Here is a 56,808-nt window from a genome sequence, read left to right on the forward strand (position 1 = left end):
ACCCGGATGATTTCGACCTCATTTTGCTCGATATCCAGCTGCCGGACATGACCGGCTTCGATGTGGCGAAAACCCTGCTGGAGCGTTATGGCGACAGCCTGCCACCCATGGTGGCACTCACCGCCAACTCAACCGGCGATCGCCAGTACTACCGGGATCACGGCATGCAGGATGTCATTAACAAGCCGCTTGGCTCCAAAGCGGTGCGGGAGGTGATTGGTCACCTGTTTGCCGATCTGGCCGAGGATGAAGCGGACGAGCAAGCTGATGCGGGCAATCAGGATGCCCTGCTGGATATTCCCTTCCTCACTGATTATGCCGATACGGTGGGCAAGCCGGTGCTGCTCTCCAGCGTCGAGCTGTTCGAGAAGATGATGCCGGACTACATGGCGGTGCTCGACTCCAACATGATCGCCCGGGATCAGGCGGGGGTGGTGGAGGAGGCACACAAGATAAAAGGGGCGGCAGGCTCCATTGGCCTGCGCCGATTGCAGCAGACGGCCCAGCTGATCCAGAGCCCGGATCATCCCGCCTGGTGGGAAAACGTGGAAGACTGGATTGAGACGCTGCGCCGCGAATATCCGGGCGATATCGCCCGTCTGCGGCGCTGGTTGCTGTCTTGAGTCTGATGGAAGTTGCTGGCAAGGAGCTGCGAGATGTATAGCCGTTTGATTACCCCCGCGCGCATCCACCCTTGGGGGAATGAGGAGCTGCTGGAGGCGACCGAGCAGGATCGCGCCCGTATCGTGCAGGCCGCGCCGGTGCGTCGGTTGCAGCAGAAGACCCAGGTCTTTCCGCTCGATGTGAAGGCCTCGGTGCGCAGCCGTCTCACCCACTCGCTGGAGGTGCAGGAGACCGGCCGCCAGATCAGCCGCCGCATTCTGGCTGCCTTGCCAGCAGGCACGGTCTGCGAAGGGGCTTTTATCAATCTGGTGGAGATGTCCTGCCTGCTTCATGACGTGGGCAACCCGCCGTTTGGCCACTTTGGCGAGCAGGTGATGAGCCAGTGGCTCGGCGAGATGCTCGATCCCCTCTATCAGCAGGCGCTGGCGCAGCCACCTTCGGCCCAGTGGGCTGAATTGCGTCAGGATCTGCAACTGTTTGATGGCAACGCCCAGAGTCTGCGGCTGGTGCACAGCTTGCACGAGCTCAACCTGACACTCGGACAACTGGCGGCGCTCTGCAAATACCCGCAGCAGCCGCAACCCGGGGTGAGCTATGGCCAGCATCATGGCTGGAGCAGCAAGCGGGGCATCTTCTTCAGTGAGCAGCCGCTCTACCGCGCCCTCGGTCAGAGCCTGGGTCTGGCCCCCGGCTGCCGTCATCCGCTGGTTTACATCATGGAGGCGGCCGATGACATCTCCTACTGCATCGCCGATCTGGAAGATGCGGTAGATCGGCGGATCCTGACTCAGGGTGAACTGCTGGCGGCGCTGCGAGCTGCTGACCAGAGTGACTACATGGGCACCTTGCTGGATGAGGCGCTGGCTTCTGGTCGGGGCTTTTTCCCCCATTTTCGCCAGCAGCTGACCCGGGATCTGGTGGCGTTGGCGGCGCAGAGCTATGTCAGCGAACATCAGGCCATTTTGCAGGGATCCTATCCGCAAGCGCTGCTGCACGGTCAGGCGCCGGCGGCGCGGGTGCTCGATATCCTCAAGCGGGTGGCCCGTGAGCTGGTCTTTATGCGCCCCGAGGTGGAAGCGCTTGAGCTGGAGGGGTATGCGGCGCTGCGCGGGGTGCTGACCAGTTATGCCTGCCTGTTGTCGCTGCCAGCGCCACAGTTTGCCCGTCTGCTGGCCGGGGAGGGGAGTCAGACGCTTTTCTTTGCGCGCCGCCTCTATCACCGTCTCTCGGCCCGCCATCTCAAGGCCTATCGATTGGCGATCGCCACCCCGGATCCGCGCTTTGCCTGCCAGAACGAGCAGGAGTGGTATTACCGGGTGCGGCTGCTGCTCGATTATGTCAGCGGCATGACGGATACCTATGTACTGGAAGAGTACCGGCTACTCTCGGGGATCTGATGCCCCAGGCTCCCTGTCGGGCAGCATAAAATGCCGTAAAAACGTTTAAAAAGGAGTCGCAAGAGGCTTGTTTTAAATTCGGATATTTTTTAGACTTCTGCAATCTGTTCAACTTTTACCCGGTAAGGAGACGAAAATGCAACATCTGATGCTCAATATTGCATTCTCTCGCGGCACTGCGTGCGGCGTGAAATCTCGTGCTCTTTTACCGCGTGGCGTAAACAGGTAACCCCTGTCTTTTTATCACCCGCGGTTCGTCCCGCAGGGTGATATCCACTTTCTCCGGGAGAACCGCATGTTCAACTGGAGAATGTCATGTCTATCGAACTGGTTTTACTGCGCAGTGTTGAATCCCTGGTCCAGAGAAGGATTGCCCGGGTCGAGCGTCGTCTCGCCGTGGTCAATCTGTCACCTGCCCTGCTGAAAGATATTGGTCTGGAAGGGTTTGAGGGACAGATCGCCCATATCCGCGAAAGCGAGTATCAAACCGGCTTTCGGCTCGGGAATCGAATAACCTGATCCATAGGGGAGGGTAAACGCTCTCCCCGTGGTGACGTGGCAGGCGTAATGCCTGCCATTTTTGTGTTTGCAGGTTGATTTTTTATTCACTTTTCTGTGCCCCGGCACTATCCTCTCTGCCCCGTTTGTGACAGATGCGTATGTTTTCTCGCCTTGTTCCGCCAGGATCGGCAAGATTAGATATGGTGGCCTATCTGTTTTACTCATCAGGACAAGACTTCATGTCACTCTTTCGTCAGCTTTTTCTCCCCCTGTTGCTGCTGTTTTCCGGCCTGCCTGCTGTTGCTGTTCCCCAGTTGGAAAAGGCAGTGGCGGACCACCAGAGTGCGGTTGATGAAGAGTTGGTGGTCGGGGTGCCCCGTGGTGGTTATCCTCCGTTCCTCTATGAACTGCCCAATCAGCGCTATGCCGGTCCGCTCAAGGAGCTGGCCTCGCGTATTGCGGCAGAAATGGGGGTCTCCCTGCGCTATGTCTCCTACAACTCCTATGTGGATGCCCGTGGTGCGCTGAACAGACGCCAAGTTGATGCCTTGATCGGGGTCGAGCTCGATGCGCTCGAGCTGGAGGGGATGAATCATATTGGCTATCTGGGCTCCTACGCCCGCGCCATCTTGATGCGCCATCCGGATCAACGTTTGACCCTGGAACAGGCGCGCAAGCTTCGCTGGGTCTGTATTCGCGGTTTTGGCAGTTGCAATGAGCTGGCGCGACTGGGGATGCCTCATGTGACCGAGCTGGAGAGCCGTGACGAGGCGACCTATATGGTCAAACTGGGGGCGGCCGATGCTTATCTGGCTCTGGGGCCGATCATTGCCATGGAGATGGAGCGGTTGCCTGAGTCGATGGGGATTGTGATCCCGGACTGGATCCCCGGTAGTGCATTGACCATTGCAACCAGTACCCATGACCCGGCGCTGACGGATCGCATCTGGCAGGCCTACCAGCGGATCCCGGTGGCTGATGCCCGGTTGCGGCTGAATCAGGAAGACAGCCGTTTCAAGGCGGGTTTGTTGCTGGAACCAGACGAGGTAGCCTGGTTAAAGAAGAAGAGCAAGGTGGTCAGGTTTGCCGTTGCGCCGTCGTTTGCCGGTATCAGCGAGATTGATGACGAAGGGGTGTTGCACGGCTATGCGGCAGATTTGATGAAGTTGTTGAGTCTGCGCTCGGGGATCCGCTTTGAACTTGAGCCGACCAGCACCTGGCAAGAGTCTCTGGCTCTGCTGAAACAGCACAAGGTGGATCTGATCCCCCTGATGACACCGCTCAGGGATCGCGAGGCATTTGCCTCCTTCAGCTCCTCCTACCTTAAATTCGACAGCTATGTGGTATCCCGGCGCGGCGCACGTCCGTTGAAGTCGCTGGCGGAGCTGAAAGGGCGCCTGATTGGTGGCGTGACCGGTTCTTATGAGGCTTCTCTTATCAGCGCCCATGGTGGCAACGTCATTGAAGTGGGCAAGGATACCGAGCTGCTTACCCTGCTTGATACGGGGAAAGCCGAGTATGTGCTGTTGACCATGACCAATCTGGGGCAGCAGGCCATGAAGGGCTTCAACGAAAAGTATCAGGTGGTGCTGAGCTCCCCCGAGTTTTCCGTGCCCATCAGCATGGCCGTTGATATCAGGCAGCCCGAGCTGCTGCGGATCATGGACAAGCTGTTGCTGACCATCACGGATGAGGAGTGGCAACTGCTGGAGCGGCGCTGGCTCAATGTTTCGGTAAATGTCGAATCCGATTACAGCCAGTTCTACAAGTGGCTGGCGCTGGGCGGAGTGGCCTTGTTGACCTGCGGCCTGCTGGTGATGTTCTGGGCCCGCAGCCTGCGTCGCCAGATTGCGCAGCGGAAAATCGCAGAGAGCAAACTCAACGAACAGTTGCTGTTTGTACAGACCCTGCTCAACTCATTGCCGACCATGGTGGCATTGCGCGACAGCGAGCAGCGTATAACCCTCTGCAACCGGGCTTATCGCGATGCCTTTCTCGTTGATGTCAATGGCGAGGCGCTTGACGACCTGCAAAGCATCCCCGAGCCCCTGCGTGCGAGCGTGCTGGAAGAGGAGCGCAGGATATGGCAAAGCGGCCAGGAGCTGGAGGGGGCCGGCAATAGCTTGCGTGCCGATGGCACCCCTTTTCATGTTATCTATGCCAAGCGCCCTTACCGGGACCCGGATGGCAATATGCGGGGTGTGCTGACAGTGCTGACCGATGTCAGCCGTATCAAGGAAGCCGAGGAGCGTGCTCGTCAGGCTGAAACTCGCCTGACCCAGATCACCGACAGCATGCCCGGCGTAGTCTACCAGTATCTGTGGCTGGGGCCGGGCAAGGGACGCTTTCTTTATGCCTCTCAGGGGGCCAACGAGATCCTGGGGGTATCTCATCAGGATTTATTTAACGCTGAATCGGGTGGTGAGGTATTTGGCTTTACCGAACAGGCCCTGCAGGAGTTTGTCAGCAAGGTGGCCAACCATGCCGAGACCCTGGCCCCCCTCGATCTGGAGGTCAAGGTGGAGCGCCCTGACGGGGATCGCTATCTGCAGGTACGCGGCAATTTTGTCCGTCAGGAGCAGCAGGCGCTGATCCTCAACGGGGTGATTCAGGACATCACGGCCCTCAAGCAGCAGGAGCATGAGCTGCGCGAGGCACGTGCTTATGCCGAGCAGGCGATGCAGGCGCGCAGCCGCTTTCTGGCCACCATGAGCCACGAGTTACGCACCCCCATCTCCGGCATGCACGGCATGCTCGAGTTGTTGCAAATGAGCGAGCTCAACGACGATCAACGTTACATGGTGCGTAATGTGGTCACCTCGACCAACAACCTGCTCTATCTGGTCAACGACATACTCGATTTCTCCAAGATCGAGGCGGGTCAGTTGCAACTGCATTGTCAGGTCAGCCGGTTGCAGACGGTGATCTGCGATGCGATCCGTGGCCACGCTACCCTGGCCCATAGCAAGGGGCTCAACGTGACGCTGGAGTGGGGCCAGCATGTACCTGATTGGGCCGATATCGACGGGGTACGGGTCGGTCAGGTGATCTCCAATCTGCTCAACAATGCGGTAAAGTTCACCGAACAGGGGGAGGTCTCCATCCGGGTCAGCTACCTGCGCGATCAGCTTGCTATCAGTATCCGCGATACCGGTATCGGGATTGCCGAGGAGAAACAGGCATTGTTGTTCACTCCGTTTGAGCAGGTGGAGTCCGACATCAATCGCCGCTTTGGTGGTACCGGGCTGGGGCTGGCAATCTGTGATCAGCTGGTGCGCAAAATGGGGGGCGAACTCACCCTGACCAGCAAGGCGGGAGAGGGATCCCGTTTCCGCTTTACCGTGCCGCTGACCAACCCTCAATGGGATGCGCCCCCGCTGGCTGGCACCGAATGGTGGTTTTTCAGCGCCGATGCCAGCCTCGAGGCGGCCATGCGGCGGTTGGGCGCCAAGCTAAGGCATCTGGATGCCAGCCAGCTCAACCGCTCACTGGAAGGGTTACTGCTGGCTGATCAGCTGTGGTTGGAGCAGGCCCTCGGCGGTGAGTGGCAGGGATGGTTGCAGCATGTCTCATTGAGAGGGATCATAGCGTCACCGAACGAGGCCCTTCGCGGCCGGATCGGCGGTCAGTTGTGGTGGCGATTGGGGCTCTCTCCTCTCTACCCGGATCTGCTGCTGGAGAGTTGTCTCGAACTGCTGCAGGAACGGGTCGCCCCGGTTCTGCCTGCGCTGGCCGACAAGCTGGGAGGACGGGTGCTGGTGGCCGATGATCATCCGGTCAATCGCGCCCTGCTGGCACGACAACTGGCTATCCTCGGAATTGAATCCCAGGTAGTGGAAGATGGCGAGAAGGCGTTGCGGGCCTGGCAGGGGCAGCCATTCTCCCTGTTGCTGACCGATTGCCACATGCCGGTGATGGACGGCTATGCCCTGACCAAGGCGCTGCGGGCTGCGGGCGTGACGGCGCCCATTATTGGGGTGACGGCGGATACCTCGGAAGAGGCCCATGCCCGTATGGTGGAAGCGGGAATGAGTGACATGCTGTTCAAGCCCTACCCGCTGGATACCCTGCGCCAGCTGCTGGCACACTGGCTCGCTGAGTCGGTACCGGCGGGCGATACAGCGGTGATGGCGGTCGATGATGTGCTGGCCGTTCAGGCTGAACGCTGGTTGACCCTGTTTGGCGATGAGCCGACGGCGCGGGCGATGGCGGCGGAATATCTCGACTCCAATCGTCAGGATGGGGCTCATATGATGGCTGCGCTGGCTTGCCATGATTTCAGCGTACTGGTAGAAACTGCCCACCGGATCAAGGGGGCAGCCCGCATGGTCGGGCTGCAGGAGCTGGCCACACAGGCTGCCAGGCTGGAGTCGGCTGCCAGATTGAAGCAGCTTGAGGAACTGGATGAGCTGACCAGCAAGGTGCAGCTATTGATGACGGCGATCGCCCACGACATTGGATTATGGCTCGATGAAAAAAGCACAACATGAGTTGGTCATTATGGTCGTGGAAGACCATGGATTTCAGCGCAAGGCGCTGCTGCACCAGGTCCGCAGCCTGGGTTACCAGAATCTGCTGGAGGCGGCCGATGGTGCCGAGGCGCTGGTACTGAGCCAGCAACACGCCGTCGATATCCTGTTTTGCGACCTGCGGATGCCGGGCATGGATGGCATGGCACTGCTGCGCCGCCTGTCACTGGGCGGTTTTCGCGGGGGGATTATCCTCTCCAGCGCCCTTGAAGACGATGTGGTGGAGGCCGTGTTGCGGATGAGTGCCGCCTATGGCTTGCAGGTGCTCGGCCGCATAGAGAAACCCTCTACCCAGCAGCAGCTCAAGCTGCTGATCGATGCCTGGTCACCCCGGGAGGAGCCTGCCAGGGAGGAGGAGGGGCACAGGATCGGCCTGGATGAGTTGTGCCGTGCACTCGAGCAGGATCAGTTGCTGCCCTGGTATCAGCCCAAGGTGAGCTTTGCCTCCGGCGAGTGGGTCGGGATGGAGGCGCTGGCCCGCTGGCAGCACCCGGAGTACGGCCTGATCTCTCCGGGGCGTTTTATTCCACTGGCGGAGCGCAACGGACTGATCGATCAGTTGACTGAAGTGATCATCGGCAAATCCCTTAGTGATGGTCACTTGTGGGAAGAGACCGGACTCTCGCTCAATCTGTCGATGAACCTCTCCACTACCTCGCTGATCGAGGGCGATCTGTGCAATTCCCTGATCAATCAGTGTCAACGCTGGAGCATCAACCCCGAGCTTATCACCCTGGAGGTGACCGAGAGCGCCTTTGTACAGGATCTGGGCAAGTCGCTGGAGGTGCTGACCCGGCTGCGGATGCACGGCTTTGGCCTCGCCATTGATGACTTCGGTACCGGCTACTCCTCCATGCAGCAACTGGCGCTGCTGCCCTTTACCGAACTGAAGCTGGATCGCTCCTTTGTCGACCGCTGTTTTGAAGACCCATCCCGTCTGGCCATTATCGAGTCCAGTATCGAGCTGGCGCGCAAGTTGGGCCTCAAGTCGGTGGCTGAAGGGGTAGAGGATGAGCAGACCTGGCGGTTGCTGGCAAAGTTGGGCTGCGATGTTTGTCAGGGGTTCTTCTCTGCCAGACCGATGCCACGCAGCGAGTTGCAAGAGTGGCACCGGGCTTGGCAAGATAGATTGCCTACACTGATATCTATCTGATTCTGTTGGCTGGATCCCTCCGTTTGAACAAGGATGTTCATGAAAATCTCAAGCAAGTTGCTGCTCAGCTTCGGTTTTATCAACCTGCTGATCCTGCTCTCCTCCGCGCTGGTCTATTACCGGCTGACCCAGATCAATCAGGCCCAACACACCCTGTTGGAGCAGGCGCTGCCCGCTCTGCAGCGGGATGAGGCGAGCCAGAAAGCACTGGTGGCCACCGTTTCTGCCCTGCGTGGCTATCTGATCCTCGGCAAGGATCCGGCTCAGGCTTCCCGCCTCAAGCTGGAGTGGGAGTCGGCCTGGCAGGCCATCGCCCATCAGGCCTTCAGCCCGGCGCTCGCCAAGTCTCTCGAGACCTTCAAAAGCCATCAGGAGAAGGTGTGGACCATCGCCCAGAGTGAAGAGAATCTGCCCGCTCACACCCTGATGCTGCAGGAGGCGGGGCCGCTGGCGGAGGCTGCGCTCGATCAGCTGCAATCCTTTGCCAATGAGGAGGTGGCGACCTCGCAGGATCAGCTCGCGGGCGATCGCCGCATGTTGCTCAAACAGGTGGGAGATGCCTACAACAGCCTCGCCAATTCCCTCTCTGCCCTGAGGGATTTTCTCATCTCAGGCGATCCCGAATACCGCAGCAAGTATCAGGATTACTACCAGTTTCACCAGCAGCGGGTGGCTGAGGTGAAGCAGCAAGCCGCGCTCTTTACCGATACCCAGCAGAGCCTCTGGCAGCTGTTTGAAGAGATGGCGACCCCCTTCTCCGAGCTGGTGGGGCAGGTGATCGAGAAGCGCCAGGCGCCGGATTGGGATCAGGCCAACTACCTGATGGCCACCGACATCGAGCCGATGCAGTCCAGCCTCAGCGAGCAGTTGGTCCAGCAGGTGAATAAAACCCGCGCCGAGGTGGATCAGATTTCGGCGCAGATGACCGGAGCCGGAAGGGCCATCAACCAGACACTGATGTTGGCCACCGGCAGTGCCATCGTGCTTGGCATGCTGGTCGCCTGGCTCTTTAGCCGTCGTCTGACCCGTGACATTGCTTGTCTGGTGACCCGGGCGGGGCAGGTTGCGGATGGCCAGCTGGCGGCCGAGCCCTTGCCAATCACAGGGCAGGATGAGTTGGGAGAATTGACCGGTTCCATCAACCGGATGTCTGCCCAGTTACATCATCTGGTCGGGGAGTTGCAGGGGGCTGTGGGGCAGGTCGAGGTGGCCTGTCTCGATGTGGGCAGCACTACCAGAGCCATAGTGGCGGATCTGACGGAGCAGGATCAGCGGGTCGATGCGGTGGCAGCGGCTATCGATCAGATGTCGGTTAGCGCCCGTGATGTGGCTGGTAACATTGCCGGTGTGGCGGATGGTGCCCATCAGGTGCGGCAGCAGACCCGTCAGGGAGAGGCCGCGCTGGCACGAATGAGCGATACCATGCAGCAGATTGCCGCCATGATTGGACAGGCCAACGAAGCCATGGGGCTGTTGGCGCATCAGAGTGAACAGGTGGGGCAGATCACCGAGGTGATCGCCACCATTGCCGAGCAGACCAACCTGCTGGCCCTCAATGCCGCCATCGAGGCGGCGCGGGCAGGCGAGCAGGGGCGTGGTTTTGCGGTGGTAGCCGATGAGGTTCGCCAGCTGGCGACCCGCACCCATCAATCAACCGCCGAAATCAGCCAGACTATTGCGGCCATCTCCCAGCAGACTCGCCAGACGGTGAGTACCGTCAGCAGCGGTACCCGGTTGGTAGAGCAAGGGCGGGATGCCGTTGGATTGGTGACAGATACCCTGAGTGCCATGAACCAGCTGGTACAGTCGCTGTCGGGCCAGCTGGAGGCCATTTCGGTGGCAACCGAGCAGCAGTCGCGGGTGGCCGCCGAGGTATCCGGGACGGTCGACGACATTGCCGCGCTCAGTCGGCAATCCTGTCAGCGTAGTCAGCAGGGGGAAGAGATCGTAGCCAGACTGGCTGGCGATACCGGCAAGCTGAAGGCGGTCATCGCCCGCTTTGATCTTGATGCGTGAGAAGGCGGGATCATCCCGCCATTGCTATTGCCATTCACCGGGCCGTCTGGCCCGTGGGTTTAGTCCAGACGTCTGAAGGTGTGGTTGTCGAAGCTGCTGGTGGTCTCCCGGTTGAGCAGGCTGACCAGCAAAATCGCCCGTTTCTCTCCATCCGGCTCCATATAGATGGCTTCGAAGCCGGCAAGCGGCCCCTCTTCAATCAGCACCTTGTCGCCCGAGCAGGGCAGGCTGGCGTAGCTGGCTCTCGCCTCGTCGCTATCATCGCGGCTCATCAGCTGATAGACCAGCTTGCTGCTGATGGGGGTCCATTCACTGCCAAAGTGGATGATCCGGCTGATGCCGCGGGTCGATTTCAGGGTGACCGGTGTTACCTCTTCCAAATCGACAAAGATAAACAGGTAGTTAGGGAACATGGGTTCCCGTACCGGAACTCGTTTGCCCCGGCGCAGCTTCTCGATCTCCACCATGGGGTAATAGGATTCGATACCCTGGGCATCGAGGTGGGCGCGGGCGCGGGCCTCTTCTTTTGGCTTGCAGTAGGCCAGATACCATTTTTTCATGTTATGAGTATGTTCGTGTTGCCGTGCTCGCGGATATGATAGCGGCGCCAATAAAAAAGGCCACGCATTGCGTGGCCTTTTTTGCCGAGTGAGCAATTACCAACCTTTTACCAGGCCGCCTTTGAACAGCTCGAGACCTTTCTTGTAGACATCATCGGTCTGGAAAGCTTGTACGAACTGTTTGACCTTCTCGTCATCCTTGTTGTTGTCGCGGGCGACGATCAGGTTGACGTAGGGGGACTCTTTGTCTTCAACAAACAGGCCGTTTTCAGTCGGGGTCAGACCAATCTGGCCGGCGAAGGTGTTGTTGATGATAGCCAGATCCACATCTTCCAGCGAACGGGGCAGCTGGGCTGCTTCCAGCTCGACAATCTTGAAGTTGCGCGGGTTGCTGGCGATATCCAGCACGGTTGCTTCCAGACCGGCGCCATCCTTCAGGGTGATCAGACCCTGTTTGGCCAGCAGGATCAGGGAGCGGCCCAGGTTGGTTGGATCGTTTGGTACCGCGATCTGGGCGCCATCTTGCAGCTCGCTCAGCGCCTTGATCTTCTTGGAGTAACCGGCGATCGGGTAGACGAAGGTGTTGCCAACCGGCACCAGCTTGAAGCCGCGATCACGCACCTGTGCATCCAGATAGGGTTTGTGCTGGAAGGCGTTGACGTCGATGCTCCCATCGTTCAGTGCTACGTTCGGGGTGACGTAGTCGGAGAAGTTGACCACCTCGACGGTCAGACCGTATTTCTCTTTGGCGACCTTGGCCGCCACTTCAACCAGCTCGGTCTCCGGGCCAGCAATGGCGCCCACTTTCAGAACCTTGCTCTCTTCTTTTTGACCGCAACCGGCCAGAACCAGACCAGCCAGCAGCGCAGCCGCAACGGATTTGATGCCAAATTTCATAAAACCTCCTGTCAGAAATCGACGATTAACGATGATCACATTTGTTGACCAGGCGCTCACCCGCGCTCTGGATAAGTTGAACCAGTACTACCAGGATAACCACGGTCACCAGCATGACGGTCGGGTCAAAGCGCTGATAACCATAACGAATACCCACATCCCCCAGACCACCGCCACCGATGGCCCCGGCCATGGCCGAGTAGTTCACCAGCGTGACTAGGGTAATGGTGACGCTGTTGAGGATGCCGGGCAGAGCCTCGGGCAGCAGCACCTTGGTGATAATTTGCAGCGGCTTGGCGCCCATCGCCTTGGCCGCTTCCAGCAGGCCGTCCGGTACCTCCATCAGGGCCCCTTCCACCAGACGGGCGATGAAAGGGATGCAACCGACAGTCAGCGGCACGATGGCGGCGATGGTGCCGATACTGGTGCCGACAATCAGCCGGGTCAGCGGAATGATGGCGACCAGCAGGATGATAAAGGGCACCGAGCGACCCACGTTGACCACCATGCCCAGAGTACGGTTGAGCAGGGGGTTGGCCAGGATCTGGCCGGCTTTGGTCACATGCAGCGCCACGCCGAGCGGCAGACCCAGCAGGCAGCCGAATAGAGCGGAGGCAAACACCATGATCAGGGTGTCGCCCAGGGCCGTGATGAGCAGATTAATCATGGCTTCGGACATAACCCATTACCTCCAGCTGAATGTGGTTGTCGATGAGAAACTGCTGGGTCGCCTCGCACTGGGCTTCATCCCCGAACAGCTCGGCCAGCAGGAAACCGAATTTGACGCCACCGGCGTATTCGATGTCTGCGCTCAGAATGCTGATGTCGATATTGAAACGGCGGCTCGCCTCGGAGATCAGCGGCGTATCGACCGTGCTGCCGGTAAAGCCAAGCTTCACCAGTGGGTAGCTGCCCGGCACCCGCTCGTTGCTCATCCGATCCTGATACTCCTGCGGTACCTCGAGATGGATGGTGGAGCGAATGAAATCGCGGGCCAGCTGGGTCTTGGCATTGCTGAAGAACCAGGCCACTTCGCCCTGTTCGATCAGGCTGCCGTCGCTGATGATGGCCACTTCGTCACAGATCCCCTTCACCACATCCATTTCGTGAGTGATGAGCAGGATGGTGAGCCCCAGCTTGACGTTGATCTCCTTGAGCAGGGTCAGGATCGAGCGGGTGGTCTGCGGGTCGAGGGCCGAGGTGGCCTCGTCGCAGAGCAGTACCTTGGGGGCCGGTGCCAGTGCACGAGCAATGGCGACGCGCTGTTTCTGACCGCCGGAAAGCTCGGACGGATAGGCCTGGGCACGGGCTTCCAGCCCGACCAGTGCCAGCAGCTCGGCAACCCGTTGCTGGATCTTCTCTTTGCTCCAGCCTGCCAACTCCAGCGGAAAGGCGATGTTGGCAAACACGGTGCGGGAGGCAAGCAGGTTGAAGTGCTGGAAAATCATCCCGATCTGGCGGCGAGCCTGGGTCAGATCCCGTTCGCTCAGGGCGACCAGATCCTGGCCATCAACGATGACTTGGCCCTCTGTCGGGCGCTCCAGCAGGTTGACACAACGAATGAGGGTACTCTTGCCGGCACCGGAGGCACCGATCACCCCGAAAATTTTGCCTTGGGGTACATGCAGACTCACATCACGCAGGGCGTGCACGGCGTCACTGCCTGTACCGTAGACTTTGTTGAGACCGATCAACTTAATCATGGATTCTTCCGTGCTAACAGCCTTAAAGCACAGGGCGCTACAGGCGGGGAAATTGGGCAGAGGTTCCACTGGGTTACTCTGTCATCATGGAGGATGATGCTAAGATGTCTGGATGGCCATGTCAACGCATGTTTTTACGTCTAGACGTCTAAAAAAGTGATAAGGATTTCTGTCTGGTGGATAACGATCAGGGTGGATATGTTACGTATCCAGATCCTGTTTCGCTTGCGTGGCACATGGCCGAATTAAAGATGGTTTATATCGGGTAAATGCTGGTTTTATTAGTTCGTCAGCCCGTTTCTGTTCACATCTGCTGTCTAGCCTGATGCTCCTCCATCGTTACATAAATTGCTGCACAAATCGTTCCCTATTCGCGACCGGATCACCTGACCGTCACTTTGTCGGCGTCAACCTTGATGCAGCGCAAGAGGGGCTCGGATAGGGATTGGGTCGGTGGCGCCGGTTTTTTATACTGATGATGTCGACAAGCATGGAGGGCTGTGCGATGAGATTCCAACAGATCAAAGAGTTGCTGCACTATCTTGAGCAGGTTCATCACCAGCTCGGACTCTGTTACGGGCGTTTGACCAGTCAGGTGGACAGCGAGCGCAGCCGGATGTTGCTGGTCTATCTGCAAGGGCGTGAGGATGCGGCCAGTGCCCATCTGCACGAATATGCTGCTCAGCTGGGAGAGGCGGTCAGGGAGACCTGGCTGAACCAGAGTTTCAGCGAGGATATGCTGCCTGCCATTACCCGCTTCGAGCTGCCGGCATCAGTCCAGACCCAGGATATCGTCACTCAGGTATGCCGTTGGGAAGAGCAGCTGGTGGGCGAGCTGAGTCATCTGGCCCGGGAGTGCCCGACACCGGCCACCACCGCCTTGCTCGAGAATCTGGCCAGGCTGGAGCAGACCCGCCTGACCCGACTGGTGCACGGAGTACATCGACTCGACGACATGTAACGGGTGATAAGCGCCAAACACGCAAGATGATGGCCAAACAAAAGGGCCCGGCAGCAGTGCCGGGCCCTTTCCATTGGATATCTGCTGACTTGCAGTGAGCGTCGGTTAGCCCTGCTGCTCGGCCGCGTAGAGGGCGGCCCCGATAATGCCCGCCTGATTGAGGCTGGCCGCCGGAATAAGCGGCGCCCGGGTCTCGATGCGATCGATAAACTTATCCAGCTTGGCTGCGCTGCCGCCCCCCAGAATGAAGAGGTCGGGGGAGAAGAGAAACTCGAGGCGCGCCAGATATTTGTTGAAGCGCTTGCCCCAGCGGTTCCAGGAGAGATCTTCCCGTTTGCGCGCCGCATCGGAGCAGTAGTGCTCGGCGACCATTCCTTCCAGCATCAAATGGCCCAGCTCGGTGTTGGGCAGCAGATGGCCGTTGACGAAGATGGCGGTGCCGATGCCGGTGCCGACCGTGATGAGGATGATGACCCCCTTGCGATCCTTGCCAGCGCCAAAGCGCATCTCGGCCAGACCGGCGGCATCGGCATCATTCAGCACATAGCAGGGCTTGCCGGTGACATCGGCAAACAGATGCTCGGCATCGGTTTCGATCCAGCTTTTGTCGATGTTGGCGGCACTCTTGGCAACCCCGTTGTGGATGGTGGCGGGAAAGCCGCAGCCCACCGGCCCTTTCCAGTCGAAGTGTTCGACCAGCGCCTTGAGGGTATGGGCGATGGCGGCCGGGGTGGCCGGTTGCGGTGTGGCAATGCGATGGCGCTCGCCAATCAATTCGCCGGTTTTGGTATCGACCAGACAGCCCTTGATCCCCGAGCCTCCAATATCCACTCCCAACATATGCATCTGTGTTGTCCTTGTTGTGTGCCGACCAGTTTGCAGTGACCACGCTGTTATGGGCACTGCAGGTCGGCAGAGCATGAAAAAAGTGCTGCAATCCGGCAAGGGGCAGATCACTTATGCGTGATCCGACAGACCTTTTTCGATGCAGCGGATCAGCAAACGGGTCTTCTTGTTCTCTTCATCCTGACGCCGGGCAAGGGTGGTCAGCGCCCATTCGATATGTTCGGCCACCATGGGATCGGCGGTGGTCAGCCCCAGTTGCAGGGCCGCGATCACCTCGGGGGTCGCCGGGCCATTGCCAAGGGCGACCGCCAGATTGCGGCGCCAGCGTTGATAGCCGATGCGGCGGATCGGGCTCCCTTCGGTCTGCTTGAGAAAGTCGCTCTCGCTCCAGCGCCACAGCGCCAGCAGGGGCGGTCGGTGCAGGCTGGGGCGCGGGCTGAAGTCGGGTTCCGGGCTGGCATCGGCGTAGCGGTTCCAGGGGCAGATAAGCTGGCAGTCGTCGCAGCCGTAGATGCGGTTGCCCATCAAGGGCCTGAACTCTTCCGGAATAGGGCCGTCATTCTCGATGGTGAGATAGGAGATGCAGCGGCGGCCATCTACCACATAGGGGGCGACAATGGCGCCGGTCGGGCAGATGTTGATGCAGGCGACGCACTTGCCGCACTGCTCCTTCTCCACTGGCTGGTCGAGCGGTAGCGGCAGGTTGAGCAACAGCTCACCGAGAAAGAAGAAGGAGCCGGCCGATTCGTTGAGCAGCAGTGAGTGTTTGCCAACCCAGCCGAGGCCTGCCTTGGCCGCCAGTGGCCGCTCGAGGATGGGGGCGGAGTCAACGAAGGGGCGCCACTCACCCAAGGTCTCTTCAGTGCCTTGAAACAGCTCGGCGCAGCGCGCTTCGATGCGATCACCCAGCTGTTTGAGCCGGTTGCGCAGCACCTTGTGGTAGTCACGGCCGAGGGCATAGCGGCTGATATAGCCGAGGGTCGGATCGCGCAGGGTGGCAGCAAAGCCTGCCTCGAACGGCAGGTAGTTCATCCGCACCGACAACACCCGCACCGTGCCCGGCAGCAGCTCGTGGGCGCGCGCCCGCATCATGCCGTGGCGTGCCATGTAATCCATGCTGCCGTGATAGCCCGCATCCAGCCAGGCCTGCAATCTCGGCTCTTCGATACGCAGATCGGTGTCGGTGATGCCCGCCTGGTCAAAACCTAGCTCCCGTGCCCAGAGCTTGATATCGTGGGCCAGCTGGTGGAAGTCAGGTGCACTCATGCGGCTTGGCCTGGCCGGAGTTTGCTGGCGTGGGTCGATTGATAAGAGGCGGGAGCCGTCATGGTAGAGATCATCAGGGGCGCGTTGGGCACAAAAGAGGGGGGCAGTTTACCACAGGGGTTGTGGCAGACTGAACAGATCCGCGTACTGGAGCGCAACTGGGCCACGCGTGAGGGGCAACCTCTCTATGCCCTGATGGAGCGAGCCGGTGCCGCGCTGCGCACCTATGCCACCCTGCATTGGCCCGACAGTCGCTGCTGGTGGATTTTCGTCGGCCCCGGTAATAACGGCGGTGATGGCTATGTGCTGGCCCGCCTTGCCCGCCAGATTGGCATCGAGGTGGTGGTGATTGCCGCCAGAGCACCCGACCAGCTGAAGGGGGATGCCAGACGGGCCGCCGATGAGTGGTTGGCGGCCGGTGGCCGGGTCTGGCTGGCCGAGCAGTTTGATGGGGACCAGCACTCCGCCCCGGAGCTGGTGGTCGATGCCCTGCTTGGCACCGGCGTCAACACGCCCCTCTCGCCACTACTGACAAAGATCGTCGCAACAATCAATGGCTTGGTTGTGCCCGTGCTGGCGGTGGATCTCCCCTCCGGCCTCAACGGCGATACCGGCCGTGCCATGGGGGCCGTGGTGCAGGCCACTCGCACCCTCACCTTTATCGGTATCAAGCAGGGGATGCTCACCGGCGACGGGGTGGATTGCGTCGGCCAGCTCGACTGTGATCCCCTTGGCGTCACGCCGGATGACGCTATATTGCCCGCCATCTGGCGTATCGATTATCCGCTGCTCAGCACGCAGCTTACCCCGCGCCCGCGCGCTTCCCACAAGGGCTCTTATGGCAAGGTGCTGCTGGTGGGGGGCAATCGCGGCATGCAGGGGGCCATCGTGCTGGCGGCCCGCGCCTGCCTGCGGGCGGGAGCCGGGCTGGTGCGGGTGTGTCAGCATCCGGAACATCCGCCGGTCAGCCTCTATCAACCGGAGCTGATGAGCCTCACCAGCGCTGATGACAAGGGGTGGGCGTCGGTGCGGGTCATCGGCCCCGGCCTCGGTCAGGATGAGTGGGGAGGCGCGCAAATCGCCCGTTATCTCACCGAACGGCTGCCACTGGTTTTGGACGCCGATGGATTGAATTGGCTGGCGCAATCTCCCCGCCATCAGGATAATTGGGTGCTCACGCCCCATCCCGGCGAAGCTGCGCGACTGCTGGGATGCACCATTGCCGACATTGAAACCGACCGGTTTTCCGCCGTGCAGGCGCTGCAGCGGCGCTATGGCGGTGTGGTGTTGTTAAAAGGGGCGGGGACACTTATTTATGACGGCGAGCGGGTCGCACTCTGTTGTGAAGGCAACCCAGGCATGGCAAGTGGCGGCATGGGCGATCTGTTATCTGGTATAATCGCCGCCCTTTTGGCCCAGGGCTGGTCTGCCACCATGGCAAGCTGGCTGGGCGCCGTGATCCACGGCGAGGCTGCAGATCAGGCCGCCGCTGACGGCGAACGGGGCATTCTGGCGTCAGATCTGCTGCCGCTGATCCGCAAACTGGTTAATCCCGACACCATTAAAAGTTAAAAAGAAGAACATGGCAAAACAGTTGATGATGACACTGCCGGACGAGGCAGCAACCGTGGCACTGGGTGGCCGTCTGGCACAGGCCTGCCAGCAGGCGACCACAGTGTTTTTGCATGGCACGCTTGGTGCTGGTAAAACCACTCTGACCCGCGGCTGGGTGCAGGGCCTTGGCCATCAGGGCAAGGTAAAAAGCCCGACCTATACCCTGGTCGAGCCCTACGAACTCGATGGCTGGCAGGTCTATCACTTCGATCTCTATCGTCTGGCTGATCCGGAAGAGCTGGAGTTCATGGGCATTCGGGACTATTTTGCCGCCAATACTCTCTGTCTGGTGGAGTGGTCCGAGAAGGGCGAGGGCTGGTTACCGGCTCCTGACCTTGAAATTACCCTTACTTATGTAGGCGAGCAGCGCGAGGCTCTGATAGAGGCCCGCACTGCTATTGGCGAAGCCATTCTGGAACGGTTGTCATCTACGTGCGCTTGATCCTTGTTATTGCTCTCTCCTTGATGGCGTTACCCTCCTGGGCGAATCAGCTCAAGAGTGTGCGAATCTGGCCATCACCGGATAACACCCGGGTGGTGCTCGATATGAGCAGTGCCCCCAACTACAACTACTTCACCCTGGCTGGCCCCGATAGATTGGTGATCGATCTGAAAGGGGCGAGCAATGCCACCAATCTGGCCCGGGTCGAGAACAACAGCGAGCTGGTGCGCAAGATACGTGAGAGCACTCCGCTGGAGAAGGGGGGCCTGCGGCTGGTGCTTGATCTCAGCTCCGCCATCAAGCCGGTGGTCTTTCCGCTGGCACCAGCCGGGCCCTATGGTCACCGTCTGGTGATCGATCTGCCTTATGAAGAGAAGCGCTCGGCGGCTGCGGTGCAATCCACGCCCGTCGGTGGCAAGGGCAGGGGGGTGGTGATTGCCATCGACCCGGGCCACGGTGGGGAAGACCCGGGCTCCATCGGTCCGCGTCGTACCTATGAGAAGCGAGTTACGCTGGCAGTCTCCCAGAAGCTGGCGGCGCTGATCGACCGCGAGCCGGGGATGCGCGCCGTGCTGACCCGTCGTGGCGACTATTTCGTCGACCTCAACAAGCGTTCCGAGATCGCCCGCAAGGCCAAGGCGGATCTGCTGGTGTCGGTCCATGCGGACAGCTTCCATAACTCCACTCCGCGCGGCGCCTCTGTCTGGGTCCTCTCGACCAACCGTGCCAACCGCGAGATGGGCAGCTGGCTGGAGAAGCAGGAGAAGCAGGGCGAGCTGCTGGGCGGGGTCGGCAAGGTGTTGGCGGAATCCGATCCCAATCCCTATCTGGCGCAAACTTTCCTAGACCTTTCCATGGACAAGTCCCGTGCCGAAGGCTACGACGTCAGCCGTCAGATCCTGCGCTCATTGGGCAAGGTTGCCCGACTGCACAAGAAGGCCCCGGAGCATGCCAGTCTGGCTGTGCTGAAGGCGCCGGATATTCCCTCGGTGCTGGTCGAAACCGGCTTTATCTCCAACCATGCGGAAGAGAAGCTGCTGGCTACCTCAAGCTATCAGGATCAGCTGGCCCGCGCCATTTTCGAGGGGATCCGCAACTACTACCGCGCCCACCCGACCAAGGGAGCCATGTTGACCGGCAAGGGACAGGCGAGCAGGCCTGCCGCGACCACTCGCTCTGCACCGGTAGCTTCGCAGCCGGTGAGCCAGCCCAAGCCAGTGCAGTCGCAGCCGGTGGTGACCAATAAGATGCCAGCGACAGTACGTGACGGCGCGGCTGCGACCGGTTCAGGTGCCGGGGTGATCAAGCCCTATTCGGAGGCTGCGCAAGATTCTGGTGCGCCGGTTAGCAATGTGGGCGACTATGACAAATCTCGGATGCTCCGCCATGTGGTCAAACGTGGCGAGAGTCTCTCTCGCCTTGCCGAGAAGCATGGAGTGAGTCAATCCACTTTGGTAGAGATCAACCAGCTGCGCAGCCGGGATATTCAGATTGGTCAGACCATCTATATTCCCCAGCAGGGGCAGAGCCGCGCTGCCGCCCCCGTTCGCAGTGATGACAAGTCGCAGATGATCCGCCATGTGGTCAAGCGGGGGGAGAGTCTCTCCCGCCTTGCCGAGAAGCATGGGGTGAGTCAGGCGCGACTGGTAGAGATCAACAAGCTCAAATCGCGGAATATTCAGGTAGGGCAGGTGCTCTACATTCCGCAAAACTGACGCGCGGGAGCGGGTGATACCGCTCTCGCTGTTAGCCAATACCATCAGCAAGATTGAAATTCAGGAGCAAGTGATGCCGATCCGTATATTACCCCCCGATTCTGGCCAACCAGATTCCGGTTGGTGGAGAGGTGGTGGAGCGGCTCTCTATCCACAAGATTGAAATTCAGGAGTAAGTGATGCCGATCCGTATATTGCCCCCTATCCTTGCCAACCAGATTCCGGTTGGTGGAGAGGTGGTGGAGCAGCCCTCCTGGATCCTTAAGAGACTGACCATCCGCAAGATTGAAATTCAGGAGTAAATGATGCCGATCCGTATTTTGCCACCCATTCTGGCCAACCAGATTGCAGCCGGAGAGGTGGTGGAGCGGCCCTCTTCTGTGGTGAAAGAGCTGGTGGAGAACAGCCTGGATGCGGGTGCCGACCGGGTCGAGATCGACATCGACAAGGGGGGCGCCAAGCTGATCCGTATCCGTGACAACGGCTGTGGCGTCGCCAAAGACGAGCTGGTACTGGCGCTGTCGCGTCATGCGACCTCCAAGGTGGCCACGCTGGATGATCTGGAAGGGATCAACAGCCTCGGTTTTCGTGGCGAGGCGCTTGCTTCCATCAGCTCGGTCTCCCGTCTCACCTTCACCTCCCGTACCGCCGAGCAGTCCGAAGCCTGGCAAGCTCAGGCGGAAGGGCGCGAGATGAGCGTCACCATCAAGCCGGCGGCCCATCCGGTGGGCACCACGGTGGAGGTGGTGGATCTCTTCTTCAATACCCCCGCGCGGCGCAAGTTCATGCGCAGCGAAAAGACCGAGTTTGCCCATATCGATGAGCTGGTGCGCCGCATCGCGCTCTCCCGCTTCGATGCCACCCTGATCCTGCGCCACAATGGCAAGGTGGTGCGCCAGTACAAGGCCGCCAATACCGTGCCGGAGCAGGAGCGTCGCCTCGCCGCCGTTTGCGGCACCCCCTTCATGCACCATGCGCTGGCGGTGGAGAGCGAGCACAGCGACGTGCGTCTGTGGGGCTGGCTGGCGACTCCGGAGGGGGCAAGACCGCAAAACGATCTGCAATACACCTATGTCAACGGCCGGATGATGCGCGACAAGCTCATCAACCACGCCATTCGTCAGGCCTATGACGAGCTGCTGCCTCCCGATCGCTTTGCCGCCTATGTGCTCTATATCGAGCTGGATCCCCGTCAGGTGGATGTCAACGTCCACCCGGCCAAGCATGAGGTGCGCTTCCATCAGGCGCGACTGATCCACGACTTTATCTTTCAGGCGCTGTTTACCGCTCTGCGCCGCGAAGGAGTCAGCCCTGCTCATCAGGACGCGCCGCTGGCCGAAACTCTGGTCGAGTTGCCGGTCAGCCCGCAGATTGAATATCCCGGTCAGGCGCCACGCCCGGAGTGGTATTGTGCTGAGCACAGTTACCGGGCACCAGCACAGGTGCGGGAGGGAGGCGCTGGGGCTGGCCGAGCCAGCAATTATCAACCGCCCGAGCCCCCAAGCCGGGAGGCGATGCGCGGCATGGGCGCTCTGCTCACTACGCTGCCTATCGCAACTGAGGCTGCTCCTGCGCAGCCCACTGATCCAGTGCCGTCACCCAAACAGGGGGGATGTCGCGCCCTGACACTGGTGGAGCAGGCCTACCTGTTGATCGAGCGGGATAATCAGCTGGCGCTGCTCTCGCTGGTGCGCGCCGAGCGGGTGCTGCTGCGCCACTGGCTGCTGGAGACCTGGGGTCAGGGACTGGCGGCCCAGCCGCTGTTGCTGCCGGTCTCCTTCAAGCTGCCGAAGAATTTAATCGCGCTGGTGACCGAGCAGGAACGTTTGCTGAAACGGATGGGGCTGGAGTTGAAAAGCGGGGGGCGCGACACCATGATCCTGACTCGGGTGCCGGCTCTGCTGCGACAGACCGATCTGGTGCGTCTGTTACCCGAATTGCTGCAAATTATCGAGGGCGGATCTGACAGTGATGCTGGTCAGCAGGCTGAAGTATTATGCCAATGGCTGGTGGAGCAGGGGATAAGCCGCGAGAAGATATACGATTTTTCAACTGCCAGTCGTCTGCTGACGGAACTTGTGACCGATTTCAGTGACCAACTGGCAGACATTCGCATGGTGCGCCCCCTTTCGCTGGCGACCGTGCTGGAGGAGTTTGAACATGGCGAGTGACTTGCCGACCGCAATTTTTCTGATGGGGCCGACGGCCTCCGGCAAGACGGATCTCGCCATTGAACTGTGCCAGGCGCTGCCCTGCGACATCATCAGCGTCGATTCTGCGCTGATCTATCGCGGCATGGATATCGGTACGGCCAAGCCGACTGCCGATGAGCTGGCGCGGGCCCCGCACCGGCTGATCGATATTCTTGATCCTGCTGTGAGCTATTCGGCAGCCGATTTTTGCAAGGATGCCCTGCGGGAGATGAAAGAGATCGCCGACCGTGGCCGCATTCCGCTGCTGGTGGGCGGCACCATGCTCTATTTCAAGGCGCTGCTGGAGGGATTGTCCCCGCTGCCCTCTGCCGATCCCGCCATTCGTGCCGGGATTGAGGAAGAGGCTGCCCGCCTCGGTTGGCAGGCGCTGCACGATGAGCTGGTGCGCATCGACCCGGTGGCCGGTGCGCGGATCCACCCCAATGACCCGCAGCGACTCTCCCGGGCGCTGGAGGTCTACCGCATCAGCGGCAAGACCCTTACCGAGCTGACGCAAGTGCAGGGGGAGGGCTTGCCCTATCGGGTGCAGCAGTTTGCCATCGCCCCGAGCGATCGCGCCGTGCTGCATCAGCGGATCGAACAGCGCTTTGACAAGATGCTGCAAGGTGGCTTTGAACAGGAGGTTCGTGCGCTGATGGCGCGCGGCGATCTGACCCCGGATCTCCCCTCCATTCGCTGTGTGGGTTATCGCCAAATGTGGGACTACCTGTGCGGTGAAGTGGGGTATGATGAGATGCGTTATCGTGGCATTGTTGCCACACGCCAATTGGCAAAACGACAGATGACCTGGTTGCGCGGCTGGCCCGACGTGACCTGGTTGGAATCTGGTGAGTCTGGCAATCTCGACCGCGTGCTTGCTCGCGCTGGTGCGGCTTGACACTCCCTGTATAATCAGGTTGTTATATTGATATTCGGTGTTTAAAAACAACAAACTATAAGGAAAAGAAAAATGGCTAAGGGGCAATCTCTCCAAGACCCGTTTTTGAATGCGCTGCGCCGTGAGCGGATTCCTGTTTCTATCTATTTGGTGAACGGCATCAAACTGCAAGGTCAGATCGAGTCTTTTGACCAGTTTGTTATCCTGCTGAAAAACACCGTGAGCCAGATGGTTTACAAGCACGCCATCTCGACTGTCGTACCGGCTCGTGCCGTCAATCATCACCAGCCCACTCCGGGTGGCGCGGCTGATGAACAGGGTGATGCCGAGGCGTGATATCCCTGGGCGAGTCGACTCGCCAACTCAGATTCATCATGATTCCTGTTAAGGAGCAAGCGCTTGTTTGACCGTTATGAAGCTGGCGAACAGGCCGTTCTGGTGCATGTCAACTTCAGTGATGAGGGTGAGCGGGAGGATCTGGAAGAGCTCAAGATGTTGGTGAGCTCGGCCGGAGTCAATGCGCTGGGGGTAATTACCACCAGTCGCAGTGCGCCCAGTGCCAAATTTTTTGTCGGCAGTGGCAAGGCTGAAGAGATCGCGTCCCAAGTCCAGATGCTGGATGCCGACGTCGTCATCTTCAACCATGCCCTGACCCCTGCCCAGGAGCGCAACCTGGAGCGTCTGTTCCAGTGCCGGGTGGTGGACCGAACCGGCCTGATCCTCGATATCTTTGCCCAGCGCGCCCGTACCCACGAAGGTAAACTGCAGGTCGAACTGGCCCAGTTGCGCCATCTTTCCACTCGTCTGGTGCGAGGCTGGACCCACCTTGAGCGTCAAAAGGGCGGGATCGGTCTGCGTGGCCCGGGTGAAACCCAGCTTGAAACTGACCGACGTCTGCTGCGGGAACGCATCAAGGCGATATTGCGTCGGCTCGACAAGGTGGCCAAGCAGCGGGAGCAGGGACGCCGCGCCCGCAACCGCAATGAAGTGCCGACAGTGTCACTGGTTGGTTATACCAACGCCGGAAAGTCTACTTTGTTCAACCAACTTACAGCTGCCAGCGTGTATGCTGCCGACCAATTGTTCGCAACTCTGGATCCCACCCTGCGTAAACTGGTGATCCGGGATGTGGGTGATGTGATTTTGGCGGATACAGTTGGATTTATTCGACACTTGCCCCATGATCTGGTCGCGGCCTTCAAGGCGACCCTGCAGGAGACCCGTGAAGCGGATCTGCTGCTGCATGTGGTGGACTGTGCCGATGAGCAGATGCAGGAGAATATCGACTCCGTGCAGCAGGTGTTGGCCGAGATCGAAGCCGATGACAGGCCCCAGCTGATGATCTGCAACAAGATCGACAAGCTGGCGGATCGCCCGGCAGGTCTGGAGCGGGATGACGAGGGGCGCCCGTTGCGCGTCTGGTTGTCGGCCCAGACTGGTGAAGGTTGTGAGCATCTGTTTACGGCGCTGACCGAATTGCTGGCTGGCTCCATGGTGCATCACACCCTGCAGTTGCCTCCTTCTGCCGCGAGATTGCGCAGTGCGCTCTATCAGCTGAAAGGGATTGAGCAGGAAGGTTTTAGCGAGGAGGGTGATTTCGTGCTGGAAGTCCGCTTGCAAGTGGCCGACTGGAACCGCCTCGTGAAACAGGAAGGTGAGAGTTTACAACGCTTTATCAGGCATTGATTCGTCGATGAAGGTGAACCCTTAGGGGCTTCTCAACGTATGATGGCCCGATAGAGATGATATCCATCCGCATGTATTAATGGAGACGCTGATGGCTTGGAATGAGCCTGGTAACAACGGCAAAGACCGTGACCCTTGGGGGAATAACGGCAAGAATCAGGGACCCCCTGATCTGGATGAAATGCTGCGCAAAGTGAGTCGCCGTTTCGGTGGCTTGTTTGGTGGCGGCAAATCTGGCGGCGATGTAGGTCGCTTTGGTATCTCCATCGCGCTGGTTGTGGCTGTGGTGGTGTGGGTCGTCAGCGGCTTCTACACCATTCGCGAAGCGGAGCGTGGTGCCGTGCTGCGGTTTGGCAAGTTTTCCCATATTGTCGAGCCGGGCCTGCGCTGGAAGCCGACCTTTATCGATCAGGTGATCCCGGTGGACGTCGAGTCCGTGCGCTCCCTGCCTGCCTCCGGTTTCATGCTGACTCAGGATGAGAACGTGGTACGGGTCGAGATGGACGTGCAGTACCGTGTGGTCAATCCCGAGCAGTATCTGTTCAGCGTGACCAATGCCGACGAGAGTCTGGGTCAGGCCACCGATAGCGCCCTGCGCTATGTAGTGGGTCATACCCGGATGGATGACGTCCTGACTACCGGTCGTGAGAAGGTGCGTCAGGAGACCTGGCAGGTGATCGATGGCATCATCGAGCCTTACCAGATGGGTCTGCAGATCGTCGACGTCAACTTCCTGCCGGCGCGTCCGCCGGAAGAGGTGAAAGACGCGTTTGATGACGCCATCTCCGCTCAGGAAGATGAACAGCGCTTCATTCGTGAAGCAGAAGCCTATGCCCGTGAAGTCGAGCCCAAGGCCCGTGGCCAGGTGAAGCGTCTGGAGCAGGAAGCGGAAGCTTACAAATCCCAGATCGTGTTGAAAGCCCAGGGTGAAGTTGCTCGCTTCAACGAGCTGCTGCCCCAGTATCTGGCTGCTCCCGAGCTGACCCGTGAGCGTATCTATCTGGAAACCATGGAAGAGCTCTATCAGCAGGCCAACAAGGTGGTGGTCGACATGCCGGCTGGCAACAACAGCATGATCTACCTGCCGCTCGACAAGCTGTCTGGCAAGCCGAAGGTAACCCAGTCTGATCGTGCCACTGCCGCCCCGGTCACAGAGCAGGTCCCCGTTTCCAACGAGGGTGCCAACTCTACCCCGACAATGCCGCTGCGTAGCGGTGACCGCTTCAGCTCAGGGAGAAACTGATAGATGAAAAAGCTAGCTATTGGTGCAATCGCTGTCGCGGCCATGGTCTGCTTCTCTTCTGTCTTTATCGTTGATGAAGGTCAGAAGGGGATTGTGGTGCAGTTTGGCAAGGTGAAGCGGGTTGACTCCGGTGAACCCCGCCTCTATGAGCCGGGCCTGCATTTCAAGGTGCCGCTCATCGACCAGGTTCGCAAGATGGATGCCCGCATCCAGACCATTGACAGCCAGGCCGACCGTTTTGTCACCTCCGAGAAGAAAGACCTGATCATCGACTCCTACGTGAAGTGGAAGATCGAGGACTTCTCCAAGTACTACCTGGCAACCGGTGGTGGCAACAAGCTGCAGGCGGAAGATCTGCTCAAGCGCAAGATCAACAACGGTCTGCGTTCCGAGATTGGTAACCGCACCATCAAGGACATCGTCTCCGGTGAGCGTAGTACCGTGATGGAAGATGCCCTGAAGAAGATGGCGCGCTCCTCCGAGCTCGGTATCAAGGTGGTGGATGTGCGGATCAAGCAGATCAACCTGCCGGTGGAAGTCTCCAACTCCATCTACCAGCGGATGCGTGCCGAGCGAACCGCAGTTGCCCGTGAGCACCGCTCTCAGGGTCGCGAGAAGGCTGAAATCCTGCGTGCCGATATCGACCGCAAGGTGACCGTCATGATCGCCGACGCCGAGAGTAACGCTCGCCAGCTGCGCGGTGAAGGGGATGCGGAAGCCGCCAAGATCTATGCCGACAGCTACAAGAAAGACCCCGAGTTTTTCAGCTTCGTGCGTAGCATGGAGGCCTATCGCAAGAGCTTTGCCGGTGGCAACGACCTGATGGTATTGAAGCCGGACAGCGAGTTCTTCCGTTACCTCAAGTCTCCTCACGGCACCAAGCAGTAATCGCCACGAGGTCACATTCAAAGGGTCTGCATTGTCAGACCCTTTTGTTTTTGGTGCCAACGCCAGCCGTTGACCCGAGGGGCTGGTTGCATTGAAGGAGGTCGGATGCTGACATCCATGCTGATGGGGTTGGGATTGCTGCTGTTGTTCGAGGGGCTAGGCCCGTTGTTGATGCCCAGGGCATGGCAGCAGATGTTGCGGCTGCTGAGCGATCAGCCACCGGAGCAGTTGCGCCGTATTGGCGGCTCGCTAGTGGTTGCGGGTAGCGTGATCCTATGGATGTTGAGTCGCTGAGTCTGGCGCAATACACTGTCCAGCAGATAGCAGACAATAAAAAAGAGGCCGAAGGCCTCTTTTTTCATCCATGTCGTTTACTCAGGCACTGCGCTGCACGGCCATGTGGGCCAGTGTTTCCAGCGCGTGCTTGTGCTGGGAGTCAGGCAGGATGGTGAGAGCGGCAATGGCCTTGTCGGCCTCTTCCCTGGCACGCATGCGGGAGTACTCCAGCGCGCCGGTACGATCGAGAATGTCGAGGATCTGCTCAAGATGCTCCATGCCGTTGCGGTGCTCGATGGCATCGCGCACCAGCTGGCGCTCTTCCGGCGTGCCCACTTCCATGGCGCGCAGCAGCGGCAAGGTCGGTTTGCCTTCGGCCAGATCGTCGCCGACGTTCTTGCCCATCTCTTCGCTCTGGGAGCAGTAGTCCATCACGTCATCGATGATCTGGAACGCAGTGCCCAGATACTTGCCGTAATCGGTCATGGCCTGCTCGACGGGCTCGGGCTGATGGGTCAGCACGGCGGCGAGTCGGGTAGCGGCCTCGAACAGCTTGGCGGTCTTGCAGTAGATGACCGTCATGTAGCTCTCTTCGGTGGTATCCGGATCGTTGCAGTTCATCAGTTGCAACACTTCCCCTTCGGCGATGGTGTTGGTGGCATCCGAAAGGATCTCCATCACCCGCAGGTTGGAGAGTTCGGCCATCATCTGGAAGGAGCGGCTATAGAGGTAGTCACCGACCAGCACGCTGGCGGCATTGCCAAACATGGCGTTGGCGGTCTCCCGGCCACGGCGCAGGTCGGATTCGTCGACCACGTCGTCATGCAGCAGGGTAGAGGTGTGAATGAATTCGATGATGGCGGCCAGTTTCAGGTGATCCTCACCCTCATAGCCCAGCGCACGCGCAGCCATCACGGTCAGCATGGGGCGCATCCGTTTCCCGCCGGCGCTGACAATGTAGAAACCCAGCTGATTAATCAGACTAACGTCGGACTGGAGTCGGGCCAGGATCAGTTCATTGACCGCCGTCATGTCGGCGGCACAGAGCGCACGGATAGTCTGTTGGTCCATAAGTCTCGTAACGTGACAGCAGCAATAACTGCGATTTTAGTAATGGCAGGGATTCTACACGATTTCACAATGGGTTACAGTTAGGCGTTTATCCACGGCGGCAGATATGCGCACAAAATAAACTTTTTGCTAAATTGGCCTTGCCTGAGCAGATCGATTTGCGTAGAATGCCCGCCCATTGTTATAGGTTTTTGCGCATGTCTAGCCTTGAGCAAAAGACATGCCTTTACGGAGTTAATCAAATGTACGCGGTATTCCAAAGCGGCGGAAAACAACACCGTGTGGCCGAAGGTCAAATCGTTCGTCTGGAAAAGCTGAACGTTGAGACTGGCGCTACCATCGACTTCAACGAAGTGCTGATGGTTGCTGCAGGCGACACTTTTAAAGTAGGTGCTCCTTTCGTTGAAGGTGGCAAGGTTGTAGCTGAAGTTGTGGCTCACGGCCGTGGCGAGAAAGTGACTATCGTCAAGTTCCGTCGTCGTAAGCACCACCGTAAGCAAGCGGGCCACCGTCAGTGGTTCACTGAAGTCAAAATCACTGGCATCAGCGCTTAATTAGAGGAGTCCGATAGATGGCACACAAAAAAGCTGGCGGTTCATCCCGCAACGGTCGCGATTCTGAAGCTAAACGCCTGGGCGTGAAGCGTTTCGGCGGCGAAACAGTTCTGGCTGGCAGCATCATCGTTCGTCAGCGCGGTACCAAGTTCCACGCTGGTGAGAACGTTGGTCTGGGCAAGGACCACACCCTGTTCGCTACCGCGAACGGCAAGGTGCAGTTCGAAGTTAAAGGTCCGCTGAATCGTAAGTACGTTAGCATCGTTGCTGAGTAATTACGGACCGCAAGGATCCGAAGCCCCGCCAACAGGCGGGGCTTTTGTTTTTCCGAAATAATGACGAAAAAACGGAACGCAGATGACCCGGGTACCGAGATTGCCCGGAGAGGCAAGATGCGTATCGCCCGCAGGGGTCTGTACCACTATAATTGCGTATCGGTTTTTCGAATTAAGGTGACGGTTACCTATGAAGTTTGTTGATGAAGTCCAGATTCGAGTCGATGCCGGTGACGGTGGTAACGGTTGTGTAAGTTTTCGCCGTGAAAAATATATTCCCAACGGTGGTCCGGATGGTGGTGACGGTGGTGACGGTGGTGACGTCTATCTGGTTGCCGATGAGAACCTCAATACCCTGATCGACTACCGTTTTGAGCGTTTCCATGCTGCCGAGCGTGGCGAGAATGGCCAGAGCGCCAACTGTACCGGTCGTCGTGGCAAGGACAAGATCCTGCGCGTGCCGGTCGGTACCCGTGCAACCGATGACGATACCGGCGAGTTGCTGGGCGACTTGACTCACCACGAGCAGAAGTTGCTGGTTGCCAAGGGCGGTTTCCACGGTTTGGGCAATACCCGCTTCAAGAGTTCGGTCAACCGGGCTCCACGCCAGAAGAGCAACGGCACCCCGGGCGAAGTGCGTACCCTGAAGCTGGAGCTGCTGTTGCTGGCTGACGTCGGTATGCTGGGTCTGCCCAACGCCGGTAAATCTACCTTTATTCGCGCTGTTTCTGCCGCCCGCCCGAAAGTCGCTGATTATCCCTTTACCACCCTGGTGCCGAACCTCGGTGTGGTGCGTGGTGAGAACTCCCGCTCCTTCGTGATCGCCGATATTCCGGGCCTGATTGAGGGGGCAGCCGAAGGCGCAGGTCTTGGTATCCGTTTCCTCAAGCACCTCGAACGCTGCCGCGTGTTGATCCATCTGGTGGATATTTGCCCCATTGATGGCTCCGATCCGGCTGAAAATGCCGTGACCATCGTGCGTGAGCTGGAGAAGTACAGCCCGGAACTGGCTGGCAAGCCGCGCTGGCTGGTGTTCAACAAGATGGATCTGATCCTGGAAGAAGAGGCTCAGGAAGTGATGGATCGCGTGAAAGCCGCCCTCAACCACGAAGGGCCGGTCTACGCCATCACTGCCATCAGCAAGGAAGGGACCAAGAAGGTCTGCTACGACATCCTGGATCTGCTGGATACCATGCCCCGTCAGCTGGAGCAGGATGCCAAAGAGGCGATCGAGAAAGTGGAGTTCAAGTGGGACGACTACCACAAGAACCAGCTGGCTAAAGCCGAAGCGGAAGCGCTTGCCGCCTCCATGGCCTTTGACGAAAGTCTCGACGATGATGATTGGGATGACGAAGATGATGATGGTGTGGAAGTGATCTACGTCCGTGACTGATACCCTTGTCTGTCCATTTCATTGATAACCGGAGCCTGAACAGGCTCCGGTTTTTTTATGCCTGTCGAGTAGTGGCTCATTAGGTATATTCGTGATGCCACTTATTGCCTGCAGTTGATAACTGTTTATACTGCCCATCAAAATTAACAGTAATGAAACAATCGTCTGGCGATGTCGATTGAATCGATATGCGTTTCTGTATCTGATTGTTTTGATGGAAGGTTTACCTGTAAAAATTTTTATGCGCAGATTTATGCCTTATGGGCTTGTTTGTGCATTTTTTTGGAGTATTCTTGCGCCCGTTTTTCCGGTTAATGCATGAATACGCAGGTAGGCCGGGCTATGGAAAAGTAACATTAGGGCAGTCTTATCATGCTGGAAAAGAGTCTTGAAGCATCTGCGGTTAATACCCGCCGTAACTTGTTGATGTTTCTAATACCGTCACTGATCGGTATCTTGCTGTTCATGACGCCGGTCGTCTATGACGGTAACGTCACCATCCCCGTCGCAGTGCTGGCCAAGCTGGTGCAGCGGGTTTTTGCCGATTATCTGGTTGCCATGGTCAGTGCGGTGATCACTACCACCATGCTGATGACTATCATCACCTGGTTGTTCAAACCGGCGATTCTGGTGCGTAGACCATTCCTCAACAGCCTGTTCAACGTCTCTCCTTTCTGGGCCTGCGTGCGGGTGGTGGGTGGTATTTTCGTGCTGCTGACCTTCTTCCAGGTGGGACCAGAGGTGCTTTATTCAGGCGCAACCGGCGGCCTGGTGCTCAACGATCTGCTGCCAGTGCTGTTTTCAGTCTTCATTTTTGCCGGCCTGCTGCTGCCGTTGCTGCTCGATTTCGGGCTGCTGGAGTTTGTCGGCACTATGATGACTCGCATCATGCGTCCGGTATTCCGGTTGCCGGGTCGCTCTGCCGTGGACTGCTTTGCCTCCTGGCTGGGGGATGGTAGTGTCGGCATCCTGCTGACCAGCAAGCAGTACGAAGGGAAGTTCTATACCCAGCGGGAAGCGGCCGTTATTGGCACCACCTTCTCCGCCGTCTCCATCACCTTCTGTCTGGTAGTGATCTCCCAGGTGAAGCTGGAACACATGTTCGTTCCCTTCTATCTGACTGTCTGTCTGGCTGGGGTGGTTGCCGCTATCGTGGTGCCACGTCTGCCGCCGCTATCCTGGAAGAAGGATATCTATATCGATGGCGCTCCCCTGTGTCGCAAGCAGGAGGCGGTGCCCCACCAGCACAGTGTGATGAGTTATGGTCTCGAACGTGCATTGACCAAGGCAGAGCAGATGACCGGTCTCGGTGCCGTCGCCCGGGAAGGGGTGAAAAATGCGCTCGACATGCTGTTTGGCGTGTTGCCTGTGGTCATGGCGATCGGTACCTGTGCCCTGATGCTGGCCGAACACACCCCCATCTTCAACTGGCTTGGCGCTCCCTTCGTCCCCTTGCTGGAACTGCTGCAACTGCCGGAGGCGGAAGCCGCATCCAAGACTATCATGGTCGGTTTTGCCGATATGTTTATTCCGGCTGTGCTGGCTTCGACCATCGATAGCGAGATGACCCGCTTCGTCATTGCCGCCATGTCGGTGACCCAGCTGATCTATATGTCCGAAGTGGGGGCCCTGCTGCTGGGCAGCAAGATCCCGGTCAAACTGTGGGAGTTGTTTGTGATCTTCCTGATGCGCACCCTGGTTACCCTGCCGGTGATTGCCGGTGTAGCGCATCTGCTGTTCTAAGGACTACGCCATAGTGAAAAACGGTCAACCTGGGTTGACCGTTTTCTTTTCCGCGGTAATGGGAGAGCATCGCTCTTAGGCTGGCTCAGCCTCTAGTGACGGGACACTGGATAGTCAGGGAGTGGACCGTGTTGGCGATGCGATAGGGCTTGGCCGCCTTGTAGACCTTCTTATCTTCGTCGTAGCTTCCTCCCAGATACTGGGTGCTGTATAGCGTCTGCTGGCGGCGATCTGTCTCCTTGTAGCCCTGTGGGCAGGTCTGGTTGGCTTGCTGAAAGCAGGCCGTCATGCTGCTGCACTCTATGTAGAAGCCGAGCTGGCCCTTATCGGCAAGGCGCACCGGGGTGACGGTGGGGGTGGGGGGAGACAACAGGGAGCAGCCGGAGAGCGTCAGCGCGCCCAGCAGAACGAGATGTTTTGACATAGATAACCTGAACAGTGTGGTGTGACAAAGAGTGAGGGGGAGTCTATTGCTCCCCCTTCGCTATAGGGGCACCGTTATAACCAGCCCGGGGCGTTCAAGCCAGCCCGCAAATGTAAGAAGATATGACCCAGCTAGGCCTGTGCGGCCAGCAGTGCGGTTTCATCCACCTGATCCAGTTGGGCGGTCTCGAGGAAGCGTCTGGCGTAATCGCGCCAGATACCGCTGCTGACAAACAGAACGAACAGATTCGGGTCGATATGCTGTTCACGTACCATGCTCTGCATGATGGCAAGAGCCTGGGAGACCGTCTTGCCAGATTTGTAGGGGCGATCACTGGCGGTCAGAGCCTCGAAAATATCGGCGATAGCCATGATGCGGGCCGGTACGCTCATCTGTGATCCGGTCAGCTGGCGTGGGTAACCCTTGCCATCCATCCGCTCGTGATGGCCGCCGGCAATCTCCGGCACGCAGCGAAGATGACGGGGGAAGGGGAGGTGCTCCAGCATGCGTATGGTCTGGATGATGTGCTCGTTGATCTTGTAGCGCTCCTCCTCGGTGAGGGTTCCCCTGCTGATGGCAAGGTTGTATCTCTCCCCCCGGTTGTAGAGATGGTGCGGTACCTTGACCTTGAAGCCCCAGGGATTGTGCTCGTCGAACCGATCTCCATCCGGACGAGGCACAAGGTGCCAGCACTTGTCGGCCAGCAGTGGCTCGAGGCAGGGCAACTCGGGAGATGGTTCTTTCTGACGCAGCTTGATCTCCTCCCGGCTGATGCCGAGCCGATCGTCCAGGGTGCGCAGCCAGGTGCGGCTGGCGATGGCGTCGAGCCGTTCAATCTTCTCGGGGGCCATCCACTCGCCACCCAGATTGCACTCGGCGATGAAGGCAAACTCCTGATCCAGCTCGGCCCAGCGCGGGGCTGCCTCTTCCCGGCAGGCACTTCTGATCTCTGATGACAAGCGGGCAGCGAGGCACTCGATATAGACATCCCGCTTGAGTACTTCAAAACGGGTGCGGATCTCGTGGATCCGGTCGTAGAGGGTCTCCAGTTTGGTGGCCTTGTCGACCACGAACTCCGGGGTGGTCACCTTGCCACAGTCATGTAGCCAGCTGGCGATATGGATGGCTTCCCACTCCTCCTCGTTGAGAGTGAAATCGGCAAAGGGGCCCTGTCGCTGGGCGCAGGCCGCCTCGGTCAGCATCCGGGTCAGCTCCGGCACCCGCTGGCAGTGACCGCCGGTGTAGGGGCTCTTGGCGTCGATGGCGCCGGCCATCAGCTCGATAAAGGATTCGAGCAGCTGTTTCTGCTCTTCCAGCAAGCGCTGGTTCTCGATGGCGGAGGCGGAAGTGCCCGCCAGCGCTTCGATGAGGCTGATGCGCGATGCCAGCTCCTGTTCGCTGCAGCGTGGCAGGATCAGCAGGAGGTATCCGATCGGCTCCTTACGATGGCCGCAGAGCGGCTCAGCCACCAGCTGGCATGGGTCGGGAAAGGAACCCCAACTGTCCAGGTGTTGCCTCCATGTCGCCTCATCCAGGCTGAGGGAGATGCGCTGGGAAGTGGCCATGCCGGATAGCAATGGTTGTGGCCAGGGAACCTGCCCAAGGGGCAGCTCGGTTTGCTGCCAGCGGGCCTGGACCGGCTGCATCTTTTGCTGTTGGGCCAGGTAGAGGCTCCCCCCTTTTGCCTGTACCGCGGCGATGGTTTCATGCAGGATGCGGCTTAGCAGGGAGTCGAAGCGGTGCTCTGCAGCCAGTGCTCTACCCATGTTCATGAAGTTGCCGAGGGTTTGGCGCATGCCGGACATGGTGCGGGCAAGGTCATCTATCTCCCGGATGGCCGATTCTGGAACCTGCCCCTCGCCAAAGTCGAAACGCTGGATCCGCTCGGCCTCGCGGGTCAGGGCCAGCAGCGGGGTAGCGGTACGGCGGGAGACCATCCAGATCACTGGCAGCAGCAACAACAGGCTGGTCAGCGCCCATGCCATATTGATCAGTGCTTCATTGCGTGCCTGCTGATAGAGCAGATCTGCCGAGGCCAGCAGGGCGATGTAAAAAGGGGTGTCCTTGCCGAGGGGGGAGATATTGACCAGCCACTCTTGTTTTTCCCCTGTGGTCAGGGTCAGCTCCCGGGGAGAACCATCCAGCAGCACAGGCGTCCTCTCTAGCCTAGTTTTCAGCTCGGCCATGACTGGGCTGCCCAGAGCCGTGATCGCTGGCAGCTGGGTTAGCTGATCATAGGCTGGCAGATGTACAGGATCGGCCGCCAGTAGGGTCGCGGAGCGATCGAACAACACTACCTGGCTTTGGAGCGGCAACTGCAGCTCGCCAATCAAGGCCGAGAGCCCTTCGACACTGGCATCCAGCCCGATCACGGCGCGTTGGCTATGGCTGGTGACAGCCAGCGTCATGCCTGGCTCCCTGGTGGTAAAAAAGAGATAGGGGGTGGTGGCGACAATCTTTGATGAACCGCGAGCCAGCCGGTACCAGTCGCGGCTGCGGGGATCGAATCGATAATCCGCCATGGCTCGCCGTGCCAAAAGTTGCAGCTGCTCGTCAAAATAGAGGAACTCTCCCCGCCCGCTACTCAGGCTCTGAACCAGCAACTGGCTGCCTTCAGGCACAGCCTGCAACTGGACCCGGGCCCGTTCCGTGAGTTTTCGTACCAGAAAGAAATCGCCACTCTCATAGCCGATGTAGACGGCACCATAGCTGTCGCGATTGGCCAAGATCTCTGCCAACTGCGGCAGATACTCCAGTCGGCTTGCCAGATCACTCATGTCGGCCAGTCGGCTGCTGGCTAGCAGGCTGAGGGACATGCGGGCTGGCTGCTCGTTCAATTGCAGAGCGAGGGCCAGCTGTTCCCGGTACTGTTTGAAGTTGTGGCGCTCATGTTCCAGCATCTGGCGAGAGCCCTGCTGGAACTGCAGCAGAATCAGCAGCATGCCCAGCACACTGAACAGCAGGGTAAATAGGGTGGCAATGTGAACATAGAAGGGCTTGCGCCCGGATCTGGCAGTGATCATGGACATTTCCTTGTCACAGTGATGCTTGCGGAGACGATCTGTCAGCAGTGTGTCAATACGATAACAGAAATGACAATACTGGCCTGATATCTGTGCTTTTCCATGGTTGCCCACTGCCAGGCAGAGCTTGGCAGGAGATAGTGATTCATTCAGGTATCCCGTGCTACATTGCCTCACTTGTTACTGGTCTGTAAATCCATGGAGTGACTCATGCCTGCCATCCCCTATTCCGTGCTCGATCTGGTGCCTGTTGCCGAAGGTTCCGTACCTGCCGAGTCATTTCGCCGTTCGCGGGATCTAGCCCGCCATGCCGAGGGCTGGGGTTACCAGCGCTACTGGCTGGCCGAACACCACAACATGCCGGGCATTGCCAGTGCCGCCACCTCGGTGCTGATCGGTCATCTGGCCGAAGCCACCACCACTTTGCGGATCGGCGCGGGTGGCATCATGCTGCCGAACCACTCGCCGCTGGTGATTGCCGAGCAGTTTGGCACCTTGGCTTCTCTCTATCCCGACCGCATCGACCTTGGCCTTGGCCGCGCCCCCGGGACCGATCAGCGCACCATGCGGGCGCTGCGGCGTATGCGCAGTGGCGAGGTGGATGATTTTCCGGCCGATGTGCGCGAGCTGATGAGCTACTTTGGCGACGAGATCGGCGCGGTGCAGGCGGTGCCCGGTCAGGGGCTGCATCTGCCCATCTGGCTGCTGGGCTCCAGCCTCTACAGCGCGCAACTTGCAGCGGCGATGGGCTTGCCGTTCGGGTTTGCCTCCCATTTTGCTCCCGCCATGTTGCTGCAGGCGCTGGAGATCTACCGTAGCCAGTATCGCCCCTCCGCTCGCTGGCCCAAGCCCCATGCGGTGGTCTGCATCAACATGATCGCCGCCGACAGCGAGCGGGAGGCCCGCTTCCAGTTCACTACCGTGCAGCAGCAGTTCTTGCGCCTTCATCGCGGTGATGCGGGCAAGCTGCCCGCGCCGATCGTCCAGCTTGGCGATGAGTGGTCTCCCCGTGAGCTGATGGCGATGGAACAGACCCTTGCCCGCTCTCTGGTGGGAGACCCTGAGCAGGTTCGTCACGGCCTCAAGGCGCTGCTGGCGGAAACCCGTGCCGATGAGTTGATGTTCAATGGCCCCATCGTCGATCATCAGGCCCGACTGCGCTCCTTTGAAATTGCCGCCGAGCTGATGCAGAGCCTGTGATTACACATCCTGGCACATCTGCCTGTGTGCCAGAGCTTGACCTTATATCTCTTTATGTTTATTCAACTAATTGATTTTAAAGAGTTGTCAGGTTGATGTCGTCCATCTGTCGTGTCACCTTTCGCGGCGCAAGCCCTATGCTGGCCCTGTCAATTACCACAAGGAGTTCGAGATGATCGTCAGGAAGTTGAGATTGCAACGGGGTTGGTCTCAGGATCAGTTGGCAACGTTGACTGGTTTGAGTGTCCGCACTATCCAGCGGATCGAGCAGGGGCAGCAACCCGGACTGGAATCTCTCAAGGCCCTGGCCGCCGTCTTTGAACTCGATGTGGCTCAACTGGATGGATCAGAGCAACAGGAGCGCGAGATGAGAGGACGTGACACTATGGGTCAGGATGCGGTGCAGGTATCGGCAGAGGAGCGGGTGGCAATGCGCTATGTGGAGGAGCTCAAGGGCTTCTATCACCATGTCGCTAGCTACGTGGTGGTGATCTGCGGGCTGTTTGTCATCAATTGCCTGAGCAATCCGGAGTACATCTGGGCCTGGTGGCCAACCCTGGGCTGGGGATTGGGGCTTGCCTCCCATGCTGTTCGGGTGTTTCAGCCCTTCAAGCTGTTTGGCCCCGAGTGGGAGCGGCGCCAGATCGAGAAGCGGCTGGGGCGCAAGTTGTAACTTCGTTCGCCGGAAAACAGGGAGCCTAAAACAGCAAGCCCGGCAGATTACCGGGCTTTGTGATTGGAGCGGGTTGTGGCAATCCGTGCGGCAGCGACCGCCAGATTGCTGCGTCCCCCTAGCTGGCGTGAACCGGGCAAGGGGTGGCGATCAGGGCATCATCCTCGTAGCGCCACAGAGTGAGGCTGTTGCCCCAGACACAGCCGGTATCGAGCGCTTTGATGTCGCTCTTGCCGGTGTTGCCCATCAGGGCCGCCCAGTGGCCGAACACCAGAATGGGGTCATCCACGTGATGCTCGCGCTGTTCGAACCAGGGACGAAGGCCCGGGGTCGACTCCTTGGGGCCCTTCTTGCATTTGAAGTCGAGCCGACCATCGAAGTAGCAGAAGCGCATTCGGGTGAAGGTGTTGATGATGTAGCGGTAGCGGTCGATCCCGACCAGATCATCTTTCCAGCCATCGGGCTGGTCGCCGTACATGTTGTGCAGCAGCCAGCTGTACTGGTCACCGCGGAGCAGGCTCTCTACCTCGCGGGCGCAGTTGCGCGCGGTGCGGACATCCCATGCGGGGGAGATCCCGGCATGCACCATCATGATGGGGAGATCCGGATGCTCCGCCAGCAGCGGGCGGTGGCGCAGCCACTCCAGCAGTTCATCCCGATCCGGCGCATCCATCAGGCTCTGCAGCTTGTCCTTCTTCTTGAGTGGGGCAACGCCATTGGCGACCGCCAGCAGGTGCAGGTCGTGGTTGCCGAGCACGGTGACGGCGCGGTTGCCCAGCCCTTTGACAAAACGCAGGGTATTGAGGGAGTCCGGGCCGCGGGCGACCAGATCGCCGCAGAGCCAGAGCACGTCTTGGTCGGGATCGAACGCGGCAAGATCCAGCAGACGGCGCAAGTCGTCGTAACAGCCCTGGATGTCACCGACAAAACAGTTCGCCATGAAACCTCAGTTGATAATATTGGGGATGGCCAGCGTGAAGGGGGCGATGGGCGCCTCGAACTGCTGACCAGAGCCATCTTGCAGGGTATAGCTCCCTTCCATCACCCCGAGCGGGGTCGCCAGCGGCACGCCGCTCTGGTAGCGGTAGGTTTCCCCTTCGGCAATGACGGGTTGTTCCCCGACCACGCCTGGGCCTGCCACTTCCAGCATCTTGCCATTGGCATCGGTGATGAGCCAGTGCCGATGAAGCAGTTGCACCGGGCCGGGCCCCAGATTCTCAATCTCGATCAGATAGTGAAACTGGTAAGGGTCTTTGGAGCCCGCCACATACAGGGGGTATGGGCGGATCTCGATGTGCGGGAGTGCCACAGGATCAGGCCTGTTGCTGATCCGCCAGCCAGTTGGCGATCATGACAAACTGCTCGAGGGAGAGATTCTCCGGGCGCAGGTTGCCATCGATACCAAGCTCGGTCAGCTGGGCGTCGGTGATGAAGTTGGAGAAGCTGTTGCGGATGGTCTTGCGACGCTGGCCAAAGCCTTCGGTACAGACGCGATTCAGACAGCGAATGTCTTTTGCGACTATGGTCGGATTCTTGTGCGGGATCAGGCGAACTACGGCAGAGTCCACTTTCGGCGCCGGTTTGAAGGCGCCCGGGCCCACTTCCAGCACCGGCACCACCTGGCAGTAGTACTGGGTCATCACGCTCAGACGGCCATAAGCCTTGCTGCCGGGGCCGGCGGCCAGACGCAATACCACTTCCTTTTGCAGCATGAAGTGCATGTCTTCAACCCGGTCGGCAAACTCGCACAGGTGGAAGATGAGCGGGGTGGAGATGTTGTAGGGCAGGTTGCCGAAGATTCGCAGCGGCCTCTTGCCTTCACCCATCAGGGTGCCGAAGTCGAAACGCATGGCGTCCGCTTCGATGACGGTCAGCTTGTCTTTGAGGGTCGGGTGCTCGCGCAGGCGAGCTGCCAGGTCCCGGTCAAGCTCGACCACGGTCATTTTGTCCATCTGGGCGGCGACTGGCTCGGTCAGCGCGGCCAGACCCGGACCGATCTCCACCAGATTCTGACCCGGCTGCGGGTTGATGGCGGCGACGATCTGATCGATCACATACCGGTCGTGCAAGAAGTTCTGACCGAAACGCTTACGGGCCGTGTGGCCCATGTGCACCTTACTGCTCATATCTTTTTTTCTCTACCATCTTGATGGCGTGGTTAATCGCGGTGACAAGGCTGCCCGGATCGGCCAGGCCCTTGCCTGCCAGATCCAGCGCGGTGCCGTGATCCACCGAAGTGCGGATGAAGGGAAGCCCCAGGGTGATATTGACCGAACTGCCGAAGCCCTTGTATTTGAGCACAGGCAGCCCCTGGTCGTGGTACATGGCGAGTACCGCATCCGCATCCTTGAGGTATTTCTCCTGGAACAGGGTGTCGGCCGGCAATGGGCCGACCAGATCGATCCCTTCCTGGCGCAGGGTGACCAGGGCGGGTTCGATCACGTCAATCTCTTCACGTCCGAGATGGCCACCTTCCCCGGCGTGGGGGTTGAGGCCGCAGACGTAAATACGGGGTTTGGCGATACCAAACTTGGTGGCGAGATCCTCGTTGAGGATCCGGATCACCTTGCCGAGGCGATCTTCGGTGATGGCCATCGCTACATAGGCCAGCGGAATATGGGTAGTCGCCAGTGCGACCCGCAGCCCCTCGGTTGCCAGCATCATTACCACATCGGCAGTGTTGGATTGTTGGGCAAAGAACTCGGTGTGGCCGCTGAACGAGACCCCGGCCTGGTTGATGATCCCCTTGTGCACCGGCCCGGTCACCACGGCGGCAAATTCGCCGCTCATGTTGCCATCGCAGGCACGCTGCAGGGTCGCTAGCACATAGGCGCCATTGCCTTCGTTCAGCTCGCCCGGCACCACGGGGGCGCCGAGAGAGACAGAACATACCGTCAGGGTGCCGGCTCGCTGCGGTTGTGCCGGTTGACTGGCATCATAGGGCTCAAGCTCGATGGGCAGCCCCAGCAGGGCCGCTCGCTCGCGCAGCAGCGCCGGATCGGCGATCACCACCAACTGGTGGGGCCAATCCTGCTGGGCAATCTGCAGCACCAGATCCGGGCCGATCCCGGCCGGTTCGCCCGGGGTAACGGCAAGGCGACGGCAGCTCATCAGCTCGCAGATCCTTCGACACGGATGTAAGCCTCATCACGCAGCTCGTCCAACCAGGCCTGGGACTCTTCCACGAAGCGGCGATTGTAGATCAGCTGATAGGCACGCTGTTCCAGAGCCTTGTCAGTGGCATCCTGGCTGCGACGATCTTCCACTTGGACGATGTGCCAGCCGTGGCTGGTGCGGAAGGGGGCGCTGATCTGGCCTGGTTGCAGCCGGTTAACCATGTCGCGAAACTCTGGTACATAGACGTTGGGATCAGACCAGCCCAGTTCGCCACCCTGCACCGCAGAGCCCGGATCTTCGGAATACTTCTCCGCCATGCTGGCGAAGCTTGCCTTGCCGCTCTTGATGTCGTGCAGAATGCCATCCAGCATCCCCTTGGCTTTCTCTTCGCTCAGGATGATGGAGGGCTTGATCAGGATGTGACGGGCCTTCACCTCGGTCTGCATCACTTGCTGCTGACCCTTGGTGTCGAACACCTTGACGATGTGCAGACCGGCGCCGGAGCGCAGCGGGCCCACGATATCGCCCTTCTTGGTACCCTGTACCGCTTCGGCCATCAGGGTCGGCATCTCTTGCGGGCTCATCCAGCCCCAGTCACCCCCTTCCAGCGCCTTGGGGCCGTTACTCTCGGCAATGGCCAGTTTGCGGAAGTCGGCACCCTGCTTGAGGGCGGCCAGAATGCGCTCGATCTTGCTCTTGGCGGCATCCAGCTGGGCGGCGGTGGGGTTGTCCGGCAGGGCAATCTGGATATGGCCGACGTGGTATTCGTTCTGCTGTTGACCCTGTTTCTTCAGGATCTCCACCACCTGCTTCACCTCCTGCTCGGAGATGTTGATACGGCGGCGCACCTGATTGCGGCGCACCTCGTTCATCAGGATCTCGCGGCGAACCTCTTCCCGATACTGGGCATAGGTCATCCCTTCACGGGCGAGCTGGGCGCGCAGCTGATCCAGGGTCATCTTGTTGTCGGCGGCGATGCCCTGAATAGCCTGTTCCAGCTGGGTATCACTGATCTTCAGCCCCTGGCGATCCGCCAGTTGCAGCTGCAGGCTCTCCTGGATCAGACGGTCGAGTGCCTGTTTGCGCAGAGTGGCATCGTCAGGCAGAGACTGGCCGCTCTCCTGGGCGGAGAGTTTTACCTTGTTGACCAGTGCGTCCTGTTGACTGGACAGCACTACGTCCTTGTTGACCACGGCCAGCACTTTGTCCATCAGCTCGGGCGCAGCCAGTGCGGCCTGGCTCATGGCGCCGAACATTCCCGCGGTCAGCAGGGCAATCAGGGTCTTTTTCATATCCATCTCTCAAGGCTGGACCAGCATCATTGCTGGTCTTTCAGATTAAACGGGCGAACATAGGGCAACAGCTCGGTATCCAGTGTGACACTGCGGCCACCGGTACCCACGCTGCCAAGTCCCTTCATTTCAAACTGCAGACCAATGACTTTTTCCGAAGTGGGCTTCAGAGTGATGTTGTCTGGCTGGTTGTGCCACTCCAGGCTCATGTTGATGCTCCAGCAGCAGGAGTCGTATTTGACACCGATCTTGCGGTCAATGTTCACATCCTGCTTGATATCGCGATAGTAACCGCCATACATCTGCCACTGATCGGCGATCGGCGCCATCATCACCAGACCAGCCTGGCTGAGGTCTTCGGCCAGAGCAGGATTGCTCGGGTAGCGATAGTCCCGGTTGCCGTCCTGGATATAGCGGTAGTTGACCTGGGTGGTCAGCTTGCCGGTCCGGTATTCGACTGCACCGTTGCCGGCAGTAAATTCCCCCTCGGAGGTATCGTACTGGGTGCCGGCATGGGCGAACCACTCATCGGTGATCCGGGCATCCCCCTCGAACGAGAGCAGGGAGCGGGCGTTGGTGTTTTCCTGATCGGACGGGTAGAGGCGCACCTTGGGAGGTGTCATCTCGAAGGCCTGGGCTACCGCCAGACGTAACCGCTCATCCCCCACATTGTCATAGACCCGGCTGGTCAGGCCAACGGTGACCCGGTTGGCATCGCTGATGCGGTCGAGACCGGCGTAGCGGCGATCGCTGAACAGGCTGTAGTAGTCCTGACGGGTAGTGGTGGAGTCGTAAATCCCTATTTCGTCCTGATTCTTGTAAGGGATATAGAGGTACTGGAACTCAGGCTCCAGGGTCTGGGTGCCCTTGCCATCATACCAGTCTACCGGACGATCGAAGTTGACGCCCCCCTTGAGGCGGAAGGACGGCAAGGTGCGGGTAATGGTGCCGTCTTTCAGGGTCAGCTGCTGGCTATCTGCGTCTGTAAATTTACTGCGATCCTGGCTAATCAGGTCTTTGGGGATCTCCTGGTTGTAGGAGGTAAACATCAGTTTGTACTGGCTTATAAGGTAGTAACCCGGCGCATCGACCAGGGGGATGGTCAGGGTGGGAGCCAGATGCAGACGGGTAGCGGTATAACGCTCACCGGCCTGCTGGGCAGTGGCGCTGCCGCTGTCATAGCCAAACTTGGTCAGCTCGCTGTTCCAGGCCAGATCGAACCATTTCCCCTGCTGGAAGTAGTTGTAGTTGATGCGTGGCAGCATCTCGTGGGGCAGCAGCGCGTAGGGACTCAGGATCTGATAGCGACGCACCTCGGAGGTGAGGTTCCAGTTCTGCTGGTAGTAACCGGCGGTAAAGGATTGCTGCAACTGGCTGTCGACCTGGGTGCCCACTTGCGGGCTGAAGTCGTTGAAGTAGTTGTAATCCTTGTCCCGTACCTGGGTGTAGTCGATGCCTAAATGCAGGGAGCCATCCATCAGGGTGGATCCGTGACGAATATTCATCAGGTAACGATGACCATCTGAGAGGTACGGAGTCCCTGTCGACGGGTTGGTAAAGCTCGGGTTGCCAGCATCATACTGCTTGTCATCCCTGAGGCTTTCAAAATAGAGGGTACCGGTATGGGCTGGGTCCGGCATGTAGCGAAACTCTACCTGTTCCATCAGGCCGCGTTTGTCCATAAAGCGGGAGGTGATGGTGGCATCGTAGTTGGGGGCAATGTTCCAGTAGAAGGGCTGGGTGATCTCCATGCCGTTGCCGGAACTCTGTTTGTAACCCGGGTAGAGCAGACCTGTCTTCCGTTCATCCTTGATGGGGAAGTTTATATAGGGGAAGTAGAACACCGGGTAGTCATAGAGCCAGAGGCTGGCGTTCCAGGCTTCGCCGAACACCTCTTTCTGGTCGATGTCGATGCTGCCCGCCTTGAGGGTCCACACTTCCTGACCGGGGGGGCAGGTAGTGTACTGGGCTCCCTCCATGGTGATGTTCTGGTTGTTGTTGGTCATCACCACGCGTTTGGCAAAGCCGCGCACCGGTGAGCCATGCACCTGATACTTGCCCTCCTCCAGCTCGGAGTTTTTGGTATCCAGGTTGGATTTGAGGGTCTTGTCGCTGGTGACGGTCACCTGACCGTCGTTGTAATAGATGTTGCCGATGGCGATGACATCCCGGCTCTTCTGATCGAGCTGTGCATAATCGGAGTCAAACTTGCGAACACCCTGACGAACCTTGACGTCGCCTTCATAGACGGCGGTGCCGCCCTGTTTGGCCTCGAGACGGTCAGCATCAACCTCGACCGGCTGCGCGTTGGCATCCTGATCCGATGCAGGCTTCTCTATCTTGGGAACATAGTCATAGCAGAGACTATCGAGAATGCCGGTGGCTGGCGGCGCTTCGAACGGGGCCGCCTGCACCATCATAGGAGTGAGTGCGGGGGCCAGGCTGATAGTCAGGGCGATGGGATAGCGGTACCCCAGTGTCCATTTGGTCATGTGAAAGACTCGTGCAATCCGTGATAGATACGGTTGATCCAAGGCATGCATTTTACGACAGGTTTCATCGAGTTGACATTGCATGTCATTGCTTTATGTTAGCCGGCAATGATAAAGCATTATTGCGGCCAGGGCTAACAGCCAAGTGCTGCTTTCCACCTTGGTCCTCTACTTATGCACGATCGCGATTCCCTGCTATTGCAGTGGGCACGCCGTATTTCCGGTGATGCCAATCTTCAGTTGACCCTCATTTCCGGTGATGCCAGCTTCCGTCGCTACTATCGCGGTGGTGGTCTGGTTTGGGTGGATGCCAATCCGAAAACCGAAAAAAATCATGAGTTTGTTCGTAACGCGGCCGCCTTGCAGGCGCGTCAGCTGTTGGCGCCAGAGGTCAAGGCGGTGGACTACGAACAGGGTCTGCTGGCGGTGAGTGACCTGGGCGATACTCAGCTGATCAGCTGCCTGAACGAACACAACGTACTGGCCTGGTATGGCAAGGTGATTGATTTGCTGCCCCGCCTGGGGGCGGTTGAACTGGCGCTTGAACCCTTCGATGCGGCATTTATGGCGCGGGAGAACAGCATTTTCCCCGAGTGGCTGCTCGGCCATCATCTGCAACTGAGCCTGAGCCATGAAGAGCAGCAACTGCTGGACGAGACCTTTGCCTGCCTCACCGCCTGCAATCTGGCCCAGCCGCAGGGGGTGATGCATCGGGATTTCCACAGTCGCAACCTGATGGTATGTGGCGGTGATACCCCCGAGAGCAGCCGGCTGGCCATCATCGATTTTCAGGATATGGTCATCGGGCCGCTCACTTATGATCTGGTCTCCTTGCTGAAAGATTGCTACGTGCTCTGGCCGGACGAGGTGATCGATGAAGGGATGCGCCACGGCTTTGCCACCCTGCAACAGGCGGGTCTGCTTGGCGAGCTCGATTATGCCAGTTTCCGTCGCGATGCCGATCTGACCGGCATGCAGCGCCACCTCAAAGCGGCCGGAATCTTTACCCGGCTCTATCATCGCGACGGCAAGTCCGGCTATCTCAAGGATATTCCCCGTACCCTCGGCTACGTGGTGGATGTCTGTCGCACTCATGGTGGTGCCTATCCGGTACTGGCCCGTTTTGGTCAGTGGTTGGAGCAGGTGGTGTTGCCGGGGGTCGCCAATGCAGGGGTAAAACCATGAAGGCGATGATCCTGGCCGCTGGCCGTGGCGAGCGGATGCGCCCGCTGACTGACCTGCTGCCCAAGCCGCTGCTGGCGGTGGGGGGCAAGCCGCTTATCGTCCACCATATCGAAAAGTTGAAGTCAGCTGGCGTGACCGAGCTGGTCATTAACCACGCCTGGCTCGGCCACAAGTTGGTCGAGAGCCTTGGTGATGGCAGTGCGCTTGGCGTGACCATCCACTGGTCAGCCGAGGAGAGCGCGCTGGAGACCGCGGGCGGCATTGTGCAGGCGCTGCCGCTACTGGGCTCTGAACCTTTTTTGGTGATCAACGGCGATACCTGGCTCGATCTCGATTATCACACTCTGGTCAGCCAGCCCCTTGGCGATGATCTGGCCCACCTCTGGCTGGTGCCCAATCCGCCCCAGCACCCCGCCGGGGACTTTGCCTTGCAAGAAGGGCGAGTTATGGATACGCCAGCGTTTACCTTCAGCGGGGTCGGACTATATGATCCGGCGGCCTTTGCCGGTCTCGCGGGCGGTGCCCGCAAGCTGGCGCCCCTGCTCCGTGACTGGATGGCGCAAGGGCGGGTGGGCGGCAGCCTGCTCGCTGGCGAGTGGCGCGATATCGGCACGGTCGATCGACTGCGCGAGCTGGATGACCAGCTCCAGGCCCGCACTCATTAACTTCAAGAGGTCTTGAACCATGCGTATTTGGGGTAAGGTGCTGGGCGCCTTCTTCGGTTTTCTGCTCGGCAATATCATCGGCGCCCTGATTGGCCTCTGGATCGGCCACCGTTTCGACCGTGGCATGGGGCTGCAGGGGGCGTTTCGTCGCGGTCCGAGTCAGGAGCAGCAAGCCGTCTTCTTCCATGCCACTTTCTCGGTGATGGGTCACATCGCCAAGTCAAGCGGTCAGGTGACCGAACAGGAGATCCGGGTTGCCTCCAACCTGATGGATCGTATGCGGCTGGCGGGCGAACAGCGTGCCCGGGCGCAGGAGTCGTTTCGTCTCGGTAAGGAGGCTGACTTCCCGCTGCGCGAGACCCTGGCCGAGTTCCGCCGTGCCAGTCTGGGGCAGCGCGACATTCTGCGCTTCTTCCTCGAAGTGCAGTTGCAGGCGGCCTTTGCCGACGGGCGGATAGAGGAGGGCGAGCGCGCCATTCTGCACACCATTGCCGACGAACTGGGCTTCAGCCGCATCGAGCTGGCCCGCATTCTGGCGATGGCCGAAGCGCAGATGAACTTCTTCAATCAGGCTCATGGCCAGTATCAGGGAGGCCATTCCGGTGGCCAGCAGTATCGACAGGCGGCACCCTCTGCGGATCGCCTCAAGAATGCCTACCAGTTGCTGGGGGTGAGCGAGAGCGACAGCGATCAGGATATCAAGCGCGCCTACCGCAAGGAGATGAGCAAGCATCACCCGGACAAGCTGGCCGCCAAAGGGCTGCCACCGGAGATGATGGAGATGGCCAAGGAGAAGACCCAGGAGATCCAGCAAGCATGGGAGTGGATCCGCGAGGCCCGCGGTATCCGGTAAGCGCCAAAATCTGGCTGTAACAGACAATAAAAAGCCCCGCAGCAGTGCGGGGCTTTGTTTTGCCGTGTGGCTCAGGCCGGGTTATTTGGCCGGAATCGCTTCCAGCACGTGCACCAGCAGTTGCCAGAAACGCTCGACAGCCGGGATATGTACCTTCTCGTCAGGGGAGTGGGCCCCGCGGATGGTCGGGCCGAAGGAGACCATGTCCCACTCCGGATAGGCGCTCTTGAACAGACCGCACTCGAGACCGGCGTGGATCACCATCACGTTGGGCATAGTGCCAAACAGAGTCTGGTAGCTGTTGCGTACCAGCGCCATGATGGGGGAGTCCACGTTCGGCGCCCAACCCGGATAGGCTCCGGTGAATTCGCAGCTGGCACCCGCCAGGGTGAACAGGGAGCGGGTCATCTGCTCGATGCTCTCGCGGCCGGAGTCGATCAGGGAGCGGATCAGACACTGGACGTACACTTCGCCATCCTGAGTCTTAATGACCCCCAGGTTGGTAGAGGTTTCGGTCACGCCGGGCATGGCATCGCTCATGCGCATCACGCCGTTCGGGCAGGCCATCAGGGCATCCAGCAGGCGCTGTTGCAGGGAGACACTCATCAGCTTGGCCGGTTTGGCAGCGTTGTTGACCAGCACGGTCAGGTTCGGCTCGGTGGCGGCCAGTTCGGTCTGGTAGATCCCGGTGTAGCGGTCAACCAGCGCCTTGAACTCGTTCACGCTGGCAGCAGGCACCAGCAGGGTGGCACGGGCTTCGCGCGGGATGGCGTTGCGCAGGGTGCCGCCGTGGATCTCGGCCAGACGAACACCCAGCGGCTCTGCTGCTTTGAGCAGACGCACCAGCAGCTTGTTGGCGTTGCCACGACCGCGATGGATATCACAACCTGAGTGACCGCCACGCAGCCCTTTTACGGCCAGTTCGAACGCTTCGCCTTCGCTGGCGTCAACCAGCTCGAGCTGGAAGCGGATATTGGCATCCACACCGCCAGCGCAGCCCATATAGACTTCGCCATCCTCTTCGGAGTCGGTGTTGAGCAGAATTTCGCCCTCCAGCCAGCCCGCTTCCAGACCGAATGCGCCGGTCATGCCGGTCTCTTCGTCGGTGGTCAGCAGCACTTCCAGCGGACCGTGTTTGATGGTCTTGTCAGCCAGCACTGCCAGGCAACCGGCCATGCCTATGCCGTTGTCGGCACCCAGAGTGGTGCCACGGGCCGTGACCCACTCGCCATCGACATAGGCATCGATGGGGTCGGTCGCGAAGTCGTGTTTGGTGTCGGCGTTGGCCTGCGGCACCATGTCGATGTGGGCCTGCAGTACCACGGCTTTGCGGTTTTCCATCCCCGGGGTGGCCGGTTTCTTGATGATGATGTTGCCGACCTTGTCCTGCTTGACCGCCAGACCTTCCCCTTGAGCCCATTGGATGATCCAGGCGCTCAGTTTGGCTTCATGTTTGGAAGGGTGGGGAATGGAGCAGATCTGTTCGAAGAAATGCCAAATCAGTTTGGGAGAGAGAGAGCTAAGCTGTGCCACGTCGGGACTCCTTACCAGCACGGAATTAACAGGGCCCCATCAGCGGGCCGGGGAAGAGGATAACGATAATACAGTCAATCACACAAAAATGTGAGCAATCAGCGCAAATCGCAGGCAGCTTGTGCTGGCTGATGGCAACCAGGCAGTACGATCGTCAGGTTCGGACGACGCTGACCGATAGAAAAGAAAATGTGTGACCGATCTCACAAAAATATTGAATTTAATGCACCGACTGGTAAATTAGCTCCCGTGGTTCGCCACCCGTCAGGATGACGATGAAAGCCTCCAGGGAACCGAAGCAAAGCAAGTGCGCCTCCATGGAACCGAGTGTTCGTTCAAGGATTTGAGCCCGCATTAAAGGTACGTAACTTGTTAAGCAATCAGGAGTTTCAATATGCCAGGCAGCAACTCAACCTATTGGTTTGCCCCCTCTTTGTATACCCAGGGTTTCAGCTACCCTAACCCCTTCGTCACTCGTCGCTAAGACGAGCTGCCCAACCAGGCAGAGGCTAGAAAGCAGCAGGTGCGTGAGGTAAACCCTCCCCCTGCTATTTTTTTATCTGCGATTTGCCGCACAGTCCCATTTGGGTTCGGCAGCAGGGACGGCAGGTTAGTCGTTTGGCGCTCGAGATGTGCCGAATGGAGAGGGGGATGCCGATTTTTCCTGTTTTTGGCATACGTTTGCCAGGCATTTTCTCTGCAAACGGTGCTATCATATCGGCCCAACAGCCTGTCCGCGGTTTGGACACTTCATCTAACCGATCGCCGGATAAGCCCATCTTGCTTCCATTGTTATCAGATTTGCTGCCGAGGCTTAGCCCTGAGGCAGCCGAAGTGCAATCTGAATTCAGTCGGGCAAGGGCCGCCATTTACTGGCATCCGCAGGGATAATTGCGGGTGTTTTTGTTTTAAGTGATTGTTTTTAAATAACTATTCGAGATCGATAACATGCCGAAAAAGTTCTATGTGTCGTGGGACAACCTGCAACGTGAAGCTCGCCGTCTGGCCCGTCGTCAGCTGCCTGTCAGCCAGTGGAAAGGTATCATCGCGGTCAGCCGTGGTGGTCTGGTGCCCGCAGCCCTGATGGCCCGTGAACTTGGCATTCGTAATGTGGAAACCCTCTGCATCTCCAGCTATGACCATGACAGCCAGCGCGAGCTGGTGGTCGTGAAGGCTGCCACCACCGCCGGTGACGGGGAAGGCTGGCTGGTGGTGGAAGATCTGGTGGACACCGGCACTACCGCCAAGGCGATCCGCGAGCTCTATCCGAAAGCCAAGTTCATCGCGATTTTCGCCAAGCCGATGGGCGAAGCGCTGCTGGATGATTTCGAAGTGGCGATCCCGCAGGATACCTGGATCGAACAGCCGTGGGATATGGCACTGGAGTTCGCCACACCGATCTGCGACGAAAAGTAACAGGATCGGGATGTGACGCTCGCTGCGTCCATTGGTCGCAACCGGCAAGAATGGTTTCACAGGGCTCCAATTTGGAGCCCTGTTTTTTTGTGTATCAATCTGTTGCAGGGTGGCTGATGGGCAGTAAAAGTGGTTAAGATGAGCTATTGCCTGATATGAATAGGACACAATCTTGGACTTGAACGACGACCTCAATCTGACCGAAAAGCTGTTTACCCGGGTCAAGAAGGTGCTGGAAACTTCCGAGATCTCCAACTCCAGCCCGGCGGACATTGCCGAAGCCGAGTCAGACGAGATGTTTATCGACGGATCCATGTCAAAGAGCTGGTATCGCCTGCTGCGCCGCCCCTCCTGGACCTGGCAGGGGGCTGATCCCATCGAAGTGGAGCAGACCCTGGCCCGCATCGCCATGGCGACCGGCGAGCGCACCCACGATTGCTATCTCGATACCATCAAGGGCTATGTGCCCGGCAACTGGATCTACGAGTGGAGCCAGGTGGCTGGCAACTATTTCAAGCAGGGCCGCGAACTGCGCGAGAAGGGTGATCCTTCTGGTGCCTTGAAACAGCTGCTCAAGGCTGTGCGCTACTACTCCATTGCCAGCTATCCCCATCTCAAGGATGACGAGCTGGCGGATCAGGCCCAGCTGCTCGGTAACATGGCCTATCGCGAGGCGGGTCGCCTGTTCAAGGTGCCGCTCAAAGAGATCCAGGTGCCTTTTCGCGGCAAGCATATTCAGGGTTATCTCCACTTGCCGACGACCGAAAAACCGGTGCCGCTGGTGATCATCAGCGGCGGGATCGACTCTCTGCAGCTCGATTTCCTCAACTTCTATCTCAAACGGCTCGAGCCTAACGGTATCGGCATGCTCTCCCTCGATATGCCCGGGGTCGGTTATGCCGAGCATTGGCCGCTGGTGCAAGATACCAGCCGTCTCCATCAGGCGGTGCTCCATTATCTCTCCGAAGTGGCCTGGGTCGATCATCAGCGTATCGCCATGGTGGGGATGCGTCTGGCGGGTAATATCGCAGCCAGACTGGCCTTTATCGAGCCGTTCAAGCTGCGCACCGTGGTCTGTGTCGGCGCCGGGGTCAATCAGGTGTTTACCAATCAGGAGCTGTTTGCCAAGTGCCCGCGCATGATGCGGGATAGTCTGGCCAACCGGTTGGGGGCGGATGCTGCGCAGTGGGACGGCATGCGTACCAAGTGCCAGGTATTTTCACTTAAAACACAAGGATTACTGGGGACTCGCACCTCTGTGCCGATATTGAGTATTGGACACAAGCGAGATTTTATTTGTCCCGAGCAGGATGTACGGGCATTGGCGGCGGCCAGTCGTAACGGCAAGGCCATCGTATTCGACAAACAGCCTTTGCTGGAGGTGTATGACAAGGCGCTGGACGAAATCGTCGAGTGGCTGAAGCAGCATTTGTGTACCTGACATTGCGCTAAAGAACTGACGCCATCCCGAGGTGGCGCGGCTTGTTTAACAGGGAGGTTAACATGTCTGAAAGAGTGACCTACAAGCGACTGCTGAGGCAGTTTGCTGCCATTGGCCCCTATTTGCGCGAAGATCTCTGCGAAGAGGGGCGTTATCGTTTCGACTGCCTGTCGGTCTGTGTCAGCGCCAAGCCGGCGCCGGACAAACGGGAGTTCTGGGGCTGGTGGCTGGTGCTGGAGCAGGACGATCACCATTTCCGTTACCACTATCAGCTCGGTTTCTACAATGCTGATGGCGAGTGGCTGGACAAGCCGATCCCCAAGAAGCACCAGGTAGAAGTGGAACGGACCCTCAACCGTTTCTACAAGCTCATCAGCGACAAACTGACGGCACTGGAGTGCCAGTTAGCGCCAGCTGATCAGGTCACCAATGAGTTGACCGTGACCGCTGCTTGATCCCTGATGCCCGGCGAGCAGCATCCCGCTGTTTGCCGGGCCATCAGTCAGCCATCTCCCCTTCCGACCGCAATCATCCGGGCATTTGCTTCATCTCCTCACCCCGGCGTTAATTGCCTTGCAGGGCACCATGGCCGTGGGTATAAAGATATTCCTTACTTTTTAGCCTTTATGCTCCCATGGAAAACAGAACCATAGTCGTCAAGTTGGGCACCAGCGTGCTCACAGGGGGGTCTTCCCAGCTCAATCGTGCCCATATGGTCGAGCTGGTCAGACAGTGTGCGGCCTTGCACCGTCACGGCCATCGGGTCGTGGTCGTCACATCAGGAGCTATCGCCGCCGGGCGTGAACATCTGGGCCACCCGCCACTGGCGCCAACCCTGCCCAACAAGCAGATGCTGGCGGCGGTTGGTCAGACCCAGCTTATTCGGGTATGGCAAGATCTGTTCAACCTCTACGGTCTGCATATCGGCCAGATGCTGCTGACCCGCGCCGATCTGGAAGATCGGGAGCGCTACCTCAACGCCCGCGACACCATGCGCACCCTGCTCGATCACCGCATTATTCCGGTGATCAACGAAAACGATGCGGTGGCGACCGCCGAGATCAAGGTCGGCGACAACGACAACCTCTCCGCACGGGCCGCCATTCTGGCGGATGCGGATCTGCTGATCCTGCTGACCGACCAGAAGGGGCTGTTTACCGCCGATCCGCGTACCAATCCCGATGCCCAGCTCATTGAAGAGGTGCAGACCATCGACGATACCCTGCGCTCGTTGGCGGGTGACAGTGTCAGCGGCCTTGGCACCGGCGGCATGGCTACCAAGTTGCAGGCCGCCGATGTGGCGCGTCGAGCTGGTGTCAACGTGGTGATCGCGACCGGCCAGATGCCGGAGGTGATTGGCCGTCTTGCCAAGGGTGAGCGGATTGGCACCCTGTTCCCGGCGCTGGCGTCCCCGCTAGAAGGGCGCAAGAGCTGGATCCTGGCAGGCCCACCCCCTCACGGCGAAGTGCATGTGGATCAGGGGGCTGTCGCCGCCATGAAGGAGAAAGGCTCCAGCCTGCTGCCCAAGGGGATCGTCGCGGTCAAGGGCGATTTCATTCGGGGCGATGTAGTGCGCATTCTTGATCCCAAGGGCGCTGAGCTGGCCCGCGGCATCTGCCGTTACGACCATCTGGAGCTGGATAAACTGCGCGGCGTTCACTCGGATCAGATTGAGCAGGTACTGGGCTATGGATATGGTTCAGTAGCCATCCATCGAGACGATATGGTGCTGCTCTAATCAGGGCGGCACGGCATGAACAAAAGGGAACCGAGATGAGTCTGGAGAAAATGGGGCAGGCGGCCCGTGAAGCTGCCTATCAGCTGGCTACCATCAGCACGGCGCAGAAGAATCGGGCGCTGGCCGCCATTGCCGATGAGCTGGAGGCGCGCAGTGAGCAGATCCTAGCGGCCAACGACAAGGATATTGCGGCTGGCCGTGAGGCGGGCTTGTCAGAAGCGATGCTGGATCGCCTGCTGCTCAATCCGGCCCGGCTGGCCGGTATCGTGGCAGATGTGCGCAAGGTGATCACGCTGGACGATCCGGTCGGTGCCGAAATGGATAGTCGGGTGCTGGAAAATGGCCTGCGGCTCTCCCGTCGTCGGGTGCCCATTGGGGTTATCGGCGTCATCTACGAGGCGCGCCCCAACGTCACCATCGACATCGCCAGCCTCTGCCTCAAGACCGGCAACGCCAGCATACTGCGTGGCGGGCGCGAGACCTTCCACTCCAATCTGGAGCTGGTGCGGGTGATCCAGCATGCCTTGGCGGCCTCCGGTCTGCCCGAGGCGGCGGTGCAGTACATCGACAACCCGGATCGGGCGCTGGTCGGCGAGTTGCTGCGTCTCGACCGCTATGTGGACATGATCATCCCCCGTGGCGGTGCCGGCCTGCACAAGATGTGCAAGGAGAACAGCTCCATTCCGGTCATCATCGGCGGGTTCGGTATCAGCCATATTTTCGTCGACGAGAGCGCCGATCTGGTGCGCTCTCTGGCGGTCATCGACAACGCCAAGGTGCAGCGCCCCTCCGCCTGCAATGCCCTCGATACCTTGCTGGTACACGAGAAGGTGGCTGCCACCTTCCTGCCGCAGCTGGTGACGCTGATGAACGAGCGCAAGGTGACGCTTGTGGCCGCGCCCAACGCCATGGCGCTGCTGGTGGGTGCCGACAACCTGTGCGAGGCAGGGCCGGAGGATTTCGATACCGAGTGGCTCGGGCTGACCCTGGGGGTCAAGTTGGTGGCGGATGTGAACGAGGCGCTGGCCCATATGCGCGAGCACAACGCCGGCCACTCCGATGCCATCCTGACCAACGATCTGGCCAACGCCGAGCGTTTTGTCAATGGCGCCGGTTCGGCGGCTGTCTATGTCAACGCCTCCACCCGTTTCACCGATGGTGGCCAGTTTGGTCTGGGCGCTGAAGTGGCGGTCTCGACCCAGATGCTGCATGCCCGTGGCCCCATGGGGTTGACCGAGCTCACCAGCTACAAGTGGGTAGGGCAGGCCGATTACCTCAGCCGCGCCTGACAACAGGTTGTGTCAGATACAAAAATGCCGACCCTTGGGTCGGCATTTTGTTTGGCAAATATCGCGAAGATATCAGGCGTTCGGGTTACTCCCCCTGATAAAGCACCTTGTCACCGGATTTGAGCACATAACCCTTCCAGATAAAGAGGGTGTAGCCGCTGCCTTGCCATGACCAGTTGCCTTCCATGCCCTGACGGGCAAGCTGGTGCTGCTCGCCAGTGGGCAGGGTGAGCTCGGCCTTGCTCTGATCGGTGTTGAACAGCACGAACGCACTGCTGGTCTGGCCGGCATCGGTCGGATTGAGCCGGATGCCCTGCTCGAACAGTCGCACGCACTGGTTGGTGAGCGCCGACCACTGATAGCCCGCACTGCCGATACAGCCGTGGCTGTCGCGATCGCTGCCCACCAGATGTTGTTCCGGTGTACTGCATGCCGCCAGCAGCAGAGAGGCGGCCATCAGAGTCAAGGTTCGCATGGTTACTTCTGATCCTCTTCGAGGTTGTCCCGTTCGATGACGATATTGGAGAACCCCAGCTCTTTGAAGTAGTTCTCCCGGTAATCCTTCACGCTCTTCTTGTCGCGCCGGCACACCTGAGCCAGCTGAGCTTCCATGGCGTGGAAGCTGGCGAGATCGATCCCTTCGGCAGCGGCAACCGCATCATAGATGCTGTTGAACTTGTCGTTGGCATAGCCGATCGTTTTGGCCTGCTTCTTGTAGGTGTAGGTAATCTTGAACGCCATGGCGTTATTCCTTTGATTTGGCTTGCTTGCGCTGAACGTAGAGGTAGAGGCTCTCTACCTTCTCCCGGGCCCATGGGGTCTTGCGCAAGAACTTCAGGCTGGATTTGACGCTGGGCTCATGGGTGAAGCAGCGGATATTGATCTGCTGCCCCAGCTCTTCCCAGCCGTAGTATTCGACCAGCGCGGTGACGATGGCTTCCAGCGTCAGCCCGTGCAGCGGGTTGTTCTTCTGCGAGGCGTTCGGTTGCTCGCTCATGCCTGCTCCGCCAGCTTGGCAAAGGGCTGACCCATGCGGGTGGTGACCCCGTTGGCCAGATGGGGTTCAAAACCGGCCAGCATGCCCGGGCCAAACAGGCAGACCACGGTGCTGCCCAGCTTGAACAGGCCCATTTCGGCGCCTTTCTGCAGGGTAATGGCCTCGTCGCCGGTATAGTCCCAGCGCACCACCTTCTTCTCTTTGGTCGGCGCAATGTTGCCGGCCCAGATGGTCTCGATGCTGGCCACGATAGTGGCACCGACCAGCACCAGCGCCATCGGGCCGTGCGGAGTGCGGAAGGTGGCGACCACTCGCTCGTTGCGGGCAAACAGGTTCGGCACGTTCTCGGCGGTGAGCGGGTTGACGGAGAAGAGATCCCCCGGCACGAACACCATGCTCTCCAGCACGCCATGCAGCGGCATGTGGATGCGGTGGTAATCCTTGGGCGCCAGATAGATGGTGGCGAAGTCGCCATCCTTGAACGGCGCTACCAGATCCTCATAGCCGCCCAGCAGCTCGCGGGCGCTGTAGTCGTGGCCCTTGGCCTGAATGATGCGACCCTGCTGGATCGGGCCGAGCTGGCTGACGGTGCCATCGACCGGCAGCGCCAGAGTCATGGCATCTTCTACCACGGGGCGGATGCCGGGCTTGAGCTCGCGGGTGAAGAACTCGTTGAAGCTCTTGTAGTGGGCCGGATTCTCGTGCAGCGCCTCGCTCATGTCGACCTTGTACTGCTTGATAAAAGCCTCGATCACCCTGGTGGTGATGTTGCCCGCTTCGGCGGCGGCAAACTTGCCGATCAGACGGGAGAGGGCGTGCTTGGGCAGACAGTATTGACCGGCAATTTTCAGGTTGTCAGTAATGCTCATGTTCATCATCAACGTAGGTTAAACAGGGTCACAGGCGCGCCTGTTGGCGACCGTGACGGGCTTCCTGCATGGTTTCCAGGATGCGGTGATAGTTGTGGAAGCGATCAGCGCTGATGGCGCCCGCGTCGACCGCGGCGCGCAGGGCACAGCCGGGATCG

At 59.2% G+C, this 56,808-nt stretch carries 53 protein-coding genes (2 of these 53 running past the window's edge); 32 read left to right on the plus strand and 21 right to left on the minus strand.

What is annotated here, in order from left to right; translation table 11 throughout:
• The 6 genes from arcB to G5229_RS18635 form a co-directional block, all read left to right on the plus strand.
• Positions 1–623 carry the 3' portion of an aerobic respiration two-component sensor histidine kinase ArcB gene (arcB, locus tag G5229_RS18610; protein WP_421209988.1) on the plus strand. Its footprint begins 1,690 nt before the window's first position, so the window shows 623 of its 2,313 coding nt (coding positions 1,691–2,313); the start codon falls outside the window, past its left edge; it ends in the stop codon at positions 621–623.
• A 33-nt stretch (positions 624–656) separates the two neighbouring features.
• Complete coding sequence (dgt, locus tag G5229_RS18615; RefSeq protein WP_421209990.1) at positions 657–2,021, plus strand: dGTPase; 1,365 nt, start codon at positions 657–659, stop codon at positions 2,019–2,021.
• 315 nt (positions 2,022–2,336) lie between these two features.
• A complete protein-coding gene (locus tag G5229_RS18620) occupies positions 2,337–2,540 on the plus strand; it encodes a hypothetical protein (RefSeq protein ID WP_245133436.1) in 204 nt (67 codons plus the stop codon).
• Positions 2,541–2,761: 221 nt separating this feature from the next.
• On the plus strand, positions 2,762–7,012 hold the full coding sequence (locus G5229_RS18625) for an ATP-binding protein (protein ID WP_421209992.1): 4,251 nt from the start codon (positions 2,762–2,764) through the stop codon (positions 7,010–7,012).
• Positions 6,993–8,204, plus strand: coding sequence for an EAL domain-containing response regulator (locus G5229_RS18630; RefSeq protein WP_216952920.1), 1,212 nt, complete (start codon positions 6,993–6,995; stop codon positions 8,202–8,204). Before G5229_RS18625 ends, G5229_RS18630 begins: the two co-directional genes overlap by 20 nt.
• A 39-nt stretch (positions 8,205–8,243) precedes the next feature.
• A complete protein-coding gene (locus G5229_RS18635; RefSeq protein WP_421209994.1) occupies positions 8,244–10,220 on the plus strand; it encodes a HAMP domain-containing methyl-accepting chemotaxis protein in 1,977 nt (658 codons plus the stop codon).
• Between the two features lie 59 nt (positions 10,221–10,279).
• Here the strand turns inward: G5229_RS18635 and rfaH are convergent, their stop codons facing one another.
• From rfaH to metN, 4 genes are all read right to left on the minus strand, one after another.
• A complete protein-coding gene (rfaH, locus tag G5229_RS18640) occupies positions 10,280–10,780 on the minus strand; it encodes a transcription/translation regulatory transformer protein RfaH (protein WP_005339074.1) in 501 nt (166 codons plus the stop codon).
• 96 nt (positions 10,781–10,876) lie between these two features.
• Entirely contained in the window at positions 10,877–11,677 is an 801-nt protein-coding gene (metQ, locus tag G5229_RS18645) for a methionine ABC transporter substrate-binding lipoprotein MetQ (protein WP_005339072.1), read from the minus strand.
• Positions 11,678–11,702: 25 nt separating this feature from the next.
• Positions 11,703–12,356: a methionine ABC transporter permease gene (locus tag G5229_RS18650; RefSeq protein WP_005339070.1), complete on the minus strand. Its 654-nt coding sequence runs from the start codon at positions 12,354–12,356 to the stop codon at positions 11,703–11,705.
• A complete protein-coding gene (metN, locus tag G5229_RS18655) occupies positions 12,337–13,380 on the minus strand; it encodes a methionine ABC transporter ATP-binding protein MetN (RefSeq protein WP_064337261.1) in 1,044 nt (347 codons plus the stop codon). Before metN ends, G5229_RS18650 begins: the two co-directional genes overlap by 20 nt.
• A gap of 505 nt (positions 13,381–13,885) precedes the next feature.
• Between metN and G5229_RS18660 the strand changes: the two genes are divergently transcribed.
• Positions 13,886–14,341, plus strand: a complete 456-nt coding sequence (locus G5229_RS18660) for a hypothetical protein (protein ID WP_064338722.1) — start codon at positions 13,886–13,888, stop codon at positions 14,339–14,341.
• A 105-nt stretch (positions 14,342–14,446) separates the two neighbouring features.
• On the opposite strand, the gene ppgK is transcribed toward G5229_RS18660, so the two are convergent.
• Together ppgK and queG are read right to left on the minus strand one after the other, a co-directional pair.
• Complete coding sequence (gene ppgK / locus G5229_RS18665) at positions 14,447–15,187, minus strand: polyphosphate--glucose phosphotransferase (protein WP_139405609.1); 741 nt, start codon at positions 15,185–15,187, stop codon at positions 14,447–14,449.
• A gap of 111 nt (positions 15,188–15,298) precedes the next feature.
• Entirely contained in the window at positions 15,299–16,453 is a 1,155-nt protein-coding gene (gene queG / locus G5229_RS18670; RefSeq protein ID WP_158111925.1) for a tRNA epoxyqueuosine(34) reductase QueG, read from the minus strand.
• 60 nt (positions 16,454–16,513) lie between these two features.
• Between queG and G5229_RS18675 the strand changes: the two genes are divergently transcribed.
• From G5229_RS18675 to G5229_RS18725, 11 genes are all read left to right on the plus strand, one after another.
• Positions 16,514–18,025, plus strand: coding sequence for an NAD(P)H-hydrate dehydratase (locus G5229_RS18675; RefSeq protein ID WP_421209998.1), 1,512 nt, complete (start codon positions 16,514–16,516; stop codon positions 18,023–18,025).
• 10 nt (positions 18,026–18,035) lie between these two features.
• A complete protein-coding gene (tsaE, locus tag G5229_RS18680; RefSeq protein ID WP_227341987.1) occupies positions 18,036–18,509 on the plus strand; it encodes a tRNA (adenosine(37)-N6)-threonylcarbamoyltransferase complex ATPase subunit type 1 TsaE in 474 nt (157 codons plus the stop codon).
• 23 nt (positions 18,510–18,532) lie between these two features.
• Positions 18,533–20,224 carry an N-acetylmuramoyl-L-alanine amidase gene (locus G5229_RS18685; protein WP_421203501.1) on the plus strand — a complete coding sequence of 564 codons (1,692 nt, stop codon included), beginning with the start codon at positions 18,533–18,535 and terminating at the stop codon, positions 20,222–20,224.
• A gap of 179 nt (positions 20,225–20,403) precedes the next feature.
• The gene (locus G5229_RS18690) at positions 20,404–20,526 is read left to right on the plus strand and encodes a hypothetical protein (protein WP_421210000.1); all 123 of its coding nucleotides are present in this window, start codon (positions 20,404–20,406) and stop codon (positions 20,524–20,526) included.
• A gap of 3 nt (positions 20,527–20,529) precedes the next feature.
• The gene (gene mutL, locus G5229_RS18695; protein WP_421210002.1) at positions 20,530–22,395 is read left to right on the plus strand and encodes a DNA mismatch repair endonuclease MutL; all 1,866 of its coding nucleotides are present in this window, start codon (positions 20,530–20,532) and stop codon (positions 22,393–22,395) included.
• Positions 22,385–23,314 (plus strand): tRNA (adenosine(37)-N6)-dimethylallyltransferase MiaA, encoded by a 930-nt coding sequence (gene miaA / locus G5229_RS18700; protein ID WP_267513051.1) that lies wholly within the window; start codon positions 22,385–22,387, stop codon positions 23,312–23,314. The genes mutL and miaA overlap by 11 nt, the downstream gene beginning before the upstream one ends.
• Positions 23,315–23,386: 72 nt before the next feature.
• A complete protein-coding gene (gene hfq, locus G5229_RS18705; RefSeq protein ID WP_005339045.1) occupies positions 23,387–23,650 on the plus strand; it encodes an RNA chaperone Hfq in 264 nt (87 codons plus the stop codon).
• Between the two features lie 63 nt (positions 23,651–23,713).
• Positions 23,714–25,000 carry a ribosome rescue GTPase HflX gene (gene hflX / locus G5229_RS18710; RefSeq protein WP_005339043.1) on the plus strand — a complete coding sequence of 429 codons (1,287 nt, stop codon included), beginning with the start codon at positions 23,714–23,716 and terminating at the stop codon, positions 24,998–25,000.
• 91 nt (positions 25,001–25,091) lie between these two features.
• A complete protein-coding gene (gene hflK, locus G5229_RS18715; protein WP_005341060.1) occupies positions 25,092–26,243 on the plus strand; it encodes an FtsH protease activity modulator HflK in 1,152 nt (383 codons plus the stop codon).
• A 3-nt stretch (positions 26,244–26,246) separates the two neighbouring features.
• A complete protein-coding gene (gene hflC / locus G5229_RS18720) occupies positions 26,247–27,131 on the plus strand; it encodes a protease modulator HflC (protein ID WP_005339038.1) in 885 nt (294 codons plus the stop codon).
• A gap of 105 nt (positions 27,132–27,236) precedes the next feature.
• Complete coding sequence (locus G5229_RS18725; protein WP_005339036.1) at positions 27,237–27,425, plus strand: DUF2065 domain-containing protein; 189 nt, start codon at positions 27,237–27,239, stop codon at positions 27,423–27,425.
• An 81-nt stretch (positions 27,426–27,506) separates the two neighbouring features.
• Here G5229_RS18725 and ispB read toward each other — a convergent pair whose 3' ends face one another.
• Positions 27,507–28,478, minus strand: coding sequence for an octaprenyl diphosphate synthase (gene ispB, locus G5229_RS18730; RefSeq protein WP_421210006.1), 972 nt, complete (start codon positions 28,476–28,478; stop codon positions 27,507–27,509).
• 242 nt (positions 28,479–28,720) lie between these two features.
• Here ispB and rplU point away from each other — a divergent pair, with 242 nt between their 5' ends.
• The 4 genes from rplU (at position 28,721) to G5229_RS18750 (ending at position 32,443) form a co-directional block, all read left to right on the plus strand.
• A complete protein-coding gene (gene rplU, locus G5229_RS18735) occupies positions 28,721–29,032 on the plus strand; it encodes a 50S ribosomal protein L21 (protein WP_005304210.1) in 312 nt (103 codons plus the stop codon).
• Between the two features lie 17 nt (positions 29,033–29,049).
• Positions 29,050–29,307: a 50S ribosomal protein L27 gene (gene rpmA / locus G5229_RS18740; RefSeq protein WP_005304202.1), complete on the plus strand. Its 258-nt coding sequence runs from the start codon at positions 29,050–29,052 to the stop codon at positions 29,305–29,307.
• Positions 29,308–29,497: 190 nt separating this feature from the next.
• A complete protein-coding gene (cgtA, locus tag G5229_RS18745) occupies positions 29,498–30,700 on the plus strand; it encodes an Obg family GTPase CgtA (RefSeq protein ID WP_216952928.1) in 1,203 nt (400 codons plus the stop codon).
• A 372-nt stretch (positions 30,701–31,072) separates the two neighbouring features.
• Positions 31,073–32,443, plus strand: a complete 1,371-nt coding sequence (locus tag G5229_RS18750) for a YjiH family protein (RefSeq protein WP_216952929.1) — start codon at positions 31,073–31,075, stop codon at positions 32,441–32,443.
• 85 nt (positions 32,444–32,528) lie between these two features.
• Here G5229_RS18750 and G5229_RS18755 read toward each other — a convergent pair whose 3' ends face one another.
• A complete protein-coding gene (locus tag G5229_RS18755) occupies positions 32,529–32,867 on the minus strand; it encodes a hypothetical protein (RefSeq protein ID WP_421210008.1) in 339 nt (112 codons plus the stop codon).
• A gap of 131 nt (positions 32,868–32,998) precedes the next feature.
• Positions 32,999–35,890, minus strand: a complete 2,892-nt coding sequence (locus G5229_RS18760) for an HD domain-containing phosphohydrolase (RefSeq protein WP_421210010.1) — start codon at positions 35,888–35,890, stop codon at positions 32,999–33,001.
• Positions 35,891–36,100: 210 nt separating this feature from the next.
• Between G5229_RS18760 and G5229_RS18765 the strand changes: the two genes are divergently transcribed.
• Both G5229_RS18765 and G5229_RS18770 read left to right on the plus strand, forming a co-directional pair.
• Positions 36,101–37,090: a luciferase-like monooxygenase gene (locus tag G5229_RS18765; protein ID WP_421210012.1), complete on the plus strand. Its 990-nt coding sequence runs from the start codon at positions 36,101–36,103 to the stop codon at positions 37,088–37,090.
• A gap of 172 nt (positions 37,091–37,262) precedes the next feature.
• On the plus strand, positions 37,263–37,763 hold the full coding sequence (locus G5229_RS18770; RefSeq protein ID WP_421210014.1) for a 2TM domain-containing protein: 501 nt from the start codon (positions 37,263–37,265) through the stop codon (positions 37,761–37,763).
• A gap of 118 nt (positions 37,764–37,881) precedes the next feature.
• Here G5229_RS18770 and G5229_RS18775 read toward each other — a convergent pair whose 3' ends face one another.
• The 6 genes from G5229_RS18775 to lptD are packed head-to-tail and all read right to left on the minus strand — an operon-like array spanning position 37,882 to position 44,664.
• A complete protein-coding gene (locus G5229_RS18775; RefSeq protein WP_113740483.1) occupies positions 37,882–38,703 on the minus strand; it encodes a symmetrical bis(5'-nucleosyl)-tetraphosphatase in 822 nt (273 codons plus the stop codon).
• Between the two features lie 6 nt (positions 38,704–38,709).
• On the minus strand, positions 38,710–39,072 hold the full coding sequence (gene apaG / locus G5229_RS18780; protein WP_421210016.1) for a Co2+/Mg2+ efflux protein ApaG: 363 nt from the start codon (positions 39,070–39,072) through the stop codon (positions 38,710–38,712).
• Positions 39,073–39,076: 4 nt separating this feature from the next.
• On the minus strand, positions 39,077–39,889 hold the full coding sequence (gene rsmA, locus G5229_RS18785; RefSeq protein ID WP_064337250.1) for a 16S rRNA (adenine(1518)-N(6)/adenine(1519)-N(6))-dimethyltransferase RsmA: 813 nt from the start codon (positions 39,887–39,889) through the stop codon (positions 39,077–39,079).
• Complete coding sequence (pdxA, locus tag G5229_RS18790) at positions 39,879–40,874, minus strand: 4-hydroxythreonine-4-phosphate dehydrogenase PdxA (protein ID WP_201987519.1); 996 nt, start codon at positions 40,872–40,874, stop codon at positions 39,879–39,881. Before pdxA ends, rsmA begins: the two co-directional genes overlap by 11 nt.
• Positions 40,874–42,172, minus strand: a complete 1,299-nt coding sequence (surA, locus tag G5229_RS18795; RefSeq protein WP_216952937.1) for a peptidylprolyl isomerase SurA — start codon at positions 42,170–42,172, stop codon at positions 40,874–40,876. Before surA ends, pdxA begins: the two co-directional genes overlap by 1 nt.
• A gap of 26 nt (positions 42,173–42,198) precedes the next feature.
• Positions 42,199–44,664 carry an LPS assembly protein LptD gene (lptD, locus tag G5229_RS18800; RefSeq protein WP_421210019.1) on the minus strand — a complete coding sequence of 822 codons (2,466 nt, stop codon included), beginning with the start codon at positions 44,662–44,664 and terminating at the stop codon, positions 42,199–42,201.
• A 174-nt stretch (positions 44,665–44,838) separates the two neighbouring features.
• Here lptD and G5229_RS18805 point away from each other — a divergent pair, with 174 nt between their 5' ends.
• From G5229_RS18805 to djlA, 3 genes are read left to right on the plus strand one after another with little or no spacing between them, the layout of a single operon-like run.
• Positions 44,839–45,849 (plus strand): aminoglycoside phosphotransferase family protein, encoded by a 1,011-nt coding sequence (locus G5229_RS18805; protein WP_421210021.1) that lies wholly within the window; start codon positions 44,839–44,841, stop codon positions 45,847–45,849.
• Positions 45,846–46,514 (plus strand): N-acetylmuramate alpha-1-phosphate uridylyltransferase MurU, encoded by a 669-nt coding sequence (gene murU, locus G5229_RS18810; RefSeq protein WP_216952940.1) that lies wholly within the window; start codon positions 45,846–45,848, stop codon positions 46,512–46,514. The genes G5229_RS18805 and murU overlap by 4 nt, the downstream gene beginning before the upstream one ends.
• Before the next feature lie 19 nt (positions 46,515–46,533).
• Complete coding sequence (gene djlA / locus G5229_RS18815; RefSeq protein ID WP_421210023.1) at positions 46,534–47,367, plus strand: co-chaperone DjlA; 834 nt, start codon at positions 46,534–46,536, stop codon at positions 47,365–47,367.
• A gap of 81 nt (positions 47,368–47,448) precedes the next feature.
• On the opposite strand, the gene G5229_RS18820 is transcribed toward djlA, so the two are convergent.
• Entirely contained in the window at positions 47,449–48,900 is a 1,452-nt protein-coding gene (locus G5229_RS18820) for an aminoacyl-histidine dipeptidase (RefSeq protein ID WP_421210025.1), read from the minus strand.
• A 948-nt stretch (positions 48,901–49,848) separates the two neighbouring features.
• Here G5229_RS18820 and gpt point away from each other — a divergent pair.
• The 5 genes from gpt to G5229_RS18845 all read left to right on the plus strand — a co-directional run bounded on the left by gpt (position 49,849) and on the right by G5229_RS18845 (position 54,784).
• Entirely contained in the window at positions 49,849–50,316 is a 468-nt protein-coding gene (gene gpt, locus G5229_RS18825) for a xanthine phosphoribosyltransferase (RefSeq protein ID WP_005339007.1), read from the plus strand.
• A 172-nt stretch (positions 50,317–50,488) separates the two neighbouring features.
• Entirely contained in the window at positions 50,489–51,757 is a 1,269-nt protein-coding gene (frsA, locus tag G5229_RS18830) for an esterase FrsA (protein WP_421210027.1), read from the plus strand.
• Between the two features lie 62 nt (positions 51,758–51,819).
• Complete coding sequence (gene crl / locus G5229_RS18835) at positions 51,820–52,212, plus strand: sigma factor-binding protein Crl (protein WP_005339003.1); 393 nt, start codon at positions 51,820–51,822, stop codon at positions 52,210–52,212.
• A 179-nt stretch (positions 52,213–52,391) separates the two neighbouring features.
• A complete protein-coding gene (gene proB, locus G5229_RS18840; protein ID WP_033114873.1) occupies positions 52,392–53,495 on the plus strand; it encodes a glutamate 5-kinase in 1,104 nt (367 codons plus the stop codon).
• Entirely contained in the window at positions 53,495–54,784 is a 1,290-nt protein-coding gene (locus G5229_RS18845; protein WP_421210034.1) for a glutamate-5-semialdehyde dehydrogenase, read from the plus strand. The genes proB and G5229_RS18845 overlap by 1 nt, the downstream gene beginning before the upstream one ends.
• A gap of 85 nt (positions 54,785–54,869) precedes the next feature.
• On the opposite strand, the gene G5229_RS18850 is transcribed toward G5229_RS18845, so the two are convergent.
• The 5 genes in view from G5229_RS18850 to rsgA are tightly spaced (at most 28 nt apart) and all read right to left on the minus strand, a layout consistent with a single transcriptional unit that may run on beyond the window.
• Positions 54,870–55,259, minus strand: a complete 390-nt coding sequence (locus G5229_RS18850; RefSeq protein ID WP_421210029.1) for a hypothetical protein — start codon at positions 55,257–55,259, stop codon at positions 54,870–54,872.
• Between the two features lie 2 nt (positions 55,260–55,261).
• On the minus strand, positions 55,262–55,525 hold the full coding sequence (locus G5229_RS18855; RefSeq protein WP_033114870.1) for a DUF2960 domain-containing protein: 264 nt from the start codon (positions 55,523–55,525) through the stop codon (positions 55,262–55,264).
• A gap of 4 nt (positions 55,526–55,529) precedes the next feature.
• Complete coding sequence (locus G5229_RS18860; protein ID WP_104015615.1) at positions 55,530–55,781, minus strand: VF530 family DNA-binding protein; 252 nt, start codon at positions 55,779–55,781, stop codon at positions 55,530–55,532.
• Entirely contained in the window at positions 55,778–56,650 is an 873-nt protein-coding gene (gene asd / locus G5229_RS18865; protein ID WP_216977074.1) for an archaetidylserine decarboxylase, read from the minus strand. Before asd ends, G5229_RS18860 begins: the two co-directional genes overlap by 4 nt.
• A gap of 28 nt (positions 56,651–56,678) precedes the next feature.
• On the minus strand, positions 56,679–56,808 hold the 3' portion of the coding sequence (gene rsgA, locus G5229_RS18870) for a small ribosomal subunit biogenesis GTPase RsgA (protein WP_216977076.1). The gene runs 905 nt beyond the window's last position; 130 of the gene's 1,035 nt are visible here — the last part of the coding sequence; its start codon lies beyond the right edge, outside the window; the stop codon is at positions 56,679–56,681.

It is taken from the genome of Aeromonas sp. 602396 (assembly GCF_049173735.1).
In the GTDB taxonomy this organism is placed as follows: domain Bacteria; phylum Pseudomonadota; class Gammaproteobacteria; order Enterobacterales; family Aeromonadaceae; genus Aeromonas; species Aeromonas veronii_A.

What these genes read in the sequence shown, in the direction of transcription:
- dgt (WP_421209990.1), top strand. Translation starts at nt 657, where the DNA reads ATGTATAGCCGTTTGATTACCCCCGCGCGCATCCACCCTTGGGGGAAT.
- G5229_RS18620 (WP_245133436.1), top strand. Translation starts at nt 2,337, where the DNA reads ATGTCTATCGAACTGGTTTTACTGCGCAGTGTTGAATCCCTGGTCCAG.
- G5229_RS18625 (WP_421209992.1), top strand. Translation starts at nt 2,762, where the DNA reads ATGTCACTCTTTCGTCAGCTTTTTCTCCCCCTGTTGCTGCTGTTTTCC.
- G5229_RS18630 (WP_216952920.1), top strand. Translation starts at nt 6,993, where the DNA reads ATGAAAAAAGCACAACATGAGTTGGTCATTATGGTCGTGGAAGACCAT.
- G5229_RS18635 (WP_421209994.1), top strand. Translation starts at nt 8,244, where the DNA reads ATGAAAATCTCAAGCAAGTTGCTGCTCAGCTTCGGTTTTATCAACCTG.
- rfaH (WP_005339074.1), bottom strand. Translation starts at nt 10,780, where the DNA reads ATGAAAAAATGGTATCTGGCCTACTGCAAGCCAAAAGAAGAGGCCCGC.
- metQ (WP_005339072.1), bottom strand. Translation starts at nt 11,677, where the DNA reads ATGAAATTTGGCATCAAATCCGTTGCGGCTGCGCTGCTGGCTGGTCTG.
- G5229_RS18650 (WP_005339070.1), bottom strand. Translation starts at nt 12,356, where the DNA reads ATGTCCGAAGCCATGATTAATCTGCTCATCACGGCCCTGGGCGACACC.
- metN (WP_064337261.1), bottom strand. Translation starts at nt 13,380, where the DNA reads ATGATTAAGTTGATCGGTCTCAACAAAGTCTACGGTACAGGCAGTGAC.
- G5229_RS18660 (WP_064338722.1), top strand. Translation starts at nt 13,886, where the DNA reads ATGAGATTCCAACAGATCAAAGAGTTGCTGCACTATCTTGAGCAGGTT.
- ppgK (WP_139405609.1), bottom strand. Translation starts at nt 15,187, where the DNA reads ATGCATATGTTGGGAGTGGATATTGGAGGCTCGGGGATCAAGGGCTGT.
- queG (WP_158111925.1), bottom strand. Translation starts at nt 16,453, where the DNA reads ATGAGTGCACCTGACTTCCACCAGCTGGCCCACGATATCAAGCTCTGG.
- G5229_RS18675 (WP_421209998.1), top strand. Translation starts at nt 16,514, where the DNA reads ATGGTAGAGATCATCAGGGGCGCGTTGGGCACAAAAGAGGGGGGCAGT.
- tsaE (WP_227341987.1), top strand. Translation starts at nt 18,036, where the DNA reads ATGGCAAAACAGTTGATGATGACACTGCCGGACGAGGCAGCAACCGTG.
- G5229_RS18685 (WP_421203501.1), top strand. Translation starts at nt 18,533, where the DNA reads ATGGCGTTACCCTCCTGGGCGAATCAGCTCAAGAGTGTGCGAATCTGG.
- G5229_RS18690 (WP_421210000.1), top strand. Translation starts at nt 20,404, where the DNA reads ATGCCGATCCGTATATTGCCCCCTATCCTTGCCAACCAGATTCCGGTT.
- mutL (WP_421210002.1), top strand. Translation starts at nt 20,530, where the DNA reads ATGCCGATCCGTATTTTGCCACCCATTCTGGCCAACCAGATTGCAGCC.
- miaA (WP_267513051.1), top strand. Translation starts at nt 22,385, where the DNA reads ATGGCGAGTGACTTGCCGACCGCAATTTTTCTGATGGGGCCGACGGCC.
- hfq (WP_005339045.1), top strand. Translation starts at nt 23,387, where the DNA reads ATGGCTAAGGGGCAATCTCTCCAAGACCCGTTTTTGAATGCGCTGCGC.
- hflK (WP_005341060.1), top strand. Translation starts at nt 25,092, where the DNA reads ATGGCTTGGAATGAGCCTGGTAACAACGGCAAAGACCGTGACCCTTGG.
- hflC (WP_005339038.1), top strand. Translation starts at nt 26,247, where the DNA reads ATGAAAAAGCTAGCTATTGGTGCAATCGCTGTCGCGGCCATGGTCTGC.
- G5229_RS18725 (WP_005339036.1), top strand. Translation starts at nt 27,237, where the DNA reads ATGCTGACATCCATGCTGATGGGGTTGGGATTGCTGCTGTTGTTCGAG.
- ispB (WP_421210006.1), bottom strand. Translation starts at nt 28,478, where the DNA reads ATGGACCAACAGACTATCCGTGCGCTCTGTGCCGCCGACATGACGGCG.
- rplU (WP_005304210.1), top strand. Translation starts at nt 28,721, where the DNA reads ATGTACGCGGTATTCCAAAGCGGCGGAAAACAACACCGTGTGGCCGAA.
- rpmA (WP_005304202.1), top strand. Translation starts at nt 29,050, where the DNA reads ATGGCACACAAAAAAGCTGGCGGTTCATCCCGCAACGGTCGCGATTCT.
- cgtA (WP_216952928.1), top strand. Translation starts at nt 29,498, where the DNA reads ATGAAGTTTGTTGATGAAGTCCAGATTCGAGTCGATGCCGGTGACGGT.
- G5229_RS18750 (WP_216952929.1), top strand. Translation starts at nt 31,073, where the DNA reads ATGCTGGAAAAGAGTCTTGAAGCATCTGCGGTTAATACCCGCCGTAAC.
- G5229_RS18755 (WP_421210008.1), bottom strand. Translation starts at nt 32,867, where the DNA reads ATGTCAAAACATCTCGTTCTGCTGGGCGCGCTGACGCTCTCCGGCTGC.
- G5229_RS18760 (WP_421210010.1), bottom strand. Translation starts at nt 35,890, where the DNA reads ATGATCACTGCCAGATCCGGGCGCAAGCCCTTCTATGTTCACATTGCC.
- G5229_RS18765 (WP_421210012.1), top strand. Translation starts at nt 36,101, where the DNA reads ATGCCTGCCATCCCCTATTCCGTGCTCGATCTGGTGCCTGTTGCCGAA.
- G5229_RS18770 (WP_421210014.1), top strand. Translation starts at nt 37,263, where the DNA reads ATGATCGTCAGGAAGTTGAGATTGCAACGGGGTTGGTCTCAGGATCAG.
- G5229_RS18775 (WP_113740483.1), bottom strand. Translation starts at nt 38,703, where the DNA reads ATGGCGAACTGTTTTGTCGGTGACATCCAGGGCTGTTACGACGACTTG.
- rsmA (WP_064337250.1), bottom strand. Translation starts at nt 39,889, where the DNA reads ATGAGCAGTAAGGTGCACATGGGCCACACGGCCCGTAAGCGTTTCGGT.
- pdxA (WP_201987519.1), bottom strand. Translation starts at nt 40,874, where the DNA reads ATGAGCTGCCGTCGCCTTGCCGTTACCCCGGGCGAACCGGCCGGGATC.
- surA (WP_216952937.1), bottom strand. Translation starts at nt 42,172, where the DNA reads ATGAAAAAGACCCTGATTGCCCTGCTGACCGCGGGAATGTTCGGCGCC.
- lptD (WP_421210019.1), bottom strand. Translation starts at nt 44,664, where the DNA reads ATGACCAAATGGACACTGGGGTACCGCTATCCCATCGCCCTGACTATC.
- G5229_RS18805 (WP_421210021.1), top strand. Translation starts at nt 44,839, where the DNA reads ATGCACGATCGCGATTCCCTGCTATTGCAGTGGGCACGCCGTATTTCC.
- murU (WP_216952940.1), top strand. Translation starts at nt 45,846, where the DNA reads ATGAAGGCGATGATCCTGGCCGCTGGCCGTGGCGAGCGGATGCGCCCG.
- djlA (WP_421210023.1), top strand. Translation starts at nt 46,534, where the DNA reads ATGCGTATTTGGGGTAAGGTGCTGGGCGCCTTCTTCGGTTTTCTGCTC.
- gpt (WP_005339007.1), top strand. Translation starts at nt 49,849, where the DNA reads ATGCCGAAAAAGTTCTATGTGTCGTGGGACAACCTGCAACGTGAAGCT.
- crl (WP_005339003.1), top strand. Translation starts at nt 51,820, where the DNA reads ATGTCTGAAAGAGTGACCTACAAGCGACTGCTGAGGCAGTTTGCTGCC.
- proB (WP_033114873.1), top strand. Translation starts at nt 52,392, where the DNA reads ATGGAAAACAGAACCATAGTCGTCAAGTTGGGCACCAGCGTGCTCACA.
- G5229_RS18850 (WP_421210029.1), bottom strand. Translation starts at nt 55,259, where the DNA reads ATGCGAACCTTGACTCTGATGGCCGCCTCTCTGCTGCTGGCGGCATGC.
- G5229_RS18855 (WP_033114870.1), bottom strand. Translation starts at nt 55,525, where the DNA reads ATGGCGTTCAAGATTACCTACACCTACAAGAAGCAGGCCAAAACGATC.
- G5229_RS18860 (WP_104015615.1), bottom strand. Translation starts at nt 55,781, where the DNA reads ATGAGCGAGCAACCGAACGCCTCGCAGAAGAACAACCCGCTGCACGGG.
- asd (WP_216977074.1), bottom strand. Translation starts at nt 56,650, where the DNA reads ATGAGCATTACTGACAACCTGAAAATTGCCGGTCAATACTGTCTGCCC.